Genomic DNA, 57671 nt, shown 5'->3' with positions numbered 1-57671 from the left:
TTCTACCGCAGCGTCGTCATTCCCTTTAATAATCAATTACGATCTTTTCATAACCACAGAGCATTAGAGGCCTGCCCTGCGCGCGAGACTCGCGCGTGCGCGTCCGCTACGACTATGATCGGGCGAACCAGAATCAGGACCCGTTCAGGACAAACAGCAGCTATGGAAACGACTCGACCCGGCAATGTGCGTCCCGCTGCGGCCACCCCTGCGGACGCCCCTGCGGACGCCCCGAAAGGTGGCGCCGCGCTGCGCGCGACGGTCACGACGAGCGACGGCATCGAACTGCCGTTGTATCGGTGGCCCGCAACCACTCAACTGCGCGCCACGGTCGCGCTGGTGCACGGGCTCGCTGAGCACGCCGGGCGTTACGCGGCGCTGGCGGCCCGGCTGAACCCGGTCGGCATTGAACTGGTCGCGATCGATTTGCGCGGACATGGGCATGCGCCGGGTAAACGCGTGTGGGTCAACCGCTTCGACGACTATCTGCTCGATGCCCAGGCCTTGCTCGATGAAGCCGCGATCAGTTGCGCACCGATGTTTCTGATGAGCCACAGCATGGGTGGCGCGGTCGCGGCGCTTTATGCAATCGAGCGGCTCGAGGCGAGCGGGCGTCGGCTGAGCGGCCTGATCCTGTCGAGCCCCGCGCTCGCGCCGGGCCGCGATGTGCCGCGCTGGATGCTCAAGGTGAGCCAGATAATCAGCCGCATCTGGCCGACCTTCCCGGCGATGAAAATCGACGCCGGCTTGCTGTCGCGTCTTCAGCCCGTGGTGAACGCTAATCGCAACGATCCGCTGGTTCATCACGGCGCGATTCCGGCGCGCACGGGCGCGGAGTTATTGCTGGCGATGGCTCGCATCGAGCGCGGCCGTGCCGGACTTCGTGTGCCGCTGCTGGTGTATCACGGCACCGCCGACAAGCTCACCGAACCCGAAGGCAGCCGCGATTTCGGCGCGCATGCCGGTTCGCCGGACAAGACGCTCACCCTGCACGAAGGCAGCTATCACGAGACGATGAACGATCTCGACCGGGATCGGGTGATCGGCGCGCTGATCGACTGGATCGTGAAACGGCTGCCCGGAGCTTAAGGCCTGGACGGCTCGTTTCGACATAGGCAAACCGCTTGAGTAAGTCGATGCGCGGATGCCCCCCAGGTTCAGCATCGGGAGGCATTTAGAAGCTCAGGCGTCCGGATGAATGAGCGCTGGGGCGCCTCCCGGCAAGAACGGCTCAACCCGGCGCTAGCGCTTCCAGTCGGGCGGGCGTTTGTCGATGAAGGCCTGCACGCCTTCGAGCGCCGATTCGTCCATCATGTTGCAGGCCATGGTCTGGCCGGCCAGCTGATACGCCGCTTCGATGCCCATTTCCAACTGCCGGTAGAACAGGCCCTTGCCGGCGCTCACCGCTTCGACGGGTTTCGCGCAGATGCTTTTCGCGAGCCGCGCGAGCTCGGCGTCGAGCGCGTCGGCCGGAACCACGCGATTCACGAGGCCTTGGTGTTTCGCTTGCACGGCGTCGATGAAATCGCCAGTGAGCAGCATTTCGAGCGCTGCCTTACGCGACAGATTGCGCGACAGCGGCACCGAAGGCGTCGCGCAGAAAAGACCCAGGTTGACGCCCGAGACGGCAAAGCGCGCGGTATCGGCGGCGACGGCCAGATCGCACATCGCGACCAGCTGACAGCCGGCGGCCGTGGCGATGCCGTGCACCCGCGCGATCACCGGTTGCGGCAAGCGCTGGATCGTCAACATCAGTTTCGTGCAGCGCGCGAACAACGCCTGGTAGTAAGCCAGCGACGGCGCCGCGCGCATCTCCTTCAGATCGTGTCCCGCGCAAAACGCGCGGCCCGCGCCGGCGATCACCACCACCCGCGCATTGGACGACTGCGCCAGCGCCGTCAGCGTCGCCTGCAACTCGTCCAGCAGTGCTTCGGAGAGTGAGTTGAAGGCATCAGGCCGGTTCATCGTCAAGCGGACGACGCCCGGCACGCCATAGGCGTCGTGTTCGGTTTCGACCAGCGAAGCCCTGCGCACCTCGGCATTCATGGCTCGTTCCTCGTTGAGTGGATGCGGTTCGCGACGTTCGCGCAGTTCCTGTAGCTTGGGGTGACTGCGGCGCGGCAGCTCAGATTCCGGCCAGCGAGCGCACGTGCGCGACCACGCTGCGCCCGAGCGCCGACAAGTTGTACCCGCCTTCGAGACAGCTGACGATCCGCCCACCCGCATAACGCTTCGCGATCTCGCGCACCTGGTCGGTGATCCATGCGTAGTCGTCTTCGACGAGGCCCATGTTGCCGAGATCGTCCTCGCGATGCGCATCGAAGCCGGCCGAAATGAAGATCATCTCGGGCTTGAAATCGTGCAGGCGCGGCAACCACAACAGGTCGACCGCCTCGCGCACCGCCATGCCTTTCGAGCGCGCCGGCATCGGCACGTTGCACATGTTCGGCGCCTGATTGTCTGCGCCGGTGAACGGATAGAACGGATGCTGGAAGATGCTGCACATCAGCACACGCGAGTCGCCCGAAAAGGCCGCTTCGGTGCCGTTGCCGTGATGGACGTCGAAGTCGATGATCGCCACGCGCTGCATGCCGTGCACTTCCAGCGCATGACGGGCGGCGATCGCGATGTTGTTGAAGAAGCAGAAGCCCATTGCACGCGCCGGCTCCGCATGGTGGCCCGGCGGGCGCACGCTGCAGAACGCGTTGTCGTAGCGGCCTTCGATCACGGCGTCGGTCGCGGCCACCGCGGCGCCGGCCGCGCGCAACGCGGCCTGCAAGCTGTATGGGTTCATCGACGTGTCGGGGTCGATTTCGGCGAGCCCCTCCGCGGGCGAACGGCTGCGGATGTAATCGACGTGGGCTTGCGTATGCACACGCAGCAGCGCGGCGTCATCGGCGAGCGGCGGCGACTCGCGCTCGATCAGCGAGTCGATGCGGCTCGCGATCAATTGATCTTCGATTGCCTGCAGGCGCGCCGGGCATTCGGGATGCCATTGCCCCATATCGTGCAGCAAACAGTCGGCGTGGGAATAAAAGGCTGTTGCCATGATCCTCTTGCGCGGTGCGCACCTTCGAGGCGCGCGCCACGTGTCTCCGTCCAAGGGCGCGCTCACGGGGCGCGCCAACATTTGCCAAGTTACCACACGATGCGACTGTGACGCGCTGCGCACAGTTTTGCAGAAAGCGTCGGGTATACTGCCCCGAACCGTTTTTCCCTGTCTCTTTCGCACTGCGCCCCCAGCTCACTATGACCGTCAAGCTTGCTCTGTCTGCACGAAACCGGCTACACCTGAAGACCGCGGCCACCGCATTGTCCGTCGCATCGTGCATGTTCATGGCAACTAGTCCGGCGCTCGCGCAAAGCACCGCGAAGAAGCCGCCCGTGCTGCTCGCGCAAAGCCAGCCGCAACCAGCGGTGCCGCAAGGGCAAACCTTCGAGGAAGAGATCATCCCGCAGCGCTATACGAATAACCCGAACGTCGACGCGTTCATCAACGACATGTCCGCGCGCTACGACTTCGACGAAGCCGCATTGCATGCGTTGTTCGCTCGCGTGAGCTATTCGGCCACCGCGGTCAAGCTCGTCACGCCGTCGCCGTCGCCCTCGATCAAGAACTGGCGCGTCTATCAGTCGCGCTTTCTCGACCAGGTGCGCATCAATGCCGGCGTGCGCTTCTGGCGCGCCAACCAGGCCACGCTGCAACGCGCCTATGAAGAGTTCGGCGTGCCGCCGGAAGTGATCGTCGGCATTATCGGTGTGGAGACGATCTACGGGCGCTTCATGGGCAACTTCCGCGTGCTCGACGCGCTGACCACGCTCAGCTTCGACTATCCGAATACCGCCAATCGCGCGGATCGCCAGGCGACCTTCCGCAAGAATCTCGAAGACTATCTGGTGTGGACGCGCGATTCGCAAATCGATCCGACCAGCGTGCTCGGCTCCTACACCGGCGCGATCGGGATTCCGCAGTTCCTGCCGAGCAGCATCGTGCAATACGCGGTGAGCTACGACGGCAACAAGCAGATCGATCTACGCACGAACCAGGCGGATGCGATTGGCAGCGTGGCCAATTATCTGCGCCAGAACGGCTGGGAAAATGGCCGGCCGGTGGTGTGGAAGATCGGCACGGACGCCGGCAGCCTGGGCGTCGCGCAAGCGGCCGCCGACGGTCAGCCGGAGCCGCATTGGCCGCTGAATCAATTGTTGCGCGCCGGGATGCTGCTGAACGAACCGGCGCTCGATATCGCGTCGGAGGCCTCGACGCCGGTGACGGTGGTCGATCTGCCGTCGCCGGGGCGTGGTACGGAATACATGCTGGGCTTGAAGAACTTCTATGTGCTGACGCGCTATAACCGGAGTTTCTTCTACGCACTGGCGGTTTATCAATTGGGTCAGCGGGTCAAAGCGCAGATGGAAGCGAGCGACGCGGCGAACGCCAGCAGCAATGCGGCGGCGCCGGACGCGGCTTCGCAATAAGCTGAGAGACGGTGCCCGGACGCTCGCCGCGTTGCGAACGGGTTGCACGCGGGTTACGAGTGGGTTGCAGGCGGCTTTTCACGAACGGGGTTGCAAGCGCGTCGCGAACGGGTTGCAAACGCTTCAAGAGCGGGTTCACGAGCGACACAAAATGATGGCAGCAACCATCGACTCATCACCGCACTTCTGGCCCGGCTTACTCACAAAGTCCCATGCCCCGCAGCGATTCGCCTCGCCTGAAAAACAAAACCCCACGCTCCGAAAAACGTGGGGTTGATCAGCAGTCTGAAGCGCCGGTTGAACCGGCGCTTTTTATCGGCTAACCCAGCTTGAGGGCCACTCCATCCGCCGAAGCGCAATCAAGCCGGGAACACACCCGTCGACAGATACCGGTCGCCCCGATCGCAGACGATAAACACGATCGTTGCGTTCTCGACCTGGCGCGCGACGCGCAGCGCCACCTCACAGGCCCCACCCGACGAAATGCCGGCAAAGATCCCTTCGACCGAGGCCATGCGTCGCGCCATTGCTTCCGCTGCGGCCTGGCTCACGTTCTCGACGTGGTCGACGCGGCTGCGATCGAAAATCTTCGGCAAATACGCTTCCGGCCATTTGCGGATGCCCGGAATGCGCGAACCCTCTTCCGGCTGCGCGCCGATGATCTCGATCGCCTGATTCTGTTCCTTCAGATAGGCGGACACGCCCATGATCGTACCGGTCGTGCCCATCGACGAAACGAAGTGCGTGATGCGCCCTTCCGTGTCGCGCCAGATTTCCGGCCCGGTGCCTTCGACGTGCGCGGCCGGATTGTCCGGATTCGCAAACTGATCGAGGATGATGCCCTTGCCTTCGCGCTGCATCTGTTCAGCGAGATCGCGCGCGTATTCCATGCCGCCCGTGACCGGCGTCAGCACGATCTGCGCGCCATAGGCGGCCATGCTCTGACGGCGCTCCACCGAGAGATCTTCCGGCATGATCAGCACCATCTTGTAGCCGCGGATCGCCGCAGCCATCGCCAAGGCGATACCCGTGTTGCCGCTGGTCGATTCGATCAGCGTGTCGCCCGGCTTGATACGGCCGCGTGCTTCCGCTTTCTTGATCATCGACAGCGCCGGGCGGTCCTTCACCGAACCCGCGGGATTGTTGCCCTCGAGCTTTGCAAGAATCACGTTGTTGCGGCTGCGGATCTCGTCGTCAGGGAGCCGGACGAGTTGCACGAGCGGCGTATTGCCAATCGTGTCTTCAATCGTTTTGTATGCCATATCGGGTCGAGTGCTGTCGATGCGCGGAGTCTTCAATCCATCGATTCTAAACCACCGTGCGCGTGGCTGCCGCGCGGCCCTTCTGGCCGCATGGATGCAGGCGCTGACTGGCGAGCGTGCGTGGCGACCCGTCGCCGTGCAAAAAAAATCGCGAAGGCCGTGCATAAGTCCGTGCATAAGCCCGTGCAAAGAGCAGCACACAAACCGCGCACAAGCCACACCGGGAAACCACGCAAAAAGCCCGCGGCTGAGAACCGCGGGAGCCAGTCATCTGCATGACAGCTGAAGGAGTGTTCTTACCACTCCGACCATGAAGGGGAACTACGATGGCGCACCGTGCGCGCGGAGGTGACCGGCCTCGCGCACGGCCCGCGTCAGGCTATTTCTTCACCGCCACAGTGGCATTGCTCTTTTGGGCATTGGCAGCGTTAGTCGAGTTGGCCGCATTGGCGCCACTGCCCGCAGCGGCCGCGCCCTTGGACTGTGCAGACGCCGCAGCCTGCGTGTTAGCAGCCGCGCCAGCCGGACCGACAGCGAGACCCTCCGCCTGCAGGCGCTCGACGGTATGCCCGCCCATGCCTTTGACGCGCTTGCCGAGATCGGCCGGGTCCTTGAACGGACCATGCGCTGAACGCTCTTCGAGAATGGCTTTCGCTTTGGCAGGACCGATGCCCTTGATGCCGCGCAGCGCGTCCTCGTTAGCCGTGTTGACGTCGACCGCCGTATACGCGTGGCCAAAAGCGGCGAGCATGGCCGCGGTAACCAGAATTTTTCGAAACATATGGAATCTCCCTCGTACAACCGGTTGGCGACCATCACCAACCGGGAGATTCCAGTTTAAAGAGGTATCCGAAAGATTTACACCTGGCCGAATAGCCAACGTACGTATCGATCGACGCCTTCCTGCACGCTCAGGAACGGCGCGTCGTAACCGGCGGCGCGCAGCTTCGTCAGGTCGGCTTGCGTGAAGCATTGATACTTGCCGCGCAATGCATCAGGGAACGGAATGTATTCGATCAGCCCGCGTTGCACCTGATCCGCCAGCGACAACGGCGGCTCGTTGTTCAACGCACGCAGCGTGTTGACCACCGTGCTCGCAATGTCGTTGAACGGCTGCGCACGGCCGCTGCCCAGGTTGAAGATGCCCGACTTGTCCGGATTGTCGAAGAAGAACAGGTTGACCTTGACCACGTCTTCGACGGAGACGAAGTCGCGCGTCTGTTCGCCGGCAGCATAACCGTTGTATTCGCCGAACAGCTTGACCTTGCCCTCGGCGCGGAACTGATTGAAGTTATGAAACGCCACCGACGCCATCCGCGCCTTATGCGTCTCGCGCGGCCCGTACACGTTGAAATAGCGGAAGCCGGCAATCTGACTCTTCGCGGTGGGCAGCACGCGGCGAATCACCTGGTCGAACAGGAACTTCGAATAGCCGTACACGTTCAGCGGCTGCTCGACTTCGCGTTCTTCGACGAAGCGGCTCGAGCCGCCATACGTTGCCGCCGAGGACGCATACAGAAACTGGATGTTCTGCGCGAGACAGACATCCAGCACTTCACGGCTATAGCGGAAGTTGTTGTCCATCATGTAGCGACCGTCGGTTTCCATCGTGTCCGAGCAGGCGCCTTCGTGGAAAATCGCGCGCACTTTGCCGAAGTCGCCCCGCTTGAAGCGTTCGACGAATTCGGTCTTGTCGAGATAATCGTCGATCTCGCAGTCGACGAGGTTCTTGAATTTGTCCGCGCGCGTGAGGTTGTCGACCGCGATGATGCGTTGTTCACCGCGCTCATTGAGCGCCTTCACGAGATTGCTGCCGATAAAGCCGGCCGCGCCGGTGACGATGAGCGTCATGATGATGATCCTGCGGTAATGGTGTTCAGTTGACGCCTCGCTGCTTCCGGCGGATTCCGCTGCCTCGCGTCACTAACGGGTGCACGGCAGGGAACCCGGCGGGCCGCATCAATGGAAGAGTTCGTCGTAGGTGACGGTGGCGGTGCCGAGCTTGCCGACCACGATGCCGGCCGCGCGATTCGCGAGCCCGACCGCCTCGACCAGCGTCAAACCCGCGCCGAGCATGGCGGCGAGCGTGGCGATCACAGTGTCGCCCGCGCCCGACACATCATACACTTCGCGTGCAACCGCCGAAGCGTGCAGGATGCCGTCGTCGGAGAAGAGCGTCATGCCCTCTTCCGAGCGCGTCAGCAGCAACGCCTTGAACTCGAGATCGGCGCGCAGCCTGGTGACGCGCGCGATCAGATCTTCCTCGGATTTCCACTGTCCGACCACCTCGCGCAACTCGGCGCGATTCGGCGTAATCAGCGTGGCGCCGCGATAGCGCTCCCAGTCGTCGCCCTTCGGATCGACCAGCACAGGCTTGCCCGCCGCATGCGCCTTCGCGATCATCTGCGTGACGTGCGTGAGACCGCCCTTCGCGTAGTCGGACATCAGGATCACGTCGTGCGACGGCAGCAGGTCGTCGAAACGCGCGAGGCCCGCGAGCAGCACTTCGTGCGCCGGCGAGTTTTCGAAGTCGACGCGCAGCAACTGCTGCTGACGCGACAGCACGCGCAGCTTGATGGTGGTGAGCAGATCCGGATCGCGCTCGAGATGCGGCGCCACACCGCTTTCGCCGAGCAGCTGCACGATGCGCTCGCCGGGCTCGTCATGGCCGACCACGCACAGCAAACCCGCTTGCGCGCCGAGCGCAACCGCATTGCGCGCCACATTCGCCGCACCGCCGAGGCGGTCTTCCTGGCGTCGCACATGCACGACCGGCACTGGCGCTTCCGGCGAAATACGGTTCACGTCGCCGAACCAGTAGCGATCGAGCATCACGTCGCCGACCACCAGCACGCGCGCCGCGCCGAGGCGTTCGCGCGGCACCACGGTAAGTGCCGCCGCAGGCATGGACTGAACGGCCTCAGGCATGGTTGGCGACACCGGCTGGAAATTCAGTGGGCTGGGCATAAGGTCGTCCGATCGAGTGATAGTCGATGCCGAGTTCGGTCATCGCGTCCGGCTCGTACAGATTGCGGCCGTCGAAAATCAGCGGCGACTTCAGCACCGATTTCAAGTGCACGAAATCCGGGCTCTTGAATTCCTTCCATTCTGTGACGACCACCAGCGCGTCGGCACCGGTGAGCGTTTCGTCCTGGGTGCTCGTGAATGTGAGACGCGCTTGCTGCTCCGGCGCATCGCGCAGATCGATGGCGAACACGCGGCGCGCTTCAGCCACCGCCACCGGATCGTACGCGCGAACCTGAGCGCCGCGCGCCAGCAGTTCAGCGATCACGCGACGGCTCGGCGCCTCGCGCATGTCGTCGGTATTCGGCTTGAATGCGAGCCCCCACACGGCGAACGTGCGGCCGCTCAGATCTTCACCGAGCCTGGCCGTGATCTTCTGCACCAGCACGTCTTTCTGCTTGTAGTTCACTTCCTCGACCGCTTCGAGGATGCGCAGATGGTGGCCGCTTTCGCTAGCGGTACGGATCAACGCCTGCACGTCCTTCGGGAAGCACGACCCGCCGTAACCGCAACCCGCATACAGAAAGTGATAGCCGATACGCGGGTCCGAGCCGATGCCGCGACGCACCGCTTCGATATCCGCGCCGACCCGGTCCGCCAGATTCGACATCTCGTTCATGAACGAGATGCGCGTGGCGAGCATCGCATTGGCCGCGTATTTCGTGAATTCAGCCGAGCGCACGTCCATGTACATCGTACGTTCGTGATTGCGATTGAACGGCGCGTACAGACGTTTCATCAGCTCGCGCGCGCGCAGGCCGGCTTCGTCTTCGTCGCTGCCAAGCACAATGCGATCGGGGCGCATGAAGTCGTCGACAGCCGCGCCTTCTTTCAGAAACTCCGGGTTGGATACCACCGAGAAGCGGTGCTGCTCGCTATGGGCGAGGCCGCGTTTGGCCAGTTCCTCTTCGACCACCGCGCGCACACGTTGCGCCGTGCCGACCGGCACCGTCGATTTGTCGACGATTACCTTGAAGCCGTTCATCGTGCGGCCGATGTTGCGCGCCGCTTCGAGCACGTATTGCAGGTCGGCCGAACCGTCTTCGTCGGGCGGCGTGCCGACGGCGATGAACTGCACCTCGCCGTGCGCCACGCTCGCTTCAATATCCGTCGAAAACGTGATGCGGCGAGCCTTGCGCGTACGGGCGATGATCTCCAGCAAACCCGGCTCGTGGATCGGCACACCGCCGCTGTTGAGGATTTCGATCTTGCGCGGATCAACGTCGAGACAGAAGACGTCATGGCCGATTTCAGCGAGGCACGCGCCGGTGACGAGGCCAACATAGCCCGTGCCGATAATAGTGATTTTCATACGCTTTCCGGTGGAGGGTTCCGGTGAGGGTTTCTCGTAGTGAACAAGGCCGTCTTGATCCCGCCTGGCCTACTTCGCCTGGCGGGCCGCCGTCTTTGCGGCTCGACTACACGATTGCATGCGCGATCAGTTCGACGCCGTGATCGGTTCGACGCGACGCGGCGCATAGGTTTCCCAACCGCTACAACCCGGGCACTGCCAATAGAACAGCCGCGCCCTGAAACCGCAATTCTGGCACGTATACCGCGGCAAGTTTTTTGTGCGCTGACGGATCAGCGTACGCATCAGTTCGAGCTCGCTGCGCCGCGGCTCTTCCGCGACAGCTTCCTGAGCCTCCAGAAGACGCGTCATGCCCGCCAGATTCGGCGACTTCTGCATCTGCGAACGCGCCAGCGCATGCGCGGCGTCGGGCCCGCGGATTGCCGCAATGTGCTGATAGGTCACGTCGAGCAGATCGTTCGACGGATAGCGGTCCACCCACGTAGTGAGCAGATCGGCGCCATCCTGAGGGCGGCCGAGCGCCTCATAGGCCTTCATCAGCTTTTCGGCGACGAGCGGCAGATAGGCGGGATTCTGTTCCTCGACGCGTCGCCACTGGACGATCGCCGCCTCTTGCGAACCCGCTGTCGCATCAACGTCGCCGAACAGAATCGTGGCGCGTACGTTAGTCGGGTTCGCCTTCAATGCAAAACCTAGCTGACGGCGCGCCTCGTCTGCATTTTTCTGCTGAAGCGCTTCCTGGGCAAGCTCGCAATGGAACTGCGCGATCTCCTTATCGAGCGACTCGGCGCCCATGGTTTCCAGGTGGCGCGCGATGTCGATCGACTTAACCCAGTCTTTCTCGATCTGGTAGATGGTCAGGAGCGCTCGCTGCGCGCCCAGCGCGTAATTACCCGTCTCAAGCGAGCGGAAGGTCTCTTCGGCGCGATCGAGCAAACCGGCCTTCAGAAAATCCTGGCCCAGTTCATACAGCGCGTGATCGCGCTCGGTGACGGGCAGATCGGTGCGGCTCAACAGGTTCTGATGCACGCGAATCGCGCGGTCGGTCTCGCCGCGGCGGCGGAACAGATTCCCCAGCGCAAAGTGCAACTCGATCGTTTCCGGATCGAGCTTGACGACTTCGATAAATGCGTCGATCGCCTGGTCGGGCTGCTCGTTGAGCAGGAAATTCAGGCCGCGAAAGTATGAGCGCGGCAGGTTGGCGCTTTCGGACAACAACGTCTTGAGGTCGTAGCGCGCGGCCATCCAGCCGAACGCAAACGCGACGGGTATGACAAGCAGCCACCAGAAGTCTAGATCCATGCGATTAATGCAAATGTGCGGGACAGCGGAAACGGAAAGCCGCGCCTCGGAAGCGCGGCAGAAGAAAGCTTAGATCAGCGGCGGCATGGGCGGTTGTTCGACCACCACCGGGGCTTCACGCGCCACACGCAACTCGCGCCTGAGCCGGCCATTTTCCATGCGCAAGCGCAGCATGGCCGGCACTGACGACACCAGCCCGGCCAACAGCCCCACCACGAAGAACGCGAGGCCGATCAGAATCAAGGGCGCCGACCACGCGTAGCCAGCGAGGAAATTCAGCGTAGCAGGTTGTGTATTGGAGAGTGCGAGCACCAGCAGCAGCACGAACACCAGCACACGGATCAGCCAGACGATAAATTTCATGAATAGGTCTCTTGACGGCAGTTGCGGGGTGACGCCGGCTTGATGACGCGTCGCGCCACGGTGTTGCCCGCGCCGAAGTGACCCGTATTGTAATTGAAGCCCTCGCGACTGGGCAGGAAGTGGCTGATTGAGGACTTGTGCGAGGCTGATCGTGCCGCAGGCGCATGCCTGCGCAGGCGTGATGGATTTTGAGAATACGCCGCAGGCGTACAGGGTCCGCCACGTCAATGCTGCCAGCGAAAAAGCACTGTCGACAACAGCGATGAACGAAAACTGCGGACGAAAAAAAAGCGCCCGAAGGCGCTTTTTCTGGTCTTTTGCCGTCTGGCTTTGGCCGCTGACGCTACCAATGCCACGCTGCCAATCGCACAGCGAAGCATTTACAGGTCGTCGTCATCCGGCTCATCGGCCTTCAGCGGCTCGCCCGAACGTCGATCTACCCGCTCGCGCAATTCCTTGCCCGGCTTGAAGTGCGGTACGTACTTCTCAGGTACCAGCACCTTCTCGCCCGACTTCGGATTACGCCCGACGCGGGAGGGACGACGATTAAGGCCGAAGCTGCCGAAGCCACGAATCTCAATGCGATGACCGTTGGCAAGCGCCTCCGACATCGCATCAAGCATCGTCTTCACCGCGAAATCCGCATCTTTAAGTACAAGCTGCGGAAATCGCGTAGCCAGCTGGGCGACCAATTCCGATTTGGTCATACTGCAGCAGACCTCTCAAGAAAACTCAAGGCTTACTGATTCTGGCCGTCGAGCTTGGCCTTCAGCAGCGCGCCGAGGTTCGTCGTGCCGGTAGCAGCCGAGTTCGAATCCGACGAAGCCAGGCCGCGGATCGCTTCCTGTTGCTCAGCCGAATCCTTGGCCTTGACCGACAGGTTGATACCACGCGACTTGCGATCGATGTTGATGATCATCGCATTGACCTTGTCGCCTTCCTTCAGCACGTTGCGAGCATCTTCCACGCGGTCTTGTGCGATTTCCGAAGCACGCAGGTAGCCTTCGACTTCTGCCGACAGCTGAACCACTGCACCCTTTGCGTCTACCGTCTTGACCACGCCGTCGACGATCGAACCCTTGTCGTTCATTGCAACGAAGTTGCTGAACGGGTCGCCTTCGAGCTGCTTGATACCCAGCGAAATACGTTCCTTCTCGACGTCGATGCCGAGAACAATCGCTTCCACTTCGTCGCCCTTCTTGTACTTGCGAACCGCTTCTTCGCCCGTTTCGCTCCACGACAGGTCCGACAGGTGAACCAGACCGTCGATGCCGCCCGGCAGACCGATGAAGACGCCGAAGTCGGTGATCGACTTGATTGCGCCTTGCAGCTTGTCGCCCTTCTTGAAGTTGCGGCTGAAGTCGTCCCACGGGTTCGGCTTGCATTGCTTCATGCCGAGGCTGATACGGCGGCGGTCTTCGTCGATTTCGAGAACCATGACTTCGACTTCGTCGCCCAGCTGAACAACCTTCGACGGTGCGACGTTCTTGTTCGTCCAGTCCATTTCCGACACGTGAACCAGGCCTTCGATGCCCGATTCGACTTCGACGAATGCGCCGTAGTCGGTGATGTTGGTGACCTTACCGAACAGGCGCGTGCCCGATGGGTAACGGCGGGAAATGCCTTCCCACGGATCGTCGCCCAGTTGCTTGATACCCAGCGAAACGCGGTTCTTTTCTTGATCGAACTTGAGGATCTTCGCGGTGACTTCCTGGCCAACCGACAGCACTTCGCTCGGGTGACGCACACGACGCCATGCGATGTCGGTGATGTGCAGCAGGCCGTCGATACCGCCGAGGTCCACGAACGCGCCGTAATCGGTGATGTTCTTCACCACGCCTTCCACGATCGCGCCTTCCTTCAGCGTTTCGAGCAGCTTTGCGCGCTCTTCGCCCTGGGTCGCTTCGATCACGGCACGGCGCGACAGCACGACGTTGTTACGCTTGCGGTCGAGCTTGATGACGCGGAATTCCAGCGTCTTGCCTTCGTACGGGGTCGTGTCCTTGACCGGACGCGTGTCAACCAGCGAACCCGGCAGGAACGCGCGGATGCCGTTGACCATGACGGTCATGCCGCCCTTGACCTTGCCCGTGATCGTGCCGGTCACGAGTTCGTTGTTGTCGAGAGCCTTTTCCAGCGACAGCCACGAAGCCAGGCGCTTCGCCTTGTCGCGCGACAGGATCGTGTCGCCATAGCCGTTTTCCAGCGCGTCGATCGCGACGGAAACGAAGTCGCCCGCCTGCACTTCTACCTCGCCCGCGTCGTTCAGGAACTCTTCGAGCGGGATGTAGGCTTCGGACTTGAGACCAGCGTTGACGACCACGAAGTTGTGGTCAACACGCACGACTTCGGCGGAGATCACCTCGCCAGCGCGCATGTCTTGCTTGGTCAGCGACTCTTCGAACAGAGCCGCAAAAGATTCGGTATTCGGGTTGGAAGTTTGCAGGTCGGACATAAAAATCAAAATTTGCATGGTTCTCGCGGTGCCCGGCTGGCCGGGACGGTCAGCAACAACGGCAAGAATGCGAATGCCACGCGGGGTTAAGGGGTTAATACACGCTCCACGACACACGTGGAGCACCTACTGACAACGGTACTTCTTCTACTGCGCCCGCTGCTCATACAGCCATAAAGCAACCGTCAAGCGTGCGGGACCCATGCTTCATACCACTGCACGACCTGCTCGACCGCCTGGTCGACGGACAATGCGGAGGTATCCAGCAGCTTTGCATCCGCTGCGGGCTTGAGCGGCGCGGCCGCGCGCTGACTGTCGCGCTCGTCGCGCTCACGCAAATCCCGGAGCAAGTCATCTATATTAGCAGAAAATCCTTTTTGGATCAATTGCTTATGCCGGCGCGCCGCGCGGGCCTCGACGCTGGCGGTCATGAACACTTTCAGCATGGCATCCTGGAAGATCACCGTGCCCATGTCACGACCGTCTGCAACCAGCCCCGGTTCCTTACGGAAAGCCCGCTGACGCGCCACCAGCGCGGTTCGCACAGGCGCGTGCACGGCAATCGCCGAAGCGCGGCTGCCGACTTCCTCCGCACGAATGTCGGCGGAGACGTCGGCACCGTCGAGTTGCGCCAGCCCTTCGCGAAAGGTGATGTGCAGATCGTCGATCAGTTTGACAAGTGCGTCGACGTCGTCGGCCACAATGTTATAGCGCATGCTGGCCAGCGCGGCCAACCGGTAAAGTGCGCCGCTATCCAGCAAGTGGAAGCCGAGGCTCGCAGCAACCAGCGCGGCCACCGTGCCTTTGCCGGAGGCGCTGGGGCCGTCGATTGTAATGACGGGCGTCTGGTGAAAGGGACGGATCGGTTTCATCGAAAAAGTCGCACGTCAGTCGATTCGGGAGCGAATCAGGGTTGAGCCAGCGCGGTGAAGCGCTCGAAATAATCGGGGAATGTCTTGCCGACGCACTTCGGATCGTTGATCCGGATCGGCACGCCGCCCAGACTTACGAGCGAGAAGCACATCGCCATGCGGTGATCGTCGTAGGTGTCGATCGCGGCGTTCGGAATCAGCTTTTCGGGCGGCGTCACGACGAGGTAGTCTTCGCCCTCCTCCACCTTGGCGCCGACCTTGCGCAGTTCGGTTGCCATTGCGGCGATCCGGTCGGTTTCTTTCACACGCCAGCTGGCGATGTTGCGCAGCGTGGTCGTGCCGTCCGCGAACAGCGCCGCGACGGCGATCGTCATCGCGGCGTCCGGAATCAGGTTGAAGTCCATGTCGATCGGATCGAGCTTGCCGTTGTCGTTGCCGACGCCGCGCACTTCGATCCAGTCGTCGCCCATTTGCAGGTTCGCGCCCATCTTGATCAGCGCATCGGCAAAGCCGACGTCGCCCTGGATGCTGGACCGGCCGACGCCCTCCACTTTCAGCGGACCGCCGCCGAGCGCGCCGGCCGCGAGGAAATACGACGCCGACGACGCATCGCCTTCCACCATGATCGTGCCCGGCGACCGATAGCGCTGCCCGGCAGGCACGATGAAGCGATGCCATTCATGGCGCTCGACCTTGATGCCGAAGCGCTCCATCAGCTTGATCGTGATCTCGATGTACGGCTTCGAGATCAGTTCGCCGTCCACCTGCACCGTCGTCACACCGCTTTCTGTGCGCAGCAGCGGCAACGTCATGAGTAGCGAAGTCAGGAACTGGCTCGACACGTCGCCACGCACGCGGATCGGCGCGTCGGCCTTGATTTGCGCCGGACGAATCCGCAACGGCGGGTAGCCTTCGTTCTCTTCATAGTCAATCTTCGCGCCGATCTGCCGCAAGCCGTCGACCAGATCGCCGATCGGCCGCTCGTGCATACGCGGCACGCCGTGGATACGATAGTCGCCGCCATTCACCGCAAGCGCCGCGGTCAGCGGACGCACGGCCGTGCCGGCGTTGCCAAGGAACAGATCGGCGGTGCGCGCCGTGAACGCGCCACGCGTGCCAGTCACGACACAGGTGTCGCCTTCACGCGTCAGGCGCACGCCGAGCTTTTCAAGCGCGTCGAGCATCACGCGAGTGTCGTCGGAGTCGAGCAGGTTCGTGATCGTAGTTTCGCCTTCGGCGAGTGCCGCAAGGAGCAGCACGCGATTCGAAATGCTTTTCGAACCGGGCAAACGAATCGTGCCGGACGCACGAGAAAAAGGTCCGAGATCGAGGAATTCCATGATTGAGTCCAATTCCGGTTATTTCGAAGCGTCGCCGAGGGCGGTCCCGGCGGTGCGCTGTTCCTGCCATTCGCTGCGCGCAACGCGCGAGCGCGCGAACACGGCTTCGAGCGCGGCGCCGTCTCCGGCGTCGATCGCCGCGCGCAAGCGCGCGAGCACCGCCGTGTAGGCATCCAGTTCGTCGAGCAGCGCAACCCGATTTGCCACGCACACGTCGCGCCACATTTCCGGGCTCGACGCGGCGATACGCGTGAAGTCACGGAAACCGCCAGCGGCGAATGAGAATTTCAGCGCAGCGTCGGGCGAATTGAGAATCTGCTCGACCAGCGCGAAAGACAAAACGTGCGGCAAATGGCTGACCGATGCGAGCACGCGGTCGTGCTGCCCGGGTGTCATGTCCCGCACGCACGCGCCGGTAGCACGCCACATCGCGGCCACGCGCTCGACCGCTTCCGGCGCGTTCTCCGGCAGCGGACACAACACGACATTGCGGTTCACGTACAGATCGGGCAACGCCGCGTCCGGGCCGCTCGCCTCACGGCCGGCGATCGGATGCCCCGGCACGAACTGGCCGATGCGCGCCCCGAGCGCCGCGCGTGCCGAAGCGACCACGTCGGACTTGGTGCTGCCGGCATCGGTGACGATCGTGCTTGCGTCGAGAAACGGCGCAATGCGTTCGAGCAGCGGCTGCGTCTGCGCGACGGGTGCGGCAAGCAGCACGAAGTCGGCGCCGGCGAGCGCATCGCGCAACGCGGCGTCATCATTCAACGCCGCGGCTCCGTCGATCACGCCCAACTCCAACGCACGCGCCGTCGACGCGGACGACCGCCCGACGCCAATCACCGCGCGCGCGCCAGCCGTCTCGCCCCGCTCGCGTAGCGCGCGCGCAAGCGAGCCGCCGATCAGGCCGACACCGAAAATCACCAGCTTGTTAAAAGAGAACGCGGCCACGTCGGTCACAGAATAAGCGCGCCTTCCATCAAGTGAGGCGCGCGGGTCGAGGTCAACCGCTTACGCGGTGGCAAGCGTCTTTTCGAGCGCCGCGAGGAACGCTTCGTTTTCTGCCGGCAGGCCGATCGTGATGCGCAGCCATTGCGGCAAACCGTAGTTGCCGACCGGGCGCACGATCACGCCCTGTTTCAGCAGTTCCAGGTTGACGCGGTTGCCGGCTGCGTCGTCGTTGCCGACGCGCACCAGCACGAAATTGCCGTCCGACGGCACATACTCGAGGCCGAGCTTGTCGAACCCTTCGGTCAACAGGCGATAGCCTTGCGCGTTCAAGGCCGCGCTTTTTTCCAGAAACGCCTTGTCGTTCAGTGCCGCGATCGCCGCGGCTTGCGCCAGCGTGTTCACGTTGAATGGCTGACGCAGACGGTTCAGCAGATCGGTCAACTCCGGCTGCGCAATCGCGAAGCCGACACGCAAGCCCGCGAGGCCAAACGCCTTCGAGAACGTGCGCGATACCAGCAGATTCGGATAACGGCGCACCCACGCGATCGAGTCGTAGCGCTTTTCTTCCGGCAGATATTCCGTGTACGCCTCGTCGAGCACGACGACCACGTGACGCGGCACCTTGTCGAGAAACGCCTCGAGCCTCGCGCCTTCGATGAACGTGCCGGTCGGATTATTCGGGTTCGCGACGAAGACCAGACGGGTGTCGTCAGTGATCGCGGCGAGCATCCCGTCGAGATCGTGGCCATACTTGACGGCCGGCACGACGATCGCACGCGCACCCAAGCCTTGCGTGGCAAGCGCGTACACCGCGAATGAATATTGCGCGTAGACGATCGACTGCCCCTTCTCGACGAACGCATGCGCAGCAATTTCGAGAATGTCGTTGCTGCCGTTGCCGAGCGTGACCCAGTCGGCCGGCACGCCGTAGCGCTCGCTCAGCGCCGCCTTCAGTTCGAATGCATTCGCGTCCGGATAGCGGCCGAGTTCGCTGGCCGCTTGCGCGATGGCCCGCTGCGCCGATTCCGGCATGCCAAGCGGATTTTCATTCGACGCGAGCTTCACGATGGTCGCTTCGTCGAGGTCGAACTCGCGCGCCACTTCCGAAATCGGCTTGCCGGCGATGTAAGGCGCGATCGCGCGCACATAGGAAGGACCGAAGGACGTTGTCATGAAAATCTCCGAACGACTAATTAGTAGTAAATGAACATGCGGCAGGCGCGCCCGGGTGGCATGAGCGCGCCTCGACAGACGTTAGCGGGCGCGCGGATACGAGCCAAGTATCTTCAGGAACGCGGCCTTCTCGCCGAGTTCGGTGAGCGCGGCTGCGACCGCCGGCTCGTCGCGATGGCCTTCGACGTCGATATAGAAGTAATACTCCCACGTGCCGACGCGCGCCGGGCGAGACTCGAAACGGGTCATGGAGACGCTATGGCGCGCCAAAGGCTCCAGCAACTTGAACACGGCGCCCGGCTCGTTCGCCACTGAGACGATCAACGACGTCTGGTCGTGCCCGCTGACGCCGGTACGCTCCTTGCCGATCATCACGAAACGCGTGCGGTTGTGCGGATCGTCCTGGATCAGGGCGTAGGCAACCTGCAGACCGTAATGCGTCGCGGCGCGATCGCCGGCGATGGCTGCGACCGTTGGATCTTCCGCCGCCATGCGCGCGGCTTCGGCATTGCTCGACACCGCCTGACGCTCGAGATGCGGCGCGTTGGTTGCGAGCCAGCGCTGGCATTGGGCGAGCGCCTGCGCATGTGCGCACACGCGCGTCGCGCCGGTGAGGCCACCGTTCAGCGTCAGTAGATTGTGGTGAATCGGCAAGGCCAGTTCGCCGCCAATCGTGAGCTGGGTTTGCAGCAACAAATCCAGCGTGCGCGACACCGCGCCTTCGGTCGAATTTTCGACCGGCACAACGCCGAATTCGGCGGCGCCCGCTTCAACCGAGCGAAACACTTCGTCGATCGACGGGCACGGCAAACCTTCGATCGACTGACCGAAGTATTCGTGCATCGCCTGTTCGCTATAGGTGCCGACCGGGCCGAGATACGCGGCCTTGATGGTCTTCTCGAGCGCGCGGCTCGCGGCCATGATCTCGCGCCAGATCGCGCTGATATGCTCGCTGGCCAGCGGCCCGTCGCTCATGTCCTGCAGGCGGGCGATCACCTGCTGCTCGCGCTCGGGGCGAAACACCGGCGCGTTGAAATGCTTTTTCACCTCGCCCACTTCAAGCGCCACCGCGGCGCGCTGATTGAGGAGCGCGATCAACTGCGCGTCGAGCGCGTCGATGCGTTCGCGAAGGGGCTTGAGTCGGGTATTGAGTTCGTCGTCCATGCGTGAAAACGGCCCTGCCGGTAGCTGCTGCACAAATGCGTGCTGGAAAGGATGCGCACGCCTGAATGTCCGCGACAATCAGGCGCTACGCTGTTCGAATTCCTTCATGTATTCGACAAGCGCTTTGACGCCTTCGAGCGGGACGGCGTTATAAATCGACGCCCGCATGCCGCCGACGGACTTGTGGCCCTTTAGCTGCACCATTCCCCGCGCTTTCGCGCCGGCCAGGAAATCTTCGTTGCGCGACTCGTCGGCGAGGAAAAACGGTACGTTCATCCGCGAGCGCGAGCCACGCTCGACCTTGTTCAGATAGAAGCTGCTCGAATCGATCGCGTCGTACAGGAGCTTCGATTTTTCGAGGTTGCGCGCTTCCATCGCGATAAGGCCGCCCTGCTTCTTCAACCACTTGAACACCAGCCCTGCAATGTAAATCGCGTACGTGGGCGGCGTGTTGTACATCGAATTGTTTTCGGCAACGGTTTTCCATTCGAACGCCGACGGGCAGATCGCCTGCGCGCGATCCAGCATGTCTTCGCGCACGATCACGACCGTCACGCCCGCCATGCCGATGTTCTTCTGCGCGCCGCCAAACAGCACACCGTATTTGGCGATGTCCATGGGGCGCGACAGGATGTGCGACGACGCGTCAGCCACCAGCGGAATATCGCCGAGATCGGGGATCTCGAACGTCTCGACACCGTGGATCGTTTCGTTCGTGCACAAATGCACGTAAGCCGGATCGTCCGACAGTTGCCACTCCGACCGTGCCGGCGCGCGCGTGAAGCCCTCAGCCGTCTGACCGCTCGCCGCCAGATGCACGGCGCCGTACTTCTGCGCTTCTTTCAGCGACTTCTGCGACCACGAACCCGTCACGACGAAATCCGCGCGCGGCTTCGCGCCCATCAGATTCATCGGCACGATCGCGTTTTCACCCAAGCCGCCGCCTTGCAGAAACAGGATGCGATGGCTGGCGGGCACCGCGAGCAACTCGCGCAGGTCGACGAGCGCTTCCTCGTGGATCGACATGAATTCTTTGCCGCGATGGCTCATTTCCATCACACTCATGCCGCTGCCCTGCCAATCGAGCATCTCGTCGGCCGCCTGACGCAGCACTTCTTCGGGCATGGCCGCTGGGCCGGCGGAGAAATTAAAAACGCGCATCGTGAGATCCTGGAAGCTGGCGCGAAAAACGAACAGAACGCGCAAAAATCGGCGAAGTCGGCAGCCGCCAAGGCAGCCGTTGCAGCGACAGCCGCTGCAAAGTTAGCGACGCGAACTCGATGACGCGCGTTTAACGACGCGTGTTGACAACAATTTCGCGCCCAAAAGAAAATGGCCGTCTGCGCGTGTGCGCAAACAGCCATTATCGCATTGTCGCCACCAACCCGCCAAACCCCGCATAGCGTATAGCTTGCCGAGCAGCGGCTAGCGCGGTGTCAGCGCAGCCTTTCGACCTGTTCAGCCCGATACGTCGGCTCAGCGAGTAGGCCTAATGAGCCTGCTCACTTCGTCAAAACTTACCGTCAAAACTTACTTAGCCGGCTTGACCGAAGCGACTTCCTTGTCAGCCTGGTCACGCGTTGCCTTGATCGATTGCGGCATGTACTTTTGCATCAAGCCATTCACGACGTCGCGGCCAACCTGGTCCTGGACCTGGATGAACTTGCGGCCGGTCGGGCTCTTGTAGAACGCGGTCAGATCCTTGATTTCCGACGTGCTGTAGTACTTTGCATACGCGTCGTACTGAGCTTGCATTGCGTCCTGGCGGAAGCTGTCCGTCGCGAACACTTGACCCGCGCCGTCAACCAGCTTCGGCACCGAGTTCTTTTGGAGCGTCGGGACGGAAGCCTGCTTCTGCTTGTCCGTCATCGTCTTGTTTTCGCTCAGGGCGTCCGACAGGATAGCCGGAACCAGCTGCTTAGCTTGCATTTGCGCGCTGTTGCCGATTGCGCCGACGAGCTTCTGTGCGTCGATTGCGTCCAGCAGGTCCTTGATTGCAGCCTGCTTGGCCGGATCAACCGGTGCCGCCGCAGCAGCCGGAGCCGCCGCCGGGGCTTGGCTCTGCAGCGCTTGAGCCATAGCGAAGGTCGGCACCAGAGCAGCCAGCAACATCAGTTGTTTGAATCGTTTTTGCATCATTACTCCCTAAGAGAAATTAACTTGAACTGCAAGCTGCGCGAGATGCGTATCGGCCCGACACGCCATTGCTCCCTGCGCAGCTTTCAACCGATAGCTGAGACTGAAAGCTGCCGACGCGAATCAGGCCGCACCACCGTCTTCACCGCCGTTGTCGCCTTCGGCAGGACCTTCGGTGTCGCCTTCCACATCTACGTCCGCTTCCGCCTCGGCAACCTGTTGCAGACCTGAAAGCTTGGTCCCTTCGTCAAGGCTGATGAGTGTAACACCTTGGGTTGCGCGCCCCATTTCGCGGATTTCCGATACGCGAGTACGAATCAGCACGCCCGTATCGGTGATCAGCATGATCTGCGCCTCCTGATCCACCAGTGTGGCGGCAACGACCTTGCCGTTCCGCTCCGACGTCTGGATCGCAATCATCCCCTTCGTGCCGCGCCCGTGACGCGTGTACTCGGTGATCGGCGTGCGCTTGCCATAGCCGTTTTCAGTTGCAGTAAGCACCGACTGCTGCTCGTCGCCGGCCACCAGCAACGCGATCACGCTCTGGCCGTCTTCGAGCTGCATGCCACGCACACCACGTGCTTCACGGCCCATCGGACGGACGTCGTTCTCGTCGAAACGCACTGCCTTGCCGGAATCCGAGAACAGCATGACGTCATGCTGGCCGTCCGTGATGGCGGCGCCGATCAGGTAGTCGCCGTCATCCAGACCGACCGCAATAATACCCTTGCGCAACGGCCGGCTGAAGGCTTCCAGCGGCGTCTTCTTTACCGTTCCTAACGCAGTGGCCATGAACACGAATTTGTCTGCCGTGAATTCCTTGACCGGCAGCACGACCGTGATCTTTTCGCCGTCCTGCAACGGGAACATATTGACGATCGGACGGCCGCGTGAGTTCCGCGACCCTTGCGGCACTTCATAAACCTTGACCCAGTAGACGCGGCCGCGATTCGAGAAGCACAGGATGTGATCGTGCGTGTTGGCGATGAAGAGCGTGTCGATCCAGTCGTCTTCCTTCATGGAAGTTGCCTGTTTGCCGCGACCACCGCGCTTCTGCGCGCGATATTCGGACAACGGCTGCGACTTCACATAGCCGGCATGCGACATGGTCACGACCATCTCTTGCGGCGTGATCAGGTCTTCGGTGTTCAGCTCGGTGGCGTTCAGCTCGATCTTCGAGCGGCGCGCGTCGCCGAATTCGGCTTTGATCGACGTCAGTTCGTCGACGATGATCGCCGTAATGCGTTCCGGGCGAGCCAGAATGTCCAGCAGGTCAGCGATTTGCGACATCACGTCGCGATACTCGCCGATGATCTTGTCCTGCTCCAGCCCCGTCAGGCGTTGCAGACGCATCTGCAAGATTTCCTGAGCCTGGGTGTCGGACAGGCGGTAGAGACCATCGGACTGCATGCCGAAGGACGGATTCAAACCCTCGGGACGGTAAGCCTCACGACCGCCGGCCGATGCGTTTTCCGTCTCCGCGCGCGACAACATTTCACGCACCAGCGACGAATCCCACGGACGCGCCATCAATTCCTGCTTGGCGATCGGCGGAGTCGGCGCAGCCTTGATGATCGCGATGAACTCGTCGATGTTGGCGAGCGCGACCGCCAGGCCTTCAAGCACGTGACCGCGTTCGCGCGCCTTGCGCAGTTCGTATACAGTGCGCCGCGTCAGCACTTCCCGGCGATGCGACAGGAAGCACGACAGCATTTCCTTCAGGTTCAACAGCTTCGGCTGGCCGTCGACCAGCGCGACCATGTTCATGCCGAAGGTGTCCTGAAGCTGGGTCGCCTTATACAGATTGTTGAGAACGACTTCGGGCACTTCGCCGCGCTTCAGTTCAATCACGACGCGCATGCCGCTCTTGTCGGATTCGTCGCGGATATCGGAGATGCCTTCGAGTTTCTTCTCGTTGACCAGCTCGGCAATGCGCTCCAGAAGTGAGCGCTTGTTCACCTGGTACGGCAACTCGTCGACGATGATCGACATGCGCTGACCGCGGTCGATCTCCTCGAAGTGCGTGAGCGCACGCATCACCACGCGGCCGCGGCCGGTACGATAGCCGTCGCGTACACCGGCCACGCCGTAGATAATGCCGGCGGTCGGAAAATCAGGGGCCGGAATGATCTCGATCAGTTCGTCGATCGTGGCTTCCGGGTTTTTCAGCAGATGCTGACACGCGTCGACAACCTCGTTGAGGTTGTGCGGCGGGATATTGGTGGCCATGCCGACCGCAATACCGGACGAACCATTGATCAGCAGATTGGGAATTCGCGCCGGCAGGATGGCCGGCTCGTTTTCGCTGCCGTCGTAGTTCGGCGTGAAGTCGACCGTTTCCTTGTCGATGTCGGCCAGCAACTCGTGGCCGATCTTTGCCATGCGGATTTCGGTGTAGCGCATTGCCGCGGCGTTGTCGCCGTCGACCGAACCGAAGTTGCCCTGACCGTCCACCAGCATGTAGCGCAGCGAGAAATTCTGCGCCATCCGGACGATGGTGTCGTAAACAGCCGTGTCGCCGTGCGGGTGATATTTACCGATGACGTCGCCGACAATACGCGCCGACTTCTTGTAAGCCCGGTTCCAGTCGTTGTTCAGTTCGTGCATCGCGTAAAGCACGCGCCGGTGTACCGGCTTCAGGCCATCGCGAACATCGGGAAGCGCACGCCCCACGATCACGCTCATCGCGTAATCGAGATACGAACGGCGCATTTCCTCCTCTAGGGAGATTGGCAGAGTCTCTTTGGCGAATTGATCCATTATCCGTATCTTTTACGTGCCAAGACGGCGGCAGCGACCCAACTTCGCCCCACTTCGCCGCGTCTTCGCGTAAGCATTGCAGGCGCAACGCATCACGCGATTCTAACATGCCGCGCATCCGCCCCCGACTGGGGTACGTATACCTATTAGCAGACACCCCGGCGACGCCTCCTGAACGCGCCGCTAACAAACGGGGCAGGCTCGATTCGTGCGTGGGGCAATCCGCCGCTCAGCCATGACTGGCGGCGCCTTCAGCGGATTGCTTTTGTTGCGCATGCACCACAATTGGAGGGCGATTTGATCGGGGGCAGATTTTTTTATCGTTGGAAGGGAACGATATGGCAAAATGCCAACGCACAAAGAGTTAGACACTGCTCGAAGTCTACACAGCACATTTTTTGTTCTACACCGATGTTATACTTCGAGCAATGTATGACTTGTCTTCGTCAACAGGCTCGCAGTAAACCTGCGGTAATCTCAATTTCGAGAGGAGAAATATGAATAAACTTTCAAAGCTCGCGTTCATTGCAGCTACCGCAGTTATGGCTGCATCCGCCATGGCACAGTCGGTGCCGGCGTCGCGACAAGCTACGAACGACAACTGGGTGAATGGTACCGGCGAATACGTGTGGATGAACGGCACGAACGAACTTTGCTGGCGCGATGCATTCTGGACGCCGGCAACGGCCAACGCAAAGTGCGATGGCGCCCTGGTTGCTCAGGCTCCGACCCCGCCGGCTCCGGTTGCACCGCCTGCACCGGCTATCACGAGCCAAAAGATTACGTATCAAGCTGACGCTCTGTTCGACTTCGACAAGGCTATCCTGAAGCCCGCCGGCAAGGAAAAGCTGGACGATCTGGCATCGAAGATCGGCGCGCTGAACCTGGAAGTCGTGGTCGCAACGGGTTACACGGACCGCATCGGTTCGGACAAGTACAACGATCGTCTGTCGCTGCGCCGTGCTCAAGCTGTCAAGGCATACCTGGTCAGCAAGGGCATCGAATCCAACCGTATCTATACGGAAGGCAAGGGCAAGCGCAACCCGGTCACGACCGGTTGCAACCAGAAGAACCACAAGCAACTCATCGCCTGCCTCGCACCGGATCGTCGCGTGGAAGTCGAAGTTGTGGGTACTTCGAAGCAGTAAGCTACAAATTACCGCAGTATCAAAGCCCCGCTTCAGCGGGGCTTTTTTTATGCCATGCTCGAACAGGTTCTCGCGCCCTCCTCCGACCGCCTGCGATTCGCAGCAACAAGACGTCGGGCGTCGCGCGGCATTTTGCCGCCCCTTCCCTTGGCCTATATACTCAGGGTTTATCCTCGAGCGCCCGCTCAACGCCCTCATCGAGGCAGCTTCCGCTATGACCAACGCCGATCCCCACGAACTGCAGAAATTCAGCGACCTCGCGCACCGGTGGTGGGACCCGAATGCCGAATTCAAACCGCTGCATGAACTCAATCCGATTCGCCTGAGCTGGATTAACGCGCACGCGCCTCTTACCGGGAAGACGGTGCTGGATATTGGCTGCGGTGGCGGGATTCTGTCGGAGTCGATGGCAGGATTGGGCGCGCACGTGAAGGGAATCGACCTATCGAGCCAGGCACTGGGCGTGGCGGATCTTCACAGCCTTGAAAGTGGTGTAACCGTTAATTACGAAGAAATCGCGGCTGAAGCACTCGCTGCCCGCGAACCCGGCACTTACGACGTAGTCACCTGCATGGAAATGCTCGAACACGTGCCCGAACCGGGCGCCATTGTCGAAGCATGCAAGACGCTGGTGAAACCGGGCGGCTGGGTGTTCTTCTCCACACTGAATCGCAATGTGAAGTCGTATCTGTTCGCGGTGATCGGCGCCGAATATATCGCGCGGATGCTGCCCAAGGGTACGCACGACTACGCACGCTTCATCCGTCCGTCGGAATTGGCGAGCTTCGTGCGCGCCGCCGGCCTGCGCACGGCCGACATCAAAGGTATTGTTTATAACCCGCTCAGCAAGCATTTCACGCTGTCCGCCGACACGAGCGTGAACTACATGCTCGCCTGCCGCCGCGACGTCTGATCCGCCCGACCAGCCCAGACAATTCAATCAATGAGCGATCCCACGCCCCTGCCCCAACGCGAAGACAATGACGACGCGCTCGGTCTTTGCCATGCTGTCCTGTTCGACCTCGACGGCACGCTGGCCGACACCGCGCCCGACCTGGCGGCTGCCGTCAATAAGATGCGCCACGACCGGAGCCTCGAGATGGTGCCGCTCGAAGACCTGCGGCCGCTTGCATCGGCGGGCGCGCGCGGGCTGATCGGCGGCGCCTTCGGCGTCGGCCCTGAGGATCACGAGTTCGCGTCGATGCGCGAGGAGTTTCTCGCCAACTACGAAGCAGACTTGTGCATCGAGACCACGCTATTTCCCGGCATCGCCGAATTGCTCGACGATCTCGACGCAAGGGGCGTGCGCTGGGGCATCGTGACGAACAAGGTGGCAAGGCTCACCGAGCCGCTGATCGCGCAACTCGGCCTCGAAGAGCGCGCGGGCTGCGTGGTGAGCGGCGACACGACCCCGCATTCGAAGCCACACCCCGCACCCTTGTTGCACGCCGCGCGTGAACTGGATGTGATGCCGGAGCGCATCGTCTATGTCGGCGACGACCTGCGCGATGTGCAGGCGGGTTTCGCCGCTGGCATGAAGACCATTGCGGCCGCCTACGGTTATTGCGGCAACGACATTCCGCCGACCCAATGGCACGCGCAGCATGTCGTGCACTCGCCCGCTGAATTGCAGAAGTTGCTGCGCGATATCGGCTGAGGGCACCACACGGCAGACCGAGCGCACGCAACGCATGGCGGCGTGTTGCCGTGTTCGTGCGGCTGTGCGGCTGTGTGGCTGTGCGGCTGTGCGGCTGTGCGGCTGTGCGGCTGTGCGGCTGTGCGGCTGTGCGGCTGTGCGGCAAGATAACAAGCCAATCAGTCGGGACGCGGCCGTCAAACTATTGTAAAATCTGCGCTTGGCCCATAAGTATTGGGCAACGAACCGCGGGGGCGACCTGGTTTCGACAGGGGTTGCGAAGCGGCTAGGGCATGTCGAGGACCCGTCACCTCGTTAATCAATGGGAAAAACGTAACTGCAAACGACGATACGTTCGCACTGGCAGCCTAAGGGCCGCCGTCCTCTGCCTAGTTCACTGACGGGCTAGAGTCGCAAGACCGGTAGCAATACCGACAGAGGTCATATACGTCAGTTAAGCCTTGGTGGTGTCACGACATCCGGGTCGAAAATCTAGTGAATCGCCGTAGTGCAGCGTGTTCGTCCGCGTCACTACGGTTAAATCAAATGACAGAACTAAACATGTAGAACTGGTCGTAGAGTGCTTCTGGACGCGGGTTCGATTCCCGCCGCCTCCACCAGAACACCGTTTCAAGCTGTACCGGCTTGCACTGCCAAGCTTGCACCATTAAGACTCTCAAAACCCGTAAGCGCTCTGCTGCTTGCGGGTTTTTTGTTGCCTGTCGCTTTGCCGATGGCCGCTTGCAGGCACGAGCTCGCACCGTTCGCCGCCCTCGGTCTCGTTCACCTTCGTTCGATGACCAAATCCCGCCTCGCCACCGTCACCGCCCCCCCTGCTACGCACCTATGCGCACTGGCGTCCAACGCCATGCAAGCCGCCTGTGTCCTGCACGTTATGAACGCCGGTGGCTTCGCGCCTACAAGCTGCTGACGCCGAAGAAGTTCGAAGCCTGCTCAGACAATACGCTCCGTAGCGCCTATGGCCCGTCAATATGTAACTCCGCGCAGGGCACCCCCAACCTCCTCGCTCACAGGGAGCCCGCGGACTCGCGCATCGGCATGGCCGTGCGAGCGAGCGCGCCGATGTCGGATATCGGCAGCGTCGACGCGTTCAGGAAAACGTTCCTGGACGCTAAATCGGTCGGCCCAAAAGATAGCGCAAGCGGCGTCCATATCCAGAACGAGTTGTCCAAGCGCATGGGCATCGAACCGCCAATGAACCCCAAGGCGACCATGGCCCCGAAAATCCCGACCGCCCCCCTGCATCGGAAGGAAGCGCGGCAACCGCTGGAGTTCCTCGCTTCACCCGCAGGCGACAAACGATAATGCCGAGACCGGTTTAGATCCACTGATTCCGCACTGACTGCAGCGCGCTGCACGGAAACAGCCTATAAAACAGAAGACTCACTCGTCGAGCGGGCCTTTTGCTGGAAATCATCACAAGGGCGAATCACGCCACTAGCGAACGCAAACGGGGGTAACGGAATAAACGCATTCGCCCAATCGTTTATTCCTCACGCGCGACCGCACGCTGCGCATCGCGCGAGACCAACATCACTAACAGGAGCCGACATTATGCACAAGACTCTCCTCTGCCTCTCCACGCTTACGCTGATCGCACTGCAACAGACCGCTTTCGCGGAAGCGCCGAAGGTCAATAATGGCCACTTCGTCACCGCCGACGGCATGACGCTCTATACCTTCGACAAAGACACGACGCCCGGCACAAGTGCTTGCACCGGCGGCTGCATGAACAACTGGCCTGCTGCAATGGCGAGTCCTACGGACAAGCCATCAGGCGATTGGACCGTGATTCCCACAGCCGACGGCAAACAGCAATGGGCGTACAAAGGCCATCCGCTGTATCGCTACGCGGCCGACAAGCAGGCGGGTGACATGAAGGGAGACGGCTTCAAGGACATGTGGCACACGGCGAAGCCCTAACGCATCACCGATCGGCAATAGGCCAACCTGAAGACGCCGGTGAACACCGGCGTCTCACAAACGAAAACGCTTACTCGTTCGCCTATTCGTTTTTAGGGCAGGTTGCAGCCGGTCGGATCGCTCGCTCTACCAGAGCGCGTCCTGCAACAGTTTGGTAGACACCTCCACCAGAACATCCGGTTCAACGTTATGCCAGCATCCGCAAGCAACGCGCTGCCTGCGGGACTCCTCTTTTCGACGCAAGCGCAAAGTCGCACACCGAGACTTTGCGGCATGACTGACTGCGTCGCGCCCCAAAAGTCACCCCATAAAACGCCTCGCGCCGTAGTATCGCGACGCCCAATAATTGGCCGACAACGACTCCACGCGAATGGAGCTTCCTGTGGCCGGTGCGTGAACGAATTTCTGTTTGCCGACATAGATACCGACGTGGGTGGCTGTGCCGCGCGGTGTGTTGAAAAAAACAAGGTCACCCGGATGCAAATCCGGCTTTGCAATGGCACTCCCCGTCTTGCTGATCTGCGCGGACTGCCGAGGCAGCAGCTTGCCTGTCGCTTTGCGATAGACGTAGCGTACAAATCCGCTACAGTCGAGCCCACTGTCCGGGTCGTTACCGCCCCAACGATAAGGAACGCCGATCATCGTCATCGCCTGATCAACGATATCTGCACGAGCAATGGCTCCCGGCATCCGTCGCGCGTCGGTACGCTCTACAGCCTGCGCCCGCACGCCAAACAATTTGTTGGCGAGCGACTCGCTGTCCAGCGCATCGAGTTGCTCGACATCGATCGATCCCAGCTCGTACACCTTGCTGCTGCGTTCCGGTGGCGTGGCATGTGCCAACACCGCCGGCAGTATGACGCCGAGACTCACGAGCGCCAGTGTGAGACGCCGTCTAGCCACATGTCGTCCACATGATCCGGCGGTGGGGCAACGTTCCCGCAAATGCTCCATTTCGTGCTTCATTTCACGCTGCCTTCGCATGAGTGCGCAGATGCGTGAAAGCGTCACGAGGTCCATCGAACGCCACGGCACCATCGGAAAGAACGATGACGCGGTCCACGATCGAGAGCAGATTGCTGCGGTCTGTCAGTAGCAAGATCGTTGTATCGGCAGTTGCCTTGTCATGCACGAGATCAATGAATGCCTTCTCGGTCGAGCCATCGAGATTTGCCGTCGGCTCATCCAGAATCCACACCGGGCGCCGCGTCAGCGCGAGGCGCGCCATCGCGAGCATCTGCCGCTGCGCCGCGGTCAGCCTTGCAGGCATCTGATCGAAGCGCGTGTGCAGGCCGTTTGGCAGCATCGGCGGCAACCACTGCAGCGGCAATCGGTTCAACGCGTCAAAGCATGCTTCGTCGGTCTCAGGTGTTTCGACTGCCAGGTTCTCGGCAAGCGTGTCGCCGAGCAGCATGCCGTCCTGCCCAAGATAATGCGTCTGGTAACTCAATGCTTCCGCGCGCCTCCCCGTGAAGGCGTGGCCGTTATAACGCACCTGCCCCCGGTCCGCGGGCACCAACCCCAACAAGATGTGCGCAAGCGTACTTTTGCCGCATCCTGGCGCGCCAATGATCGCCACTTTCTCGCCCGGCGCGATCTGCAAATTGATGTCGCGCAACAGCGGCTGTTCCGGCATATAGCCGAAATGCAGGCCATCAGTCCGCCATCCACGTTCGCCAGGCACACCTAGAACGGGTTCTGCATGTACGGATAGGCTCGTCTCACGGGTGCGATTGATGTTCGCGAATATCCCGCGCAATTGACGCAACGCCGGAAGCACCCCAACGAGCGAGAACACCGGTTGGCTCAACCGTCCAGCCAGGATGACCGTGGCAAATAACGCCCCCGCTGCAAGATGCCCCGCCTGCAACAGGTAGAACGCGACAACCACAGTCGCAATCGTCTGCAACGATGACAACGTCATGAGTACCGCATTGCAACGCGCCTGATGGACGTGCCGCTTTTCATCGGTAGCAGTGTTGCGCTCGACGTTGGTCAGAAACATCGTGCGCAGAAGATCGAACGCGCCGCTCGCCGCGTAAGCCGAAGGCTTGGCGAGCGGCGCGAACGTCGCCGGCAAAGCTTCCAGTCCAGCCTTCTGTGAATGCCTGTCAAAACGCCAGACGACCGCGCACTCGACGCACCAGATAACTAGCGGCACGAAAACCAGCCATCCAGCCACCAAAGCAATGACGACAAAATAGAGCGAGCAGAACAGCAGGTCGAGCGCCGAACTCGACGCGAGACTCCAGAACAACGAGCGAGCCTTTGCCCATCCCTGAAGTCCGTTGAGCGTGGCAAGTCCCCAGTCGGTCGAGCGCGAAAGCGGCGCACGCACCAGCTGGTCGACAACTTGCGGTTCCATGTCGCTGCGGATCGACCGTGATAACCCGACCATCAGCTTCGCGCGCTCGACGCGAAACAGGTACTCCAGCCCAAAAGCCAGCAACGCGCCGAGCGACAGAACCCATAACGACGCATCGGCTTGCGCGGGGATCACGCGGCTATAGATCGCGTTCATGTATAGCGGAATCACAAGCGCAAAGATGTTCAGGGCAAAGGTGCCCCATAGCAATTGCACCAGCAACCGGCCTTCCTGACGCCAATGTTCGATAAACGTCTTAAACGAGAGTGCCGCAAGACGCTCCACCTTGACGACGCGATAAAGTGCCTTGCCGCTATCAAGCAGGCTAATAGAACGCGATGTCTCTTCTGCACCAAAGACCAGCGCCTCGTCACGCACGAGCGCGCTCTGCCAGCGGCCTTGCTCATCGCGCACGAGGTACACGTCACCGTTCAGACGTGACGTGCCCGCGCGCGCGGGCACAAAATCCAGTCCGTAGTCGCGACCGACCTGATCGAGCAGCATCGACTCGTTTCGTGAGCCAGAAAGGGCCGCACACGTACGTCGCCAGCGTTCATCGGCGAGCTCACCGTTAGTGAGAACAATAGCCCGGCCAACCGCTTGCAAAAGCGCGGCCGCCGGGAATTCGAGTTGAGTATTCATAATGACATCCATCCGTCAACTGCGTCTGCCCGATAAACCGCGCCGGCCTGCAGAAGGGAGTACGCGCGCAATCCGCTGATGGTTGCGCGCAGGTTCAAGAGTTAGTGATTCCAGACCAGTTGATGGCCGCCCAAGGTGTACGTGTCCGTGGTGTGGCCGTTGCTGGTAGTAGTGGTGTGAGCCCAACCATCGGCGGCGGTGTTGTGCGTCATCGTGACGGCATCTTTGGCGCCTGTGTTCAGCGTCAGCGTCTCGTTACCACGCGAGAGGAGGTTCGTAAAATCGATCGTGATCTTGTCCGCCGCCGTGCTCGTCGAGAAGTCGATCTTCTGGATGTTCGTGACCTTGGCCAGCATCGTCGTCAGATCGTAGGTACTTGCGCTCGAGCCGGATTTCTGCAGCGTGTCGTTGCCGCCGCCGCCATTGAGCGAGAGACCGGTTACGTCGGCCTGCGTATTGAACGTAAAGATATCGTCGCCCGCCGTGCCGAGGATTTTCGCGATGTTCGCGTAGGTGTCGGTACCAGCACCGCCGCCCTTCAGCACAGTTTTTCCCGAAAGATTCACGGTGATGATGCTAGTCATACCGCTATAGTCGATCGTAGTGCTGCTGCTTCCACCGTCGATAGTATTGTTAGCATTGCTAGCGATAAGAGTTTTGGTTCCCGCACTGCCCATCCAGAACGTCATGTTGACGCCATCTTTGCCATGCACCCAGTCACCGTCATAATTTCCGCCGGCATATTGCTGGAAATTCATGACGGTGTCGGTGCCGATGATCGCGCCTGCGGAGCTGTACTTCACGATCGTGCCAGTATTGAAATCGGCATTCACCTTGTACGAGCCGTTGAGGACAGCGTAGACATTGGACGTCCCGCCGCCCGCGTCAATGGAATCGTTACCGCCGCTCGCCGAGATCCAGTCGCTCTGGTTGGCGTGTCCCTTGATCACGTCGTTGCCTTGCCCACCCTGAAACCGGCTGAAGTTAGCGATCGTGTCACTATCACGGCCGTCGGCGAACGTCACGACACCTTTGTCGAAATCCGCGACCAGTCCCGTATTCGTCTTGTTGTAAGCAATCGACGCGCGACTGCCACTTTGCGAAGCGATGCTCTCGCCGCTTCCGTAGTAATGACCGTCGATGTGATTGCCGCCGCCATTCACATAGAAGTAGTCCGCGTTCGACGAGCCGTTGATGGTGATATGGTTCGCGCTGCCCCAGTTGATAGCGTTGTTCATCAACGCCGATGTATCGATCAGGTCAATATTCTTGAACGCCGTCGCGCTGGTCGACGCAGACGACACACTGCCAGATCCCCAGTCCACCGTATTCATGCCTTGCACGGTACCGCTTCGGCCGTCCGCGTTAAACGTATAGGCCATTACCTTGCCGCCTTTTGCATTGGTGGTATCGAGCTCATTGAAGCCGCCACCAGCGTCGATAGTGCTTGGGTAAACAGAACCATTCAGCAGGTATTTGTCGTTGCCGGCCCCCCCTTTGTACGAAACTGTGCCGTACACGACAACGGTGTCGCCATAGTTGGTGCCGACGAAATTCCCAAACGTGCCCACCAGGGTATCGGTGCCGTTCACGCCTTTCTTCACGATACCTGTCGACGTGTCGAGATTGATCCCTGCGTTGAGCTTCGAATAGTCGACCGTATTGGTGGCGCTGTGGCTCACATAGGTATCGCTACCCACCGAAGCGATTACCTTGTTCCCGGTGCCAGTGCCCACGTCAATCCAGTCATTCGTCCCGTCACGCCCTTCAAAGACGTTGCCCGACGCGTTACTGCCAACAATTCTCTGAATATTCGTGATTCTATCCGTGAAGCCGTAGCCATTCTGTGCCACCACGCCGGTATTCAGATTGACGTTCACGGCGCTGGTCGCGCCGCTGTAGTCGACTGTGTTGTTGACACCTGAGCCGCCGTCGAACACATTGTTGCCGCGTCCGCCGACCAGCCAGTTGTTGTTGCCGGAAACGCTCAACACATTGTTGCCATTTCCCCCAGACAGCCAGTTGTTGTCACCGGAAGCGTAAATTTCAATGCCGCGGTCGCTGGCGCCACGAATCACACTGTTGCCACCGCTTGCGCCTACGATCACATCGACATCGTACAAACGGTCGACGAAGTCATTGCCGATCAGCGCCAGATTGCGATCGAGCGTGATGTCGAGATGCCCGCTACCCTGGTATCCCGAGTAGTCCACTGTCGTCCTTCCGCCGTCACCGCCGTTCACAGTGTTATTTGCGCCACCGCCATAGACGGTCATATCGCCGGTACCACCGTCAATCGTATTGGTACCGCCGCCGGTAGCGCTGAATACGCTGTGGCCGCTGCCGCCGATCATGGTGTTATTGCCGCCGTTGATCGCGATCATCGTGTCGCTGCCGGCGCCACCGTGATACACGTTCTTGCCGCCGTCAGCGTTGAATACGTTCACACCGTCGCCCGCGAAGAACGTGTTGGTACCGCCTTGCGCATTGACGGTGTTCAGGGTCGCGCCGCCATAGATCGCGTTGGTTCCCTGGATGACGTCAAAAGTATTCTTACCCGCACCGCCGTAAAGTTGGTTCGTCCCAGCGGTCGTAGCAAAGTTCGTATCGCCATCGGTGCCGATCAACAGATTGCTGCCATTCACGAGGCCGGTAAGCGTGCCGCCGCCAGCCGAGCCGATCACGGCCTGAATATGCGTAAGCGTGTCTACCGCGCCGTTGCTCTTCGAAGCAAGGCCGGTCTGTCCATTGAGGTCGACATCGACCTGACCGGTAAGCCCAGCGTAGCTCACAACATTGAAACCCAGGCCGCCGTCGATCTTGTCATTACCGGCACCTGCAATGATCAGATCATCGCCCGCGCCTCCAACGAGGGTGACATCGCCGTCACCAACCTTGATCCGGTCGTTGTAACGTGTACCTATGATCTGATTCACGCCGGAGAAATGGTCCGCACCGGCGTTGCCGTTCGCGTCCAGCCAGCCATTATTTGCAGTAACGCCATTGGCCATGTCGACATCGACGCCGTTCAGCACGAATTGGCGGCCACTGGCGCCGAGCGTCACCGTTTCGAACGTCGTTCCGCCGGCACGCGAATAATCGATCGTATTCAGGCCGCTTGCGCCACCCGTATATATGTTGTTACCGCCATTCGCCACAAACGTGTTGGTGCCGGCGCCGCCGACAAACTCGTGATCGAACTGGTTGCCGATAAACGTGTTGTCGCCGTCACCGCCTTTGATGATCTGGATGTTCTCGATCGCATGCGTGGTGTCACCGGTTTTCACGCGGCCCATGTCGATCCCACTGCCATCGCCGACCGGACTAATGCCGAGCGCCGCACGCACATCCGCCGACAAATCGACTACGAGCGCCGACGAAAAATCCGAGTAGTCGAGCGTATTGACACCGCCGCCGCCGTCATAGACCCCGTTCGAATGGCCTGCAATGATGGTGTCATCGCCAGCCCCACCATGGATCACGACGTCGTTATCCTGACGGCTCAATTGATAGGTATCGTTCTGATCATGCAGCGCGGTCGGGGCGTCCGTGATCGCAAATGCGATATCCGTGGCCGCGCTTTCGCCCGAAGCGGCATCCACGTAGTCGAGGTGAACCTTAAAGGTGCCATCGACCGCGCCTTGCGCGCTTGGATAGCGCAATGCAAATTCGTTTGCATTCAGCCCAAGCGCCATCCCGTAGGGCGAATCCCACTGCACGACGCTCACGCCCTTGGCTGCAAGCGCCGGATCGATCGACACGTCCAGTATCGCGCTTGCGGAACCGGCGTTCACGATACGCACCATGGAACCTGCGGGTCCGGCGCCGACCGTAGTGTCGGCGTGAATGGTCCAGCCAGTTGTCTCGTGGCTCAGATCGACATCGCGCGCCGAATATTGGGTCGAAATACGCCCGTCGGTACGGGCAGCATCACTGCCCGCGCCCACATAGTATTCGTGCGTGTTCTGATCAGCCATACCGACTGTCTGCAACAAGACCACGTCCTTCAGCGAAGGCGGCGTCGGGTCGGGCGTCGGCGTCGGCGTGGGCGTGGGCGTGGGCGTCGGCGTCGGCGTCGGCTCGGGTTCCGGCGTCGGCTCGGGTTGCGGTGGCGTAGGATCGTCGTGCGGTTCTGGATCCGGCTTCGGCGGCATGCCCGCAATGTGGGAGACCTGCGGCAGCGGTGCGTCGTCGAAACGGTGCTTGGCGAAATCCGCTGCATTGACAACGGGCAGCGGCTTGTGAGCCGCATCGGTCTGTTCCGCGCCCGCGCCGCCCTCTTGCGACGACGAGTCGGCAACAATAAGGTCTTCCTTCACGACTTCTTTCGTGACTTCCTTGACCACCTCTTTCACCACCTGTTTAGGCGCGTCGTGTCCGGCGGTTCCATTGCTATCGCCTTCATGGTGGGTCTGCGGCGCAGCAGCATTCGGCGCGGCACTCACCCCAGTGGCATAACTGAGCAGTTGGTCTGACGGAATCTCCTTGCCGTCCGCGAATACCAAGGTGAACACGTGCTTGCCCATCGTCGCAAGCTGGGCGGCGAATGGAAATGTGTAGGTATGGCCGTCCGCGGTCTTAACGACCACGTCCGGGCCATTGATCGTGATCTTCACGTCCGCGAAACGGAATGGGATCTCGTTCTTCCCATAGGTCTCGAGAATGACGGTGGTGTCTTGTTTGTTCGGTACTGGCAATTTCATATCATGGCTCCGCGCAGACGTCGCTAGTAGATAAGCGGTCCGTCGGCATGGTTATCAGTTAGATCGAAAATCAGGATTCAGAGAGCGCAGCGGACGCGCCCGACATCAGCGGCTTCAACAGATACTGCGCAAGCGAGCGATGTCCCGCGAGCAGATAGCTTTCGACAGCCATCCCCGGATAAATTGGCTTCTTCAAATTCGACTTGGGCACTTCGACTGTGACTTCGTAAAATCGCCCGGTCCGGTCGTCACCCAGTGCGTCCGCGCTGACCACCGCAACGCGGCCATCGAGCGTATCGGCATAACTATTGCCGAAGGCATTCACATGCACTCGCGCCGGCATGCCTTGCCAGATCTTGTCGCGATCTTCCGGCCGGATACGCACCTGCGCGACGAGCGGCACGTCCGTCGGCGCAATCTCGAAAAGGTCGCCCCCCGGCCGGACGACAGCACCGGCATGGGGATTCACCACGCGCTGGATCACGCCGTCCGCGGGACTTTCAATCTGTGCCTGTTTGCGCCGATCCTGACTCGCACTCGCCTTGGCGTTCACTTGCGCGAGTTCGTCGCGCGCCTGCGAAAGCTGCTTCTGCGCATCGGACATAAAGTCGGTTTTGATCTGTTCAACCTTGAGCCGATATTCGCGCTCTTCGGCGACAAGCCGGGGGACCTTCGCGCGCGCCTCGTTCAACGCACTCTGCGCGCTTTGCAGATCGGAACGTTTCTGTAACAGCACGCCTTCGGCAGCAGCCCCTTTGCGCACAAGAGGCGCGATCATGTCGACCTGTTGCTGCATGAGCGCAACCTCCTTGTCGAGGTCGCCGATACGGGTGCGCAGCTCAGCCGATTGCGCGAGCCGCTGATCCGCCTGAACCTGCGAAATCGAAGCCGACTGGTCAAGGGCGAGCTGGCGCGAGTCATACAGCGCCTTTTCTCCCGCGACGGCCTTCGCCTGTTCAGCGTCGGCAGGCATTGCTGGATCGAACCGTGTGTGTGCGAGCTCGGCCTCGAGTCTCTGTTCGCGAAGGCGCAGCGTGCTGAGCGCTGCGGAATTCCTGGCGAATTCCTCGGACACATAGGTGTTATCCATCACAGCAAGCAACTGTCCCTTTCGGACCGTTTGCCCTTCGCGCACCAGAAGCTTTTCGATCTGCCCGCCGTCAGCGTGTTGCACGACGATATTGTGGCTCTCGACACGGACCACACCAGGGCCGCGAACGAGCACATCGAGCTTGAACATGGTCGACCAGACAGCTAGTAGCGTAAAGCCGAGCAGCGCCACGCCGGTCATGCCGCACGGCGCATAAGGGCGGCACAGCGCGATGCCCTGTCTGATTCTGATAACGATGAGGCTAAATTTTTCTTTCATGACAGTCACAGCGCGACACCGGGTGCCTCGCTGTATCAAGAGTGGAAAACGAACTACCTGAGGCGAAGAACGATCGAGTCTTGCGTGCCATCGTCCGGCACGGGATTGCGCAAATCGATCTTGTCACGCGGGATGCCGAGTTCATCGGCAATCGCCACGACCATCAGCGAGCGCTCGTATTGCAGGCGCATACGGACACCAAGAGGCGCGTCAGTCGCACCGGTGAGTGAGAACACAAGCAAACCGCGCTGCCGGATTGCCTGAGCGTGGCTGCTCATCCAGCCGCGCACGGCCGCCCGGGCGGCGGGCTGCAGAAAGTTTTCGTCGCGTCCCACGCTGGCGACGAAATCGTCGGGCTGCCGCGTCAGCTTGTCGGTCAGTTCGACTGCGCCTGCCGGCGAGCTCGATTCGCTCGAACTGGTGGCTGGCGCACTATCGACAGGCGGTCCGGCCAGCGCTGCCAACACCTGAAAAATCATGCTAAGCAGCAGGTACACCATCAGTAGCACCGTCATCATGTCGACGTATGCTGGCCAGATATGGTTCTTCGATCCGGATGCCATTACGCTTCCTCCTTGATCAGATTGAGTGCGCGCAACCCGTCCATGGTTTTCGCGTCCATGTTGTAGAGCGCCAGCGTCGCCAGGTAATAGCCGGATTCAGCTTGTTCGCGGTCGCTGCGCGCCGAGAACAAATCGACTTGCGCGTTGATCAGGTCGGACAGTTGACGCGTGCCAAGGCGGAATTCGTCCGCGTACAACTCGAGCGTGCGCAGTGCCTGCTTCTCGCCGTCGACACTCAGCGTCCACTGATCACGTGCACTGTCCCAGTCAGAGCGCAGCGCCTCGGTTTGATCGTTGACATTGCGCAGCTCCTGTTCAAGCTGTTGCTGCGCAACGTATTTCGCCGACACGGCCTCGTTCACACGAGACTTCTGCAGACCGCCGTCGAACAGATCGAAGGTCACCTGAAGCATCACTGAACTGCCGGGCGAGGGAACGTTCTGAAACGGTTTGCGAACGGTGGCTACGATGTCGACGCGCGGATAGCGCGACGCGCCTTGACTGCCAGATTCGCGTCCGCAGCCGATTCGATCAACGGTTGAAGGTTGACCGGAGGAAGTTCTTTCACGCGGTCCCTCTGCTGCGGTACCGCGTCCAGACCGGTGATCGACTTGAACTGTTGCCTAGCCTTCGCCAGTTGCAGATTGATCTGCTTGCCGCGAGCCTGCGCGGAAGTCAGCGCCAGTTGGCCGCGGATCGCATCGGATTGCGGCGCCAGGCCACCGGCTACGCGCTCCTCGATTACCGAATTCAGACGCTGCACCTGAGCGACGTAGTCCTCGGCGATTTTTTTCAGATGCTGGTAGCGCACAACGTCGAGATAGGCGCGTGAGGTGTTATAGGCGAGCATTTCAACCTCGCCCTGGTACGCGCTTTCCGCGGCCTCGGCGGAGAGCGCCGCACTGCTCACCTGGTTCTTCCGGCGCCCGAAATCGAACACCGTGTACTGGATCGTGCCGTTTACCTGCGAATATTGATCAAAGGTTCGGCCGTAGCCTTGCGTCGCCCCATAAATCCTGTCCGGCGTCTTGGCTATGACGCCCACCTTCGGGTAGTAAGCGGCGCGCGCACCGCTGACACGCGCCTGCGCCTCGTCAGCCTGACCGCGTGCGATTTTTGTCGTTAGGGCATTGTCGGTTGCCGCATCGAGAGCGGCCGCCAGATCAATGCTTTCCGTGGCAGACGCACCGGCCGACACACCGGCAAACGCACTGCCGAGCATGACCGCCGCGAGCGCCTTCGTAGGTTTTTGATAAGTCCGCGTCATGACGATCTCCGGCTCAAGCCACGTTGCTCGAGACGACCGGCTTCACCGCCGTCATCGCGAAGCGCCGGCCTTCAATGGCCACGCGTGCGCGCCCAATCTGCTCGACGCAATCCATAACGGCGTTGCGCTGCATCTGCATCGACACGTTCATTTTTTCGAAAGACGCAGCCTTCGTGGCCATGCCGCTTTGCAGTGCGTCGAGACACAGCACGGTTTGTTCCGTATGCGCTTTGATATCGACGAGCGTATCGCCAACGCTCTCGACCGTCGCGCTGACCTGCACACGGTTGGCTTCGATGGAGCCCGCCATGCCTATAACGGCATCATTCATTGCCGCCATCGCATCGGTATTAACCTGCACGGCAGACCGAAGTTCGTCCAGCAACGACTGCTGCCGCTCTGCCGTGTCAGCAATGCGGGCCAGCGCCGCCAGACTGGCGCTCGCGACGCTCAACTGCTCGCTGCGGCCAGCAGCGGCCTCGTCAGCGAGGGTCTTCAGTCCGGATTGGACGATAGAGGCCACGCGTTCGATACTTCGTACTGCCTCATCACTGTTTGCGGCACTGCCTGCGACGTGCTCGCTATCGTCGCCATCATTCAGATGCGCCCATTCGCGGATCGATTCGACCCAGCAACTGGAAGCGCGGCTCACGAATTGCGCCAACGCACCGACACCTAGCGAACCGATCAGGCCTAGCAATGACGCGGAAAAAGCCGTGGACATACCCGCCAGCGGCGCAGTCAAACCGCCGATCAGCGCGGTTGCCGACGCTTTACCGCCAGAGCTCGAAACGATAGCCATCGCTTCCTTGATGCCAGCCATCGTGTGCATCAGCCCAACGAAAGTACCGAGCAGACCAAGTCCGATCAGCACGCCCGACGCGTAATCGAGCATGCGGCCACGCCATTCGAGTGATTCGTTGAGTGCATCGATCACCGCGGCGCGGCGTGAGGCATCGGCGTGGCCCAGATCGGCAAAGCGTCCGCGCAACACACGCAGTGCGCCGCGCAACGGTTCGTCCGAGGCCAGATCGGCGCGCAGCCGCGTCCACTGCGTCTCCCCGCGGAACAGGAATATCGCAGCAACCAATGAATAAATGATCGAAATCAGCAGCACCGCAATGATCAGCGAGTTGACCACAGGGTTGTGGGACACGACCTCTTTCAGCGTGCCAAAGAAAGCAACGAGGCCAATGCTCGCGAGCACCTGAAGTGCAAAAACGATTAACAGTAAGCGGCGGGTTTTGGTTCTGGTCATGTCCGTGATCAGTCAACGAGAATTGAGTTGGGCCTGATTCGACGAAACATGCGTGTCTGTAAGACGTCGGCTTTCGTATCCGCAGCTTGGCGGTAGCGTGTGCGAATCAGGAACTGCGCTTCGCCATGCAGCGTGCCGGTTGCTCGAACAACACGACGTGCCTCACGGCAACGCGGCCTGTCGCCGCGTCGACCCAAAATATAGGCGCGTTCGATTGGCGATCATGTAGGACAATTCTCAAACTCTGACAGAGCATCTGAGATGAAATAGGTAATTGACGACAACGAATAGGACGATCCTATTCTTTGCACGCGCGAGACCGACAGGTCATATCAGAACTGCTTACCGCTGACAGCTATGGCAAGAGCCCCACATACGTACGTGGAGTAGGGAACGAAAGGAATGGGATAACAGGAGCCGAAGGAGTCATCGACGGCCGCTTCGTCACCGCGAACGGCATGACGCCTATGTCTTCGACAAAGACACCACGCCCGGCAAAATTATCTGCACCGGTGGCTGCATGAGTAACTGGCCGGAGGCAATGGCGAGCCCGTCTGACAAACCATCAGCCGACTGGACGATGATCCCCGCTGCAGACGGCAAACCGCAATGGGCGTACAAGTGCCATCCGCTATACCGCTACGCGGTCGACAAGCAGGCAAACGATATGAAAGGGGATGGCTTCAAGGACATGTGGCAGACGGCGAAGCCATAACCGGGAGTCGCTGACCAACGGGCCAGGACTGGAAGGCTAAAAATGCTCAAACTAAAAAACGCCGGCAGCATGCCGGCGTTCTCACAGACTCACACGAGAGCGCAGGCCTTCGCGCTTACTCGTCTTTAGGACACTGCAAGTTACATCCATTCGGATCGCCGTTATCACCGCGCTTGCGCATGGCTGATTTTTTGTTGGACTGGTACTTGTCCGAAGGTGCCGACGCCGCAAACGGCATCTGTGGATGTTCGGCAAGACGGAACTGATCTTGCAAAATACCACCCGGCACACCCGGAGAATTCTGTGCAAAAGCAACCGAAACGGTGGCGAGGAGCACCCCGGCTGTCGCTGCCGCAGCACATGCGTGGAAAAGAGCTTTCATATCGAGTCAGCGCGGTACAGCGCGCGGTTGTGGCGTAAACGGAAGATTAGAGATTATCCCAAACAGACGCCCTACGCAGCGGCGACGGCACCATTTTGTTTACAGTCGCTTACACCGTAGCCGGGCCAAGCCCCTCATCGAGATCGAGCAGCTTGCCGCAGTCGCGCGGATCGTAACCTTCTAGCTGCTCGACACTACGCCGAAACGCCGTGCCGCGCAGCAAACCGATTACCGTTGCGAGCGGCGCGCGCTCCAGCCGGGCGCGGTCGCAAGCGAAGTAATAGTCTTCGTCGACGATCGGAATAAAGTCGAGCCCGAAGTGGTGCGCCGCCGGCTCGACGCCGAAGCCCACATCCGCCATGCCGCTCGCCACGAAAGCCGCGATCGCCGAATGCGTGAGTTCCGCCGACGCATAACCGTTAACTCTGTCCGGATCGACCCCGACTTTTCGTAGCGCGAGATCGAGCAGCATGCGCGTACCGGAGCCAGGCTGACGATTGACGAAGCGAATGTCGTCGCGAGCGAGATCGCTCAGGCCGCCGATTCCCTTGGGATTACCCTTGCCGAGAAAGAGGCCCTGCTTGCGCCGAGTGAGATGCACGAGCACGTGACGCTGCGGATCGAGCCAGCGCCGATACGTATCAGCACAGGCGGCGCGGAATTCGCCCAGTGGTAAGTGGAAGCCGGCCAGATCGCATTCGCCGCGGGCGAGCGCGCTGACCGCATCCGCGCTGTCGCGGTATTTGATGTTGACCGGCAGATCGTTCGCGACCAGCGCTGTCACCAGTGCCGCCACGGCGTAACCGTGCGACGCGTAGATCCGCACGTCGTCGGCGGGTGGCGCGAGCCAGCGGTTCAGCTCACTGGCGACTTCGCTCGCAAGCGCCTGCATATTGCCGTCGAGCCGCTCGCCGCACAGACGCTGTGCGCGCAACACGGCCTGCCCGAGTTCGGACAGCACCGAGCCCCGCCCACGCTCCTTCGCGATCAGCGGACCACCCAAACGCTCCTCGATGCTGCGCAACAAACCCCACGCGTGACGGTAGGACAAACCCTTAAGCGTCGCCGCCTGCGCGATGCTGCCGGACTCGTCCACCAACGCGAGTAACGGCACCACGTCCGACAGGCTGGCCTCGCGGCCGTCGGGACCCTTCACAACCAGCTGCGCCTGACACTCGATTCTGATCATATATGCTTAACTCTTTCCTATTGCACGAGGCGTTTGACCCGCCTATTGTTCCGCTATCCCCTATCGAATAAACAAAGCATAAGTGCACGCATTATGAATAACAAGTGCATATATGGCTTTGAAGGAGCCTCACTTGGACGATTCCATGGCCATTGCGCCGGACCAGCTCGTGCAGCGTCACGCGCAGCCGGGCATGACGTTGTTAGCGGTATTGCACGCGATTCAGGACGAACTCGGCTATGTCCCGCCCGCCACGGTTGCGCCTCTCGCGCGTGCCATGAACCTGTCGCGCGCGGAAGTACACGGCGTCATCACCTACTACCATCACTTCCGCACGCAGCCCGCAGCACCCGTCACGGTGCAACTATGCCGCGCCGAAGCGTGCCGGAGCATGGGCACCGAGGCGCTCGCGCAGCATATCGAGGCGCACACCGGTTGCCGTTTCGATGCTGAACACGAGCAAGGGGCGACAGTCGAGCTGGAATCGGTGTATTGCCTCGGTCAATGCGCGCTGTCGCCGGCGTTAATGGTCAACGGCACCTTGCACGCCAAGGTGACGCCGCAAAAATTCGACGCACTGTTCGCCGCCGCCAGCAAATGCGTGGAGGTCACGGCATGACGCGCATCTACGTTCCCCGCGATTCGTCAGCCCTGGCAGTCGGCGCCGACGAACTGGCTCGAGCAATCGAAGCCGAAGCCGCACGCCGCGGCATTGAGATCGAACTGGTCCGCAACGGTTCACGCGGTTTGCTGTGGCTTGAACCGCTCGTCGAAGTCGCGACGGCCGAAGGCCGTGTCGGCTATGCCAACGTCGAGGAAACCGACGTTGCAGCGCTATTCGACGCCGGCTTCGTGGAGGGCCGCGAGCACGCCCGCCGCGTCGGCGTGGTCGACGAAATTCCGTATCTGAAGAAGCAGCAGCGCCTGACCTTCGCGCGCATCGGCATCACCGACCCGCTTTCCATCGACGACTACGTTGCCCACGGCGGCCTCGAAGGTCTCAAGCAAGCCTTGAAAACCGACGGCGACGCCGCCTGCGAAGCCCTGATCGAATCGGGTCTGCGCGGCCGCGGCGGCGCAGCCTTCCCCGCCGGCATCAAATGGCGCACGGTGCGCGGCGCCAAGGCGGCGCAGAAATACATCGTCTGCAATGCGGACGAAGGCGACTCCGGGACTTTCTCCGACCGCCTGGTGATGGAAAGCGACCCGTACGTGCTGATCGAAGGGATGATCATTGCGGGCGTCGTGACCGGCGCGACGGTCGGCTATATCTATGTACGCAGCGAATATCCGCACTCGATCGCGACACTCGAAGCCGCGATCGCCAAAGCACGCGCCGCCGGCTGGCTCGGCGACAGCGTGCTCGGCTCGCCGGCGCATCGCTTCGACCTGTTCGTGGCGAAGGGCGCAGGCGCTTATGTCTGCGGCGAGGAAACCGCGCTGCTCGAATCGCTCGAAGGCAAACGCGGCATCGTGCGCGCGAAGCCGCCCGTGCCGGCGTTAGTCGGCCTGTTCGGCCAGCCGACTGTGATCAACAACGTCATCACACTCGCCACCGTGCCGATCATCTTCGCGCGCGGCGCGGCCTTCTATAAAGACTTCGGCATGGGCCGTTCGCGCGGCACGCTGCCGTTCCAGCTCGCCGGCAATGTGAAGCAAGGCGGCCTCGTCGAGTTGGCGTTCGGCGTCACGTTGCGCGAATTGCTCTATGACTACGGCGGCGGCACGGCAAGCGGCCGCGCGGCGCGCGCAGTGCAAGTCGGTGGGCCGCTCGGCACGTATCTGCCGGAAAGCCAGTGGGACATCCCCATGGACTACGAAGCCTACGCGGCAGTCGGCGCGGTGGTCGGCCACGGCGGCATCGTCGTGCATGACGACACCTCGAATCTCGCCGAACTCGCGCAATACGCAATGCACTTCTGCGCGCTCGAATCATGCGGCAAGTGCACGCCGTGCCGGATCGGCTCGACGCGCGGCGTCGAAGTGATCGGACGGATTCGCAATGGCGATACGTCCACGCGACAGGTGCAGTTGCTGCGCGATCTATGCGACACGATGGTGTCCGGTTCGCTCTGCGCGATGGGCGGCATGACGCCGTTCCCGGTGCTGTCCGCGCTCGACCATTTCCCCGAAGACTTCGGTCTCGACAACGTTCACGATCACGCGCCCAAAGCGGCTGCGGCCTGACCCAGGAGCCTCACATGTCCAATGTGCTCAACGCCCCTTCCGGCGCCCCGAAGGAAGTCCCCTTGGGGGGCGGCTGCGGCTCCGGCAACTGCGCGTGCAAATCGCAAGCACAAGCGCAACAGCGTGCACCGCATTCGTTCTTTGACGACACCGATTACGGCACACCGGCGCGTCATGCCGACGTCGACGTCACGCTGGAAATCGACGGTCAGGCGGTGACGGTCCCGGCCGGCACTTCAGTGATGCGTGCCGCCGCCGAAGCCGGCGTCAATGTGCCGAAGCTCTGCGCGACCGATTCGCTCGAACCGTTCGGCTCGTGCCGTTTGTGCCTGGTCGAGATCGAAGGCAAGCGCGGCTACCCTGCTTCGTGCACGACACCCGTCGAAGCCGGCATGAAGGTCCGCACGCAAACCGACCGCCTGCAATCGCTGCGCCGTAACGTGATGGAACTGTACATCTCCGATCACCCGCTCGACTGCCTGACCTGCCCCGCCAACGGCGACTGTGAATTGCAGGACATGGCAGGCGTCACCGGCTTGCGCGACGTACGCTACGGATTCGACGGTGCGAACCACCTGAAGGACAAGAAGGACGAATCGAATCCGTACTTCACGTACGATCCGTCGAAGTGCATCGTCTGCAACCGCTGCGTGCGCGCATGCGAGGAAACGCAAGGCACGTTCGCGCTGACCATCGCCGGACGCGGTTTCGAATCGCGCGTCGCGGCGAGTGAAAACAAGCCGTTCATGGAATCGGAGTGCGTGTCGTGCGGGGCGTGCGTCGCCGCGTGTCCGACCGCGACCTTGCAGGAAAAGACCGTCATCATGCTCGGCCAGGCCGAGCATTCAGTCGTCACCACGTGCGCGTATTGCGGCGTCGGCTGCTCGTTCAAGGCGGAGATGAAGGGCAACCAGGTCGTGCGGATGGTGCCGCACAAGAACGGCCAGGCCAACGAAGGCCACGCGTGCGTGAAGGGCCGCTTCGCATGGGGCTACGCGACGCATAAGGACCGCATCACCAAGCCGATGATTCGCGCGAAGATCACCGATCCGTGGCGCGAAGTCAGCTGGGAAGAAGCGCTCAGCTACGCGGCATCGGAATTCCGCCGCATTCAGGCGAAGCATGGCCGCGATTCGATCGGCGGCATTACGTCGTCGCGTTGTACGAACGAAGAAACGTATCTCGTACAGAAGCTCGTGCGCGCCGCGTTTGGCAACAACAACGTCGACACTTGCGCGCGTGTGTGCCACTCGCCGACCGGCTACGGCCTGAAGACCACGCTTGGCGAATCCGCGGGCACGCAGACGTTCGCCTCGGTCGATAAAGCCGACGTCATCATGGTGATCGGCGCGAATCCGACCGATGGCCACCCGGTGTTCGGCTCACGCATGAAGCGCCGCATCCGCGAAGGGGCGAAGCTGATCGTCGTCGACCCGCGCCGCATCGATATCGTCGATACGCCGCACGTGAAGGCCTCGCATCACCTGCAATTGCGTCCGGGCACCAACGTCGCGGTGGTCAATGCGCTCGCGCATGTGATCGTGACCGAAGGCTTGCTGAACGAAGCGTTCATCGCCGAGCGCTGCGAAACGCGCGCATTCGAGCAATGGCGTGCGTTCGTCGCCCTGCCCGAAAATGCGCCGGAAGCGACTGAGGAACTCACGGGCGTGCCCGCCGCATCCATCCGTGAAGCCGCCCGCATTTACGCCACCGGTGGCAACGCCGCGATCTACTACGGCCTTGGCGTCACCGAACACGCACAAGGCTCGACGACGGTGATGGGCATCGCGAATCTGGCGATGGCGACCGGCAATATCGGCCGCGAAGGTGTCGGCGTGAATCCGCTGCGCGGCCAGAATAACGTGCAGGGTTCGTGCGACATGGGTTCGTTCCCGCACGAATTGCCGGGCTATCGACATATCAGCGATTCGATCACGCGCGCGTTGTTCGAAGAAGCGTGGAACGTTACGCTGCAACCCGAACCGGGTCTGCGCATTCCGAACATGTTCGATGCCGCGGTGCACGGCACCTTCATGGGCCTGTACTGCCAGGGCGAAGACATCGTGCAGTCCGATCCGAACACGCATCACGTGTCGGCGGCGTTGTCGTCGATGGAATGCATCGTCGTACAGGATATTTTCCTCAACGAGACCGCGAAGTACGCACACGTGCTGCTGCCCGGTTCGTCGTTCCTCGAAAAGGACGGCACCTTCACCAACGCGGAACGCCGCATCTCGCGCGTGCGCAAGGTGATGCCGCCGGTGCCGGGTTACGCCGACTGGGAAGTCACGGTGATGCTCGCGCGCGCGCTCGGCTATGAAATGGACTACACGCATCCGTCGCAGATCATGGACGAGATCGCACGTCTCACGCCGACCTTCCACGGTGTGTCGTACAAGAAGCTTGAAGAACTCGGCAGCATCCAGTGGCCGTGCAACGAGAACGCGCCCGACGGTACGCCGACCATGCACATCGACACCTTCGTGCGCGGCAAGGGCAAGTTCGTGATTACAAAGTTCATCGCCACGCCGGAAAAAGTCACGCGCAAGTTCCCGCTGCTGCTCACTACGGGTCGCATCCTGTCGCAATACAACGTGGGTGCACAGACGCGCCGCACCGAGAATTCGCGCTGGCACGACGAAGACCGGCTGGAGTTGCATCCGCACGATGCGGAAGAACGCGGCATCAAGGACGACGATTGGGTCGGTATCGAATCGCGCGCGGGACAAACCGTGCTGCGCGCGAAAGTGACCGAGCGGATGCAGCCGGGTGTCGTCTACACGACGTTCCACTTCCCCGAGTCGGGCGCGAACGTGATCACCACCGATAGCTCGGACTGGGCCACCAACTGTCCCGAGTACAAAGTGACCGCGGTGCAGGTGATGCCAGTCGAACAGCCGTCGCAATGGCAGCAGGACTATTCGCGCTTCAACACGGAGCAGCTCGATCTGCTGAAGCAGCGCGAGTTGGCCAACGCAACGTCAGGTAAGTGAGGCAAGCCATGGACAATCAGAGTCTGATCGACATGGCGAACCGGATCGGCGACTTCTTCGATTCGATGCCGGATCGCGAAGAAGCGCTCGCCGGCATCGCCGATCATATCCGCCGCTTCTGGGAACCGCGTATGCGCCGCGCTTTGCTGGCAGCGCTCGATGAACCGGATGCGAACGGCATCGAGATGTCGGGCATCGTCAGGGAAGCGCTCGTCAAGCATCGCGACGCGCTGACGCCGGCAGCGGCAATCGCGTAGCGGCACCGTTCCCTGGCGCCTACCGTGTGAAGCGGCCCATGTCAGGGCTGCTTCACACGGTAGCGCTCACGATCTCACCCAGGCACCCACCTCGCAGGCAATCTCTGCGCCCCTCCTCACAGCGCCGCCTGCTCCGGTATCACCCCACCCACCGTGAACCACGCTTCGCAATGCCGCAGCAAGCCGTGCAGATCGGAGCCGGTGCGCCCACGCGCGCAGATGTAGCCGTCCGGCCGTACCAGATAGAACGACGGCCGCGTGCGTCCATAGGATTCGGACAACGCCGGGCCGCCCTCCCCGCTCGTATCCGTCACGCGCCAGATGCGTACCGCGCCCGGCAACAATCGCTCGATTTCCGCTGCCAGTCGCTCGAGCTCCGGGTCTGGCGGCGCTGCGTGTTTCGCGGCGGGATCGAGCGGCGTGCCGTCGACCGGTAGCGGCGGGACCAGCAGGAACAACGAAAAGAACGCGGGATCGTGCAGATCGAACACGCAACCCACGCCCGGCGCGCGCCCGAGCGGCCCGTCCACCACATGCACCAGCGCATCCGGCGCGCGCTCGCCGGCACGCGGACCGCCGTCCAGCACGCGCTCGAGCGTCAGCGGACCGCGCCGATACTGGATCGACAACTCGCTGATGGTCATCCGCGCCGCATCGCGCAGCGGACCGAGCGCGGCCAGCACCGGCATCACGCGCTCGCGCAGCAGCTTCAACGGTCCGTGATCGGCCTCGGCCATATGCGTGATGAAGCCGGTTTGCCGCAACACGTCGCGCTCGATCGGATGCCGTTCGAGGTGATACGTATCGAGCAGGCGGTCGGGCGCCGCGCCTTTCAACACACGCGCGAGCTTCCAGCCGAGATTGAACGCTTCCTGAATGCCCGTGTTCATCCCTTGCGCGCCGGCCGGACTGTGTACGTGAGCCGCGTCCCCCGCGAGGAAAACACGGCCGACGCGCAGCCGCTCCACCATCCTGCTGTTCAGATGGAAATACGACGACCACGTCAGGTCCGACACGTCGACGCGTTCCCGCACACGCCGGGCGATCAGCGCCTTGCATTCGGCGAGCGACGGCGGCGAAACCCGATTGAGCGGCGGTTCACCGGGCACGGCGGGTGTGGCCGGCGCCGGGACTGTGGTCGGATCGACCGGATGGTCCGCAATCAGACGATGGCGCCCGTGACCCATCGGAAACAACGCGACGAGACCGTCACCCGAAGCGAAGATATGGAATTCGTCTTCCGGCCAATCGGTTTCGGCATGCAGGTCGGCAAGCAGGAACGTCTGCTCGAAGGTGCTGCCCACAAAGCTCAATCCGAGCCGATGACGGATCGTGCTGTGCGCACCGTCAGCGGCGATCAGGTACGAAGGCCGCATGGTTTCCGTATGACCGTCCGCGCGCCGCAAGGTCGCCTGAATGCTGGCGGAACCTTGCGAGAACATCGTCAGTTCGACGCCGCGCTCGACCGTCACGCCGAGTGTCGCGAGATGCTCCGTCAGCAGACGTTCGGTCACGGCTTGATCGAGAAACAGCAGATACGGATAGCGCGTGTGCAGCGGATCGAAATCGAGGCGCGCGAGACGCATGCCATTGGAAAAAAGATTGGCGATGCGCGCGCGATGACCGAGTTCGAGAAACGGCTCGATCAGCCGGTGCTGTTCAAACAGTTCGAGCGTGCGCGCCTGAATGCCGATGGCCCGTGAGTACGGGTTCGGTTGCAATGCTTTGTCGATCAGACGCACGGGGATGTGGGCACGCGCCAGGCTCATTGCCGCGGCGAGCCCGGTCGGACCCGCCCCGACGATCAGCACCGGCGACGCATCGTGTGCGGCAGCGTCCATGCGGAACTCCGGAGGCAACAGGACGTTCTAGTGTACGCCGCCGATAATCCAGTCGACGGTGCGCTGCATCAATCGTGGGGATGATCCATCGCACAACGATGCTCGGTGGTGCCGAGGTCGACTTGCAGCGTCGCATGCTGCATCGAAAAACGTTCGCGCAGGGTGATGACGATGCTGTCGATCGACTCGTCGCCGGGATGGCCTGCCGGCATCACCAGATGCGCGCTGAGCGCATTGCCGGTAGTCGACAGCGCCCATACATGCAGGTCGTGCACGTCGGTGACACCGGGCTGTCCGGCCAGATAGTCGCGGATAGACTGCAGGTCGACGCCGGGCGGCACGGCATCAAGCGCCATGCGCACCGAATCGCGCAGCAGGCCCCACGTCCCATACACCACCACCGCGACCACGAGCAGGCTCATCACCGGGTCGAGCCACGTCCAGCTGGTGTAGAGAATCACCAGACCGCTGATTGCAACCGCGGCCGAAATGCCGGCGTCCGCGGCCATATGCAGGAAGGCGCCGCGAATGTTCAGGTCTTCCTTCTGGCCGCGCATGAAAAGCCACGCCGAGACGCCGTTCACCACCACGCCGACCGTCGCGACGATGAACACCGCCAGTCCCGCGACCGGCGCCGGGTTCACCAGGCGTCCGATTGCCTCGGCGACGATCACGCCGCACGCGAACAGCAGCAGTGCCGCGTTGGCGAGCGACGCGAGGATCGACGAACTGCCGTAGCCGAATGTATAGCGGGCCGACGGACGGCGCGTGGCGAGCCAGGCTGCGCCCCAGGCGAGCAGCAAGCCGAGCACGTCGGAGAGATTGTGGCCGGCGTCGGCGAGCAGCGCGGTGGAATGCGCGATCACGCCGTAGATGGCTTGAACCACCACGATCGCCACGTTCAGTGCGACGGCGAGTGCGAAAGCGCGGCCGTGGCCGGAGACGGGGGCGTGGGCGTGGTGGTGGGCGGCGTGGCTGCCGTGGTTGTGGCCGCTGTGGTTGTAGCTGGCGTGATTGCCGTGGCTGTGGCCGCTGTCGTTGTGGCTGGCGTGATTGCCGTGGCTCTGCCCGCTGTGGTTGTGGCCGGAGTGATTGCCGTGGCTGTGAGCATCGTCGTCCTCGCGCTCTTCGGCGGCCCGCTTCGGGGTGGCGGTTTTCTTCATGACGGGTCAAGAGGAAATTCGCCGGCCGGCTCAGCCACATGCTCGAGCATGCCGGCCAGCATCGCGCTGATGTGACGGTCGGCGGCAAGATAGAACACCTGCTTGCCCTGCCGTTCCGCGCGCACGATTCGTGCGGCGCGCAACAGCCGCAGATGGTGGCTCACCAGCGACGGCGACAAACCCAGCCCCTGGGCAATCGCGCCGACCGCGCGCCGTTCGTCGACGCACGCGAGCACGATGCGCAAGCGCGTCGGGTCGCCGAGCAACCGGAACAGGTCGGCCAGCGGCACGATCATCTCCACCGGGCGGTGGTCGAAACTGGCTAGCGATATCGTGGAAACCATTGCAGAAAGCGTCGGCGGCGAACATATGAACAATTATTCACATGTTATAGATATCGAGACAACAGGTCAAATCGGAGAACGGCCCGGCGAGTGTGGGAAAATGCAGCGTCCGCCTCACCCGAAATGCCAGCCCTCCGTCATGCAACAAGTATTTGACCGCGCTTTCGCGGCGCATCGTGACGGCCGCCTCGAAGACGCCGAACGCGACTACCGCGCGACGCTCGACGGCAATCCCGTGCACGTCGATGCATTGCACCTGCTGGGCGTCCTGCGCCACCAGCAGGGCCAGCACGCCGAAGCCGCCGAGCTCGTGCGGCGCGCGGTGAACCTGCGCCCGGAAGATGCCGCGCTGCAACTGAACCTCGGCAACGCGCTGAAGGCGCTCGGCCAGATCGACGACGCCATCGAACAGTTCCGCAATGCGCTCACGCTTGCACCGTCCTTCCCGATGGCGCACTACAACCTGGGCAATGCGTACGCCTCGGTGGGCCGTCACGAAGACGCCGCCGACGCCTTCGAGAAATCCTTGCGCCTGCAACCGAACGACGCCTCGTCGCATAACAATCTCGGTAACGCATTGCATGCGCTCGGCCGTCACGCGGAAGCTGTCGCGTCGTTCCAGCGCACGCTCGAATTGCGTCCCGGGCATGCTGGCGCGCTGAACAACATGGGCATGTCGCTGAACGCGCTTGACCGCGCGAACGAGGCGATCCCAAGCTTTCAGGCGGCGCTGGCGGCCGAACCGCGTTTCGTCGCCGCGCATTTTAATCTCGCCAATACGCTCGACGCCACCGGCCGCCACGAAGAAGCTGTCGCCTCGTTCCGGACCGCGCTCGCTTTGCAGCCGAACCTGCCGCCCACCATCTTCGGCCTCGGCAACGCGCTCGCGGCGTTGGGACGCCATGCAGAAGCGCTGCCGTATCTCGAACGCGCGGTCGGCCTCGATCCGCAATTCGCGCTCGCCTGGCTGAGTCTCGGCACAGCGCACCAGGCCTTGGGCGCGCACGCCGCCGCTGTGCGGGCGTTCGATCAGGCGCTGCGCTTGCGCCCCGACCTCGCGTCCGCCCACATGAACCGCGCGCTTGCATGGCTCGCATTGCGCGATTTCGCGCGCGGGCTGCCGGAATACGAATGGCGGCTGCAGACCACCGCGCAACCGGTCATCCAGACGTTGCCGCGTTGGCACGGCGAGCCGATCGAACAACGCACGCTCCTGATCCACGCCGAGCAGGGTTTCGGCGACACGCTGCAATTCGTGCGCTTTGTGCCACTGGCCGCGCAGCGGGCGGCGCGCGTCGTGCTCGAAGTGCAGCCGCAATTGCTGCCGCTGCTTGCACCGGCCGCGCAAGCCTGGCGCGTGACGCTGATTGCCCAGGGTGCACCGCGTCCAGTGGCGGATCTGCAATGCCCGCTACTCAGCTTACCGCTCGCGCTCGGCACAACCTGCGACACGATCCCCGCCCGCACGCCTTATCTCGGCGCGCCGCCGGCTTATGGCCGCAAATGGCGCGGCTCGCTCGGCGGTCAAGCGAAGCGCAAGGTTGGCATCGCGTGGTCAGGACGCCTCCAGAAAAACGAAACCCGTTCGATGCCGCTCGCGGCGCTCGCTCCGCTGTTCGCGCTCGAAGGGATCGACTGGATCGTGCTGCAACCCGAACTCAGCGCCGAGGAACGCGCGGCGCTCGACGCGCATCCGCGTGCGGCGTCGATTCATCGCTTCGATCAACGGATCGGCGATTTCGCGGATACCGCGGCGATCATCGAACGACTCGACGCGGTTGTGTCGATCGACACCTCGATCGCTCACCTGGCTGGCGCGCTGAGAAAGCCGCTGTGGCTGATGCTGCCGTTCGCCGCGGATTGGCGCTGGTTCATCGGCGAGATGCGCAGCCCGTGGTATCCGGGCGCAACGCTGCTGCGCCAGCCGCAACCGGGCGCGTGGGGCGACGTGGTGGAGGCGGTGGCGAATGAATTGCGCGGGGGCTAACTGGGGCGGCGTTGGCGACATCCATTGCAGCAACGTAGTGAAGGCCGTGGCGGACGAATTGCGCCGCGGCTAACCGGGGCGGCGTTGGCGACATCCATTGCAGCAACGTAGTGAAGGCGGTGGCGGACGAATTGCGCCGCGGCTAACCGGTCCGGCGTTGGCGACATCTATTGCAGCAACGTAGTGGACGCCGTGGCGGACGAATTGCGCCGCGGCTAACCGGGGCGGCGTTGGCGACATCCATTGCAGCAACGTAGTGAAGGCCGTGGCGGACGAATTGCGCCGCGGCTAACCGGGGCGGCGTTGGCGACACATCCTTTGCAGCAACGTAGTGGACGCCGTGGCGGACGAATTACGCCGCGGCTAACCGGTCCGGCGTTCCCGAAATCCGTCAAAAAGGCGGCGCCCCACGAAAAAACCCCGCGCTCGTAAGAACGCGGGGTTTTAGTTTGTCCGGATGAACGGTGAGCTTTAACCTTGCCCTTAAGCCGTTCGATACTGATCGCGCGATTCCGGCGTGCGATACAGCACCAGCGTCGCGATCAGCCCGCAGATCGCCGCCACGCCGAGGAACAGGCCCGGTGCGGCCTTGTTGCCGGTGGTGTGAATCAGCAGCGTCGAGATGGCCGGCGTGAAGCCGCCAATCGTCGTAGCAAGGCTGTAGGCCAGCGAGAAACCGGCAGTCCGCACTTCGACCGGCATCACTTCGGTCAGCGCCACCACCATCGCGCCGTTGTAGCTGCCGTACAGGAACGACAACCACAGTTCGACCGCCAGAAGGCGAGCGAACGACGGCTCGGCGACCAGCCATTGCAGCGCCGGATATGCGGTGACGATCGTCAGGATCGTAAAGGCCAGCAGCACGGGACGGCGGCCGATACGGTCCGACAACGCGCCCGCGAGTGGCAGCCAGACCAGATTCGACAGACCGATACAGACAGTGACCACAAGCGTATCGATCGACGACAGCTTCAGTACTTCCTTGCCGAAGGTCGGGGTATAGGCCGTGATCATGTAGAACGACACGGTGGTCATGATCACCATGCCCATGCCACCCAGCACGATGCCCCAGTTCGCGGCCATCGTCTTCATGATCTCGCCCATGCTCGGATGATGCTTGCGCGCCTTGAATTCCTCGGTTTCCTGCAACGAACGGCGAATCAGGAACAGGAACGGCACGATCAGGCAGCCGATCAGGAACGGCACGCGCCAGCCCCAGGCCGTCATCTGGTCAGCCGGCAACCACTTGTTCAGGAACACGCCGATCAGCGCGGCGAACACCACGGCAACCTGCTGGCTGCCCGACTGCCACGCGCAGTAGAAGCCCTTGTTGCCCTTGGTGGCGATCTCCGACAGATACACCGACACGCCGCCCAGTTCGACCCCGGCGGAGAAGCCTTGCAGCAATCGGCCGAACAGCACCAGCGCCGGCGCAAGGACGCCGATGGTCGCGTAGCCCGGAATAGCGGCGACCGTGAGGGTGCCGAGCGCCATCAGCCCGAGTGTGAGGATCAGGCCTTTGCGCCGGCCGTGATGATCGATGTAGGCGCCGAGCACGATCGCGCCGAGCGGCCGCATCAGGAAACCCGCGCCGAATACCGACAACGACAGCATCAGCGAGGCGAATTCGTTGCCGCTCGGGAAATAGGTCTTGGCAATCGCGGACGCGTAATAGCCGTAGACCATGAAGTCGTACATCTCAAGAAAGTTGCCGCTGACCACGCGGAAAACTGTCTTGACCTTGGATTCTGCGGAGGAGGAAGTGGCGTGTGACGCAGTAGACATGACATTCTCTGATAAGCCCGTCGCCACGATGACAGGCGGCGCTCAGGCAGTTGAAACGATCCACCGCGCTTGGCAAGCGGATGCCACAGGCAATAGGGTAGACGTAGAACGCGCCGGGGGCGCGGCATTGTCATGCTGAACGCATTCGCCCGGTACCAGGGTAAACGTTGTGAAACAGCCGAAGCCCGCAACACGTAATGTTACCGTTCAAGATACTGCCGCGCATTCCATACGGTTTCATTACAGACAACCGCGCTATACCCTTGCGATAAACTTTTTGCAGACAGGCAATTCCCGTTGACCACCATCCCGATGCAAACCTCCCACGCACTTTCGCTGCGCCCCGCGACGCTCGCGGATGCAGCACTGATCGCCTCGATTCACAGCACCAGCTGGCAGGCCACCTATCGCGGCCTGTTGCCCGATGCATTCCTCGACGGCGACGTGATGCAGGAGCGCGCCGCCTATTGGGAAGCACGCCTGCGCGCACCGGGCGGCGAGCGTCGGATCGTCCTGATCGCCGAGCTCGCGGGCGAGCCGATCGGTTTCGTCTGCGTCGAACGGCAACCGGAGTCCGCGTGGGGTGTGCTGCTCGACAACCTGCATGCGCTGCCGGGACATCAGGGCATCGGCGCGGGCAAGCTGTTGATGTGTGCAGCCGAGGATTGGGCTCGCGCGCAAGGAGAGACGCAGTTGTATCTTTACGTGCTCGAAGGCAACACACCGGCGATCGGCTTTTATGAGAAACAAGGCTGGCAGTTCGTCGGCGCCGAGCCGGATCATATGGGCGGCGTGGATATTACTGCATTGCGCTATGTGTACCGGCTGGATCGATGACGCAAGCATGCCTCGCTTGATCTTCGTCCAAAGCGGGGCCGAAATCTGGCCCGGTTGGCGCTTCTTTTTCGGACCATTCCGATCGTTAGTTCAGCCACTTCCGGGCATCATCTTCCGCATCCCGATGGCTTCACAGTGACCGCTCATGCGGCGGCGTGCTCGACCTGAGAACGACGTCTCCGTCTTGCTTTGTGGACGGATTTTTCGAACGCATCGCGCTGAAGCCAGAGCCCCCAGAGCCGCCTGTCCGCGGCCCCTTTACGAGGCGCTGCGAAGAAACCGATGTCGACCACTATCCCCCTCACGCTGATCGAAGGCTCCATGGCGCTGCCGAGTCTGTCGCCACTGTGCCGCCTGCTTCCCCCGCCATTCGGCCGCGATTGGTCTCTGCTGCCTCCCGGCCACAGTTTGCGCGCTGAACTCAAGACGCTCTATGCAGCCGTGTTACGTACCTTTTGTCTGAATGCGGAAGCCATCCGCGCGCTCTGCCAGTGGGAGTCGTT

47 protein-coding genes, 1 other RNA gene and 1 pseudogene (1 of these 49 running past the window's edge) are annotated in these 57671 nt (G+C 61.7%); 16 read left to right on the top strand and 33 right to left on the bottom strand.

All coding sequences use genetic code 11. The annotated features are described in order from the left end of the window. The first annotated feature begins 162 nt into the window (after window positions 1-162). Complete coding sequence (locus P0D84_RS04580) at window positions 163-1089, top strand: alpha/beta hydrolase (RefSeq protein ID WP_408332830.1); 927 nt, start codon at window positions 163-165, stop codon at window positions 1087-1089. A gap of 153 nt (window positions 1090-1242) precedes the next feature. On the opposite strand, the gene P0D84_RS04575 is transcribed toward P0D84_RS04580, so the two are convergent. Both P0D84_RS04575 and P0D84_RS04570 read right to left on the bottom strand, forming a co-directional pair. Beyond that, window positions 1243-2046, bottom strand: a complete 804-nt coding sequence (locus P0D84_RS04575; RefSeq protein WP_408332829.1) for an enoyl-CoA hydratase — start codon at window positions 2044-2046, stop codon at window positions 1243-1245. Window positions 2047-2125: 79 nt separating this feature from the next. Further along, the gene (locus P0D84_RS04570) at window positions 2126-3049 is read right to left on the bottom strand and encodes a histone deacetylase family protein (RefSeq protein ID WP_408332827.1); all 924 of its coding nucleotides are present in this window, start codon (window positions 3047-3049) and stop codon (window positions 2126-2128) included. A 281-nt stretch (window positions 3050-3330) separates the two neighbouring features. On the opposite strand from P0D84_RS04570, the gene mltB reads away from it, so the two are divergent. Continuing rightward, window positions 3331-4479, top strand: a complete 1149-nt coding sequence (gene mltB / locus P0D84_RS04565) for a lytic murein transglycosylase B (protein ID WP_408332825.1) — start codon at window positions 3331-3333, stop codon at window positions 4477-4479. A 359-nt stretch (window positions 4480-4838) separates the two neighbouring features. On the opposite strand, the gene cysM is transcribed toward mltB, so the two are convergent. The 17 genes from cysM to gyrA all read right to left on the bottom strand — a co-directional run bounded on the left by cysM (window position 4839) and on the right by gyrA (window position 24593). After that, a complete protein-coding gene (gene cysM, locus P0D84_RS04560) occupies window positions 4839-5741 on the bottom strand; it encodes a cysteine synthase CysM (RefSeq protein ID WP_408332823.1) in 903 nt (300 codons plus the stop codon). A gap of 379 nt (window positions 5742-6120) precedes the next feature. Beyond that, a complete protein-coding gene (locus P0D84_RS04555; protein WP_408332821.1) occupies window positions 6121-6522 on the bottom strand; it encodes a ComEA family DNA-binding protein in 402 nt (133 codons plus the stop codon). Between the two features lie 77 nt (window positions 6523-6599). Beyond that, window positions 6600-7592: an ADP-glyceromanno-heptose 6-epimerase gene (gene rfaD, locus P0D84_RS04550; protein ID WP_028200074.1), complete on the bottom strand. Its 993-nt coding sequence runs from the start codon at window positions 7590-7592 to the stop codon at window positions 6600-6602. Between the two features lie 108 nt (window positions 7593-7700). Beyond that, the gene (gene rfaE1, locus P0D84_RS04545; RefSeq protein ID WP_408332819.1) at window positions 7701-8708 is read right to left on the bottom strand and encodes a D-glycero-beta-D-manno-heptose-7-phosphate kinase; all 1008 of its coding nucleotides are present in this window, start codon (window positions 8706-8708) and stop codon (window positions 7701-7703) included. Next, the gene (locus P0D84_RS04540; protein WP_408332817.1) at window positions 8662-10077 is read right to left on the bottom strand and encodes a UDP-glucose dehydrogenase family protein; all 1416 of its coding nucleotides are present in this window, start codon (window positions 10075-10077) and stop codon (window positions 8662-8664) included. Before P0D84_RS04540 ends, rfaE1 begins: the two co-directional genes overlap by 47 nt. Window positions 10078-10203: 126 nt before the next feature. Continuing rightward, window positions 10204-11379 (bottom strand): lipopolysaccharide assembly protein LapB, encoded by a 1176-nt coding sequence (lapB, locus tag P0D84_RS04535; RefSeq protein ID WP_323044789.1) that lies wholly within the window; start codon window positions 11377-11379, stop codon window positions 10204-10206. A 69-nt stretch (window positions 11380-11448) separates the two neighbouring features. Next, the gene (locus P0D84_RS04530; RefSeq protein ID WP_408332814.1) at window positions 11449-11742 is read right to left on the bottom strand and encodes a LapA family protein; all 294 of its coding nucleotides are present in this window, start codon (window positions 11740-11742) and stop codon (window positions 11449-11451) included. Between the two features lie 380 nt (window positions 11743-12122). Beyond that, window positions 12123-12449, bottom strand: a complete 327-nt coding sequence (locus P0D84_RS04525) for an integration host factor subunit beta (protein ID WP_028200079.1) — start codon at window positions 12447-12449, stop codon at window positions 12123-12125. Between the two features lie 32 nt (window positions 12450-12481). Further along, window positions 12482-14215: a 30S ribosomal protein S1 gene (rpsA, locus tag P0D84_RS04520; RefSeq protein WP_408332812.1), complete on the bottom strand. Its 1734-nt coding sequence runs from the start codon at window positions 14213-14215 to the stop codon at window positions 12482-12484. A 167-nt stretch (window positions 14216-14382) separates the two neighbouring features. Then, on the bottom strand, window positions 14383-15069 hold the full coding sequence (gene cmk / locus P0D84_RS04515) for a (d)CMP kinase (RefSeq protein WP_408332810.1): 687 nt from the start codon (window positions 15067-15069) through the stop codon (window positions 14383-14385). Between the two features lie 35 nt (window positions 15070-15104). Beyond that, complete coding sequence (gene aroA, locus P0D84_RS04510) at window positions 15105-16409, bottom strand: 3-phosphoshikimate 1-carboxyvinyltransferase (RefSeq protein ID WP_408332808.1); 1305 nt, start codon at window positions 16407-16409, stop codon at window positions 15105-15107. An 18-nt stretch (window positions 16410-16427) separates the two neighbouring features. Then, window positions 16428-17369, bottom strand: a complete 942-nt coding sequence (locus P0D84_RS04505; RefSeq protein ID WP_408332806.1) for a prephenate dehydrogenase — start codon at window positions 17367-17369, stop codon at window positions 16428-16430. 51 nt (window positions 17370-17420) lie between these two features. Beyond that, on the bottom strand, window positions 17421-18533 hold the full coding sequence (gene hisC, locus P0D84_RS04500) for a histidinol-phosphate transaminase (protein WP_408332804.1): 1113 nt from the start codon (window positions 18531-18533) through the stop codon (window positions 17421-17423). An 81-nt stretch (window positions 18534-18614) separates the two neighbouring features. Next, window positions 18615-19697: a prephenate dehydratase gene (gene pheA, locus P0D84_RS04495; protein WP_408332802.1), complete on the bottom strand. Its 1083-nt coding sequence runs from the start codon at window positions 19695-19697 to the stop codon at window positions 18615-18617. 78 nt (window positions 19698-19775) lie between these two features. Continuing rightward, window positions 19776-20858, bottom strand: a complete 1083-nt coding sequence (gene serC, locus P0D84_RS04490; RefSeq protein WP_408332800.1) for a 3-phosphoserine/phosphohydroxythreonine transaminase — start codon at window positions 20856-20858, stop codon at window positions 19776-19778. A gap of 369 nt (window positions 20859-21227) precedes the next feature. Beyond that, window positions 21228-21833, bottom strand: coding sequence for a DUF2059 domain-containing protein (locus P0D84_RS04485; RefSeq protein ID WP_179733584.1), 606 nt, complete (start codon window positions 21831-21833; stop codon window positions 21228-21230). Window positions 21834-21956: 123 nt separating this feature from the next. Next, complete coding sequence (gyrA, locus tag P0D84_RS04480; RefSeq protein ID WP_459251745.1) at window positions 21957-24593, bottom strand: DNA gyrase subunit A; 2637 nt, start codon at window positions 24591-24593, stop codon at window positions 21957-21959. A 497-nt stretch (window positions 24594-25090) separates the two neighbouring features. Here gyrA and ompA point away from each other — a divergent pair, with 497 nt between their 5' ends. From ompA to P0D84_RS04450, 6 genes are all read left to right on the top strand, one after another. Further along, window positions 25091-25741 (top strand): outer membrane protein OmpA, encoded by a 651-nt coding sequence (ompA, locus tag P0D84_RS04475; protein ID WP_179733588.1) that lies wholly within the window; start codon window positions 25091-25093, stop codon window positions 25739-25741. A gap of 214 nt (window positions 25742-25955) precedes the next feature. Continuing rightward, on the top strand, window positions 25956-26654 hold the full coding sequence (ubiG, locus tag P0D84_RS04470; protein ID WP_408332794.1) for a bifunctional 2-polyprenyl-6-hydroxyphenol methylase/3-demethylubiquinol 3-O-methyltransferase UbiG: 699 nt from the start codon (window positions 25956-25958) through the stop codon (window positions 26652-26654). Between the two features lie 30 nt (window positions 26655-26684). Then, a complete protein-coding gene (gene gph / locus P0D84_RS04465) occupies window positions 26685-27398 on the top strand; it encodes a phosphoglycolate phosphatase (protein WP_408332792.1) in 714 nt (237 codons plus the stop codon). A 229-nt stretch (window positions 27399-27627) separates the two neighbouring features. Then, window positions 27628-27997, top strand: a transfer-messenger RNA (tmRNA) gene (ssrA, locus tag P0D84_RS04460). Window positions 27998-28460: 463 nt separating this feature from the next. Next, on the top strand, window positions 28461-28703 hold the full coding sequence (locus tag P0D84_RS04455; protein ID WP_408332790.1) for a hypothetical protein: 243 nt from the start codon (window positions 28461-28463) through the stop codon (window positions 28701-28703). Between the two features lie 249 nt (window positions 28704-28952). Further along, window positions 28953-29321: a COG4315 family predicted lipoprotein gene (locus tag P0D84_RS04450; protein ID WP_408332788.1), complete on the top strand. Its 369-nt coding sequence runs from the start codon at window positions 28953-28955 to the stop codon at window positions 29319-29321. A gap of 300 nt (window positions 29322-29621) precedes the next feature. Here P0D84_RS04450 and P0D84_RS04445 read toward each other — a convergent pair whose 3' ends face one another. The 8 genes from P0D84_RS04445 to P0D84_RS04410 form a co-directional block, all read right to left on the bottom strand. Next, the gene (locus tag P0D84_RS04445; protein WP_408332786.1) at window positions 29622-30287 is read right to left on the bottom strand and encodes a C40 family peptidase; all 666 of its coding nucleotides are present in this window, start codon (window positions 30285-30287) and stop codon (window positions 29622-29624) included. 1 nt (window position 30288) lies between these two features. Then, window positions 30289-32328, bottom strand: a complete 2040-nt coding sequence (locus P0D84_RS04440; protein WP_408332784.1) for an ATP-binding cassette domain-containing protein — start codon at window positions 32326-32328, stop codon at window positions 30289-30291. A gap of 101 nt (window positions 32329-32429) precedes the next feature. Then, window positions 32430-37031, bottom strand: coding sequence for a beta strand repeat-containing protein (locus P0D84_RS04435; RefSeq protein ID WP_408332782.1), 4602 nt, complete (start codon window positions 37029-37031; stop codon window positions 32430-32432). Between the two features lie 70 nt (window positions 37032-37101). Beyond that, window positions 37102-38400 (bottom strand): HlyD family type I secretion periplasmic adaptor subunit, encoded by a 1299-nt coding sequence (locus tag P0D84_RS04430; RefSeq protein WP_408332781.1) that lies wholly within the window; start codon window positions 38398-38400, stop codon window positions 37102-37104. Between the two features lie 53 nt (window positions 38401-38453). Then, complete coding sequence (locus P0D84_RS04425; RefSeq protein WP_408332779.1) at window positions 38454-38963, bottom strand: hypothetical protein; 510 nt, start codon at window positions 38961-38963, stop codon at window positions 38454-38456. Continuing rightward, window positions 38963-39433, bottom strand: coding sequence for a TolC family protein (locus tag P0D84_RS04420; RefSeq protein ID WP_408339672.1), 471 nt, complete (start codon window positions 39431-39433; stop codon window positions 38963-38965). The genes P0D84_RS04425 and P0D84_RS04420 overlap by 1 nt, the downstream gene beginning before the upstream one ends. Beyond that, a complete protein-coding gene (locus P0D84_RS04415; RefSeq protein ID WP_408332777.1) occupies window positions 39427-40230 on the bottom strand; it encodes a TolC family protein in 804 nt (267 codons plus the stop codon). Before P0D84_RS04415 ends, P0D84_RS04420 begins: the two co-directional genes overlap by 7 nt. A 13-nt stretch (window positions 40231-40243) precedes the next feature. Beyond that, complete coding sequence (locus P0D84_RS04410) at window positions 40244-41488, bottom strand: hypothetical protein (RefSeq protein WP_408332775.1); 1245 nt, start codon at window positions 41486-41488, stop codon at window positions 40244-40246. Window positions 41489-41895: 407 nt separating this feature from the next. Between P0D84_RS04410 and P0D84_RS04405 the strand changes: the two are divergent. Then, a pseudogene (locus P0D84_RS04405) lies at window positions 41896-42203 on the top strand (COG4315 family predicted lipoprotein). A 115-nt stretch (window positions 42204-42318) separates the two neighbouring features. On the opposite strand, the gene P0D84_RS04400 reads toward P0D84_RS04405, so the two are convergent. Beyond that, window positions 42319-42585 carry a hypothetical protein gene (locus P0D84_RS04400; protein ID WP_408332773.1) on the bottom strand — a complete coding sequence of 89 codons (267 nt, stop codon included), beginning with the start codon at window positions 42583-42585 and terminating at the stop codon, window positions 42319-42321. A 109-nt stretch (window positions 42586-42694) separates the two neighbouring features. After that, window positions 42695-43774 (bottom strand): substrate-binding domain-containing protein, encoded by a 1080-nt coding sequence (locus P0D84_RS04395; protein WP_408332771.1) that lies wholly within the window; start codon window positions 43772-43774, stop codon window positions 42695-42697. 133 nt (window positions 43775-43907) lie between these two features. Here P0D84_RS04395 and P0D84_RS04390 point away from each other — a divergent pair, with 133 nt between their 5' ends. The 4 genes from P0D84_RS04390 to P0D84_RS04375 are packed head-to-tail and all read left to right on the top strand — an operon-like array spanning window position 43908 to window position 49211. Then, complete coding sequence (locus tag P0D84_RS04390; RefSeq protein ID WP_408332769.1) at window positions 43908-44393, top strand: NAD(P)H-dependent oxidoreductase subunit E; 486 nt, start codon at window positions 43908-43910, stop codon at window positions 44391-44393. Beyond that, window positions 44390-45961: a formate dehydrogenase beta subunit gene (locus P0D84_RS04385; RefSeq protein WP_408332767.1), complete on the top strand. Its 1572-nt coding sequence runs from the start codon at window positions 44390-44392 to the stop codon at window positions 45959-45961. Before P0D84_RS04390 ends, P0D84_RS04385 begins: the two co-directional genes overlap by 4 nt. Before the next feature lie 14 nt (window positions 45962-45975). Then, the gene (gene fdhF, locus P0D84_RS04380; RefSeq protein WP_408332765.1) at window positions 45976-48954 is read left to right on the top strand and encodes a formate dehydrogenase subunit alpha; all 2979 of its coding nucleotides are present in this window, start codon (window positions 45976-45978) and stop codon (window positions 48952-48954) included. A gap of 8 nt (window positions 48955-48962) precedes the next feature. After that, on the top strand, window positions 48963-49211 hold the full coding sequence (locus tag P0D84_RS04375) for a formate dehydrogenase subunit delta (RefSeq protein WP_408332763.1): 249 nt from the start codon (window positions 48963-48965) through the stop codon (window positions 49209-49211). Window positions 49212-49327: 116 nt separating this feature from the next. Here the strand turns inward: P0D84_RS04375 and P0D84_RS04370 are convergent, their stop codons facing one another. The 3 genes from P0D84_RS04370 to P0D84_RS04360 form a co-directional block, all read right to left on the bottom strand. After that, window positions 49328-51052: an FAD-dependent monooxygenase gene (locus P0D84_RS04370; protein ID WP_408332761.1), complete on the bottom strand. Its 1725-nt coding sequence runs from the start codon at window positions 51050-51052 to the stop codon at window positions 49328-49330. 68 nt (window positions 51053-51120) lie between these two features. After that, window positions 51121-52215, bottom strand: a complete 1095-nt coding sequence (locus P0D84_RS04365; protein WP_408332759.1) for a cation diffusion facilitator family transporter — start codon at window positions 52213-52215, stop codon at window positions 51121-51123. Continuing rightward, complete coding sequence (locus tag P0D84_RS04360; protein WP_408332757.1) at window positions 52212-52559, bottom strand: ArsR/SmtB family transcription factor; 348 nt, start codon at window positions 52557-52559, stop codon at window positions 52212-52214. The genes P0D84_RS04365 and P0D84_RS04360 overlap by 4 nt, the downstream gene beginning before the upstream one ends. A 139-nt stretch (window positions 52560-52698) precedes the next feature. Here P0D84_RS04360 and P0D84_RS04355 point away from each other — a divergent pair, with 139 nt between their 5' ends. After that, window positions 52699-54546: a tetratricopeptide repeat protein gene (locus tag P0D84_RS04355; protein ID WP_408332755.1), complete on the top strand. Its 1848-nt coding sequence runs from the start codon at window positions 52699-52701 to the stop codon at window positions 54544-54546. Window positions 54547-55029: 483 nt separating this feature from the next. Here P0D84_RS04355 and P0D84_RS04350 read toward each other — a convergent pair whose 3' ends face one another. Continuing rightward, window positions 55030-56331 carry an MFS transporter gene (locus P0D84_RS04350; RefSeq protein WP_408332753.1) on the bottom strand — a complete coding sequence of 434 codons (1302 nt, stop codon included), beginning with the start codon at window positions 56329-56331 and terminating at the stop codon, window positions 55030-55032. Window positions 56332-56643: 312 nt separating this feature from the next. On the opposite strand from P0D84_RS04350, the gene P0D84_RS04345 reads away from it, so the two are divergent. After that, entirely contained in the window at window positions 56644-57168 is a 525-nt protein-coding gene (locus P0D84_RS04345) for a GNAT family N-acetyltransferase (protein WP_408339669.1), read from the top strand. A gap of 282 nt (window positions 57169-57450) precedes the next feature. Further along, window positions 57451-57671, top strand: the 5' end (the start) of a protein-coding gene (locus tag P0D84_RS04340; RefSeq protein ID WP_408332752.1) for a hypothetical protein. It continues 967 nt past the right edge of the window; only the first 221 of its 1188 coding nucleotides appear in the window; it begins with the start codon at window positions 57451-57453; the stop codon falls past the right edge of the window.

This window comes from Paraburkholderia sp. RL17-337-BIB-A, assembly GCF_046025895.1.
Lineage (GTDB): Bacteria > Pseudomonadota > Gammaproteobacteria > Burkholderiales > Burkholderiaceae > Paraburkholderia > Paraburkholderia fungorum_C.
Note: the sequence above shows the minus strand (reverse complement) of the source record. Positions and strands in the feature narration are given on the sequence as shown.

Bases quoted from the DNA above. Each gene is read 5' to 3' on its own strand.
- lapB (WP_323044789.1), bottom strand. From the start codon at position 11,379: ATGGATCTAGACTTCTGGTGGCTGCTTGTCATACCCGTCGCGTTTGCG.
- P0D84_RS04375 (WP_408332763.1), top strand. From the start codon at position 48,963: ATGGACAATCAGAGTCTGATCGACATGGCGAACCGGATCGGCGACTTC.
- P0D84_RS04575 (WP_408332829.1), bottom strand. From the start codon at position 2,046: ATGAATGCCGAGGTGCGCAGGGCTTCGCTGGTCGAAACCGAACACGAC.
- P0D84_RS04350 (WP_408332753.1), bottom strand. From the start codon at position 56,331: ATGTCTACTGCGTCACACGCCACTTCCTCCTCCGCAGAATCCAAGGTC.
- P0D84_RS04435 (WP_408332782.1), bottom strand. From the start codon at position 37,031: ATGAAATTGCCAGTACCGAACAAACAAGACACCACCGTCATTCTCGAG.
- P0D84_RS04485 (WP_179733584.1), bottom strand. From the start codon at position 21,833: ATGCAAAAACGATTCAAACAACTGATGTTGCTGGCTGCTCTGGTGCCG.
- pheA (WP_408332802.1), bottom strand. From the start codon at position 19,697: ATGGACGACGAACTCAATACCCGACTCAAGCCCCTTCGCGAACGCATC.
- hisC (WP_408332804.1), bottom strand. From the start codon at position 18,533: ATGACAACGTCCTTCGGTCCTTCCTATGTGCGCGCGATCGCGCCTTAC.
- P0D84_RS04580 (WP_408332830.1), top strand. From the start codon at position 163: ATGGAAACGACTCGACCCGGCAATGTGCGTCCCGCTGCGGCCACCCCT.
- P0D84_RS04345 (WP_408339669.1), top strand. From the start codon at position 56,644: ATGCAAACCTCCCACGCACTTTCGCTGCGCCCCGCGACGCTCGCGGAT.
- gyrA (WP_459251745.1), bottom strand. From the start codon at position 24,593: ATGGATCAATTCGCCAAAGAGACTCTGCCAATCTCCCTAGAGGAGGAA.
- P0D84_RS04450 (WP_408332788.1), top strand. From the start codon at position 28,953: ATGCACAAGACTCTCCTCTGCCTCTCCACGCTTACGCTGATCGCACTG.
- P0D84_RS04355 (WP_408332755.1), top strand. From the start codon at position 52,699: ATGCAACAAGTATTTGACCGCGCTTTCGCGGCGCATCGTGACGGCCGC.
- fdhF (WP_408332765.1), top strand. From the start codon at position 45,976: ATGTCCAATGTGCTCAACGCCCCTTCCGGCGCCCCGAAGGAAGTCCCC.
- P0D84_RS04425 (WP_408332779.1), bottom strand. From the start codon at position 38,963: ATGGCATCCGGATCGAAGAACCATATCTGGCCAGCATACGTCGACATG.
- P0D84_RS04525 (WP_028200079.1), bottom strand. From the start codon at position 12,449: ATGACCAAATCGGAATTGGTCGCCCAGCTGGCTACGCGATTTCCGCAG.
- P0D84_RS04385 (WP_408332767.1), top strand. From the start codon at position 44,390: ATGACGCGCATCTACGTTCCCCGCGATTCGTCAGCCCTGGCAGTCGGC.
- P0D84_RS04540 (WP_408332817.1), bottom strand. From the start codon at position 10,077: ATGAAAATCACTATTATCGGCACGGGCTATGTTGGCCTCGTCACCGGC.
- ubiG (WP_408332794.1), top strand. From the start codon at position 25,956: ATGACCAACGCCGATCCCCACGAACTGCAGAAATTCAGCGACCTCGCG.
- P0D84_RS04400 (WP_408332773.1), bottom strand. From the start codon at position 42,585: ATGAAAGCTCTTTTCCACGCATGTGCTGCGGCAGCGACAGCCGGGGTG.
- P0D84_RS04360 (WP_408332757.1), bottom strand. From the start codon at position 52,559: ATGGTTTCCACGATATCGCTAGCCAGTTTCGACCACCGCCCGGTGGAG.
- serC (WP_408332800.1), bottom strand. From the start codon at position 20,858: ATGCGCGTTTTTAATTTCTCCGCCGGCCCAGCGGCCATGCCCGAAGAA.
- cmk (WP_408332810.1), bottom strand. From the start codon at position 15,069: ATGAAACCGATCCGTCCCTTTCACCAGACGCCCGTCATTACAATCGAC.
- mltB (WP_408332825.1), top strand. From the start codon at position 3,331: ATGTTCATGGCAACTAGTCCGGCGCTCGCGCAAAGCACCGCGAAGAAG.
- P0D84_RS04415 (WP_408332777.1), bottom strand. From the start codon at position 40,230: ATGACGCGGACTTATCAAAAACCTACGAAGGCGCTCGCGGCGGTCATG.
- aroA (WP_408332808.1), bottom strand. From the start codon at position 16,409: ATGGAATTCCTCGATCTCGGACCTTTTTCTCGTGCGTCCGGCACGATT.
- P0D84_RS04555 (WP_408332821.1), bottom strand. From the start codon at position 6,522: ATGTTTCGAAAAATTCTGGTTACCGCGGCCATGCTCGCCGCTTTTGGC.
- P0D84_RS04455 (WP_408332790.1), top strand. From the start codon at position 28,461: ATGTCGGATATCGGCAGCGTCGACGCGTTCAGGAAAACGTTCCTGGAC.
- P0D84_RS04370 (WP_408332761.1), bottom strand. From the start codon at position 51,052: ATGGACGCTGCCGCACACGATGCGTCGCCGGTGCTGATCGTCGGGGCG.
- P0D84_RS04430 (WP_408332781.1), bottom strand. From the start codon at position 38,400: ATGAAAGAAAAATTTAGCCTCATCGTTATCAGAATCAGACAGGGCATC.
- ompA (WP_179733588.1), top strand. From the start codon at position 25,091: ATGAATAAACTTTCAAAGCTCGCGTTCATTGCAGCTACCGCAGTTATG.
- P0D84_RS04440 (WP_408332784.1), bottom strand. From the start codon at position 32,328: ATGAATACTCAACTCGAATTCCCGGCGGCCGCGCTTTTGCAAGCGGTT.
- P0D84_RS04365 (WP_408332759.1), bottom strand. From the start codon at position 52,215: ATGAAGAAAACCGCCACCCCGAAGCGGGCCGCCGAAGAGCGCGAGGAC.
- P0D84_RS04570 (WP_408332827.1), bottom strand. From the start codon at position 3,049: ATGGCAACAGCCTTTTATTCCCACGCCGACTGTTTGCTGCACGATATG.
- P0D84_RS04395 (WP_408332771.1), bottom strand. From the start codon at position 43,774: ATGATCAGAATCGAGTGTCAGGCGCAGCTGGTTGTGAAGGGTCCCGAC.
- rpsA (WP_408332812.1), bottom strand. From the start codon at position 14,215: ATGCAAATTTTGATTTTTATGTCCGACCTGCAAACTTCCAACCCGAAT.
- P0D84_RS04445 (WP_408332786.1), bottom strand. From the start codon at position 30,287: ATGAAGCACGAAATGGAGCATTTGCGGGAACGTTGCCCCACCGCCGGA.
- gph (WP_408332792.1), top strand. From the start codon at position 26,685: ATGAGCGATCCCACGCCCCTGCCCCAACGCGAAGACAATGACGACGCG.
- rfaD (WP_028200074.1), bottom strand. From the start codon at position 7,592: ATGACGCTCATCGTCACCGGCGCGGCCGGCTTTATCGGCAGCAATCTC.
- P0D84_RS04410 (WP_408332775.1), bottom strand. From the start codon at position 41,488: ATGACCAGAACCAAAACCCGCCGCTTACTGTTAATCGTTTTTGCACTT.
- cysM (WP_408332823.1), bottom strand. From the start codon at position 5,741: ATGGCATACAAAACGATTGAAGACACGATTGGCAATACGCCGCTCGTG.
- rfaE1 (WP_408332819.1), bottom strand. From the start codon at position 8,708: ATGCCCAGCCCACTGAATTTCCAGCCGGTGTCGCCAACCATGCCTGAG.
- P0D84_RS04530 (WP_408332814.1), bottom strand. From the start codon at position 11,742: ATGAAATTTATCGTCTGGCTGATCCGTGTGCTGGTGTTCGTGCTGCTG.